General features: G+C 49.0%; 59 protein-coding genes and 3 tRNA genes (1 of these 62 cut by a window edge). 31 read left to right on the forward strand and 31 right to left on the reverse strand.

Translation table 11 applies throughout. From position 1 onward, the window contains the following. The 4 genes from WCV72_03060 to WCV72_03075 form a co-directional block, all read right to left on the reverse strand. Positions 1–1475 (reverse strand): DUF4215 domain-containing protein (locus tag WCV72_03060; protein ID MFA6458342.1); only part of this gene is annotated, 1475 nt, incomplete at its 3' end. Between the two features lie 35 nt (positions 1476–1510). Then, the gene (locus WCV72_03065; GenBank protein MFA6458343.1) at positions 1511–1669 is read right to left on the reverse strand and encodes a hypothetical protein; all 159 of its coding nucleotides are present in this window, start codon (positions 1667–1669) and stop codon (positions 1511–1513) included. Positions 1670–1704: 35 nt separating this feature from the next. Continuing rightward, complete coding sequence (locus tag WCV72_03070) at positions 1705–4674, reverse strand: hypothetical protein (GenBank protein MFA6458344.1); 2970 nt, start codon at positions 4672–4674, stop codon at positions 1705–1707. A 64-nt stretch (positions 4675–4738) separates the two neighbouring features. Continuing rightward, positions 4739–5434, reverse strand: a complete 696-nt coding sequence (locus WCV72_03075; protein ID MFA6458345.1) for a pilin — start codon at positions 5432–5434, stop codon at positions 4739–4741. Between the two features lie 56 nt (positions 5435–5490). On the opposite strand from WCV72_03075, the gene WCV72_03080 reads away from it, so the two are divergent. The 3 genes from WCV72_03080 to WCV72_03090 all read left to right on the forward strand — a co-directional run bounded on the left by WCV72_03080 (position 5491) and on the right by WCV72_03090 (position 9439). Next, the gene (locus tag WCV72_03080) at positions 5491–6804 is read left to right on the forward strand and encodes a CCA tRNA nucleotidyltransferase (protein MFA6458346.1); all 1314 of its coding nucleotides are present in this window, start codon (positions 5491–5493) and stop codon (positions 6802–6804) included. Between the two features lie 758 nt (positions 6805–7562). After that, entirely contained in the window at positions 7563–8528 is a 966-nt protein-coding gene (trpS, locus tag WCV72_03085) for a tryptophan--tRNA ligase (protein MFA6458347.1), read from the forward strand. Next, positions 8525–9439, forward strand: a complete 915-nt coding sequence (locus WCV72_03090) for a tyrosine-type recombinase/integrase (protein ID MFA6458348.1) — start codon at positions 8525–8527, stop codon at positions 9437–9439. Before trpS ends, WCV72_03090 begins: the two co-directional genes overlap by 4 nt. Before the next feature lie 355 nt (positions 9440–9794). Here the strand turns inward: WCV72_03090 and WCV72_03095 are convergent, their stop codons facing one another. Next, complete coding sequence (locus WCV72_03095; protein ID MFA6458349.1) at positions 9795–10052, reverse strand: hypothetical protein; 258 nt, start codon at positions 10050–10052, stop codon at positions 9795–9797. Between the two features lie 180 nt (positions 10053–10232). Between WCV72_03095 and WCV72_03100 the strand changes: the two genes are divergently transcribed. From WCV72_03100 to WCV72_03110, 3 genes are all read left to right on the forward strand, one after another. Beyond that, entirely contained in the window at positions 10233–10814 is a 582-nt protein-coding gene (locus WCV72_03100; protein MFA6458350.1) for a LemA family protein, read from the forward strand. 6 nt (positions 10815–10820) lie between these two features. Continuing rightward, positions 10821–11705, forward strand: a complete 885-nt coding sequence (locus WCV72_03105) for a TPM domain-containing protein (GenBank protein MFA6458351.1) — start codon at positions 10821–10823, stop codon at positions 11703–11705. 69 nt (positions 11706–11774) lie between these two features. Beyond that, positions 11775–12359, forward strand: a complete 585-nt coding sequence (locus tag WCV72_03110; protein MFA6458352.1) for a hypothetical protein — start codon at positions 11775–11777, stop codon at positions 12357–12359. On the opposite strand, the gene WCV72_03115 is transcribed toward WCV72_03110, so the two are convergent. From WCV72_03115 to mutM, 3 genes are read right to left on the reverse strand one after another with little or no spacing between them, the layout of a single operon-like run. After that, positions 12356–13126: a TatD family hydrolase gene (locus WCV72_03115; protein ID MFA6458353.1), complete on the reverse strand. Its 771-nt coding sequence runs from the start codon at positions 13124–13126 to the stop codon at positions 12356–12358. The two genes, WCV72_03110 and WCV72_03115, sit on opposite strands and share 4 nt — an antisense overlap. A gap of 23 nt (positions 13127–13149) precedes the next feature. Next, positions 13150–13569 carry an endonuclease domain-containing protein gene (locus WCV72_03120; GenBank protein MFA6458354.1) on the reverse strand — a complete coding sequence of 140 codons (420 nt, stop codon included), beginning with the start codon at positions 13567–13569 and terminating at the stop codon, positions 13150–13152. Next, positions 13566–14432, reverse strand: coding sequence for a bifunctional DNA-formamidopyrimidine glycosylase/DNA-(apurinic or apyrimidinic site) lyase (gene mutM, locus WCV72_03125; protein ID MFA6458355.1), 867 nt, complete (start codon positions 14430–14432; stop codon positions 13566–13568). Before mutM ends, WCV72_03120 begins: the two co-directional genes overlap by 4 nt. A gap of 85 nt (positions 14433–14517) precedes the next feature. On the opposite strand from mutM, the gene hisA reads away from it, so the two are divergent. The 13 genes from hisA (at position 14518) to fusA (ending at position 27257) form a co-directional block, all read left to right on the forward strand. Beyond that, positions 14518–15243 (forward strand): 1-(5-phosphoribosyl)-5-[(5-phosphoribosylamino)methylideneamino]imidazole-4-carboxamide isomerase, encoded by a 726-nt coding sequence (gene hisA / locus WCV72_03130; GenBank protein ID MFA6458356.1) that lies wholly within the window; start codon positions 14518–14520, stop codon positions 15241–15243. 59 nt (positions 15244–15302) lie between these two features. After that, positions 15303–15863, forward strand: a complete 561-nt coding sequence (gene ruvA, locus WCV72_03135; GenBank protein MFA6458357.1) for a Holliday junction branch migration protein RuvA — start codon at positions 15303–15305, stop codon at positions 15861–15863. A 33-nt stretch (positions 15864–15896) separates the two neighbouring features. Next, positions 15897–17690 (forward strand): hypothetical protein, encoded by a 1794-nt coding sequence (locus tag WCV72_03140; GenBank protein MFA6458358.1) that lies wholly within the window; start codon positions 15897–15899, stop codon positions 17688–17690. Between the two features lie 43 nt (positions 17691–17733). Further along, positions 17734–18570, forward strand: a complete 837-nt coding sequence (locus WCV72_03145) for a formyltetrahydrofolate deformylase (protein ID MFA6458359.1) — start codon at positions 17734–17736, stop codon at positions 18568–18570. 31 nt (positions 18571–18601) lie between these two features. Further along, positions 18602–19390 carry an undecaprenyl-diphosphate phosphatase gene (locus WCV72_03150; GenBank protein MFA6458360.1) on the forward strand — a complete coding sequence of 263 codons (789 nt, stop codon included), beginning with the start codon at positions 18602–18604 and terminating at the stop codon, positions 19388–19390. Between the two features lie 206 nt (positions 19391–19596). Further along, positions 19597–19821: a DUF4405 domain-containing protein gene (locus WCV72_03155; GenBank protein MFA6458361.1), complete on the forward strand. Its 225-nt coding sequence runs from the start codon at positions 19597–19599 to the stop codon at positions 19819–19821. Positions 19822–19888: 67 nt separating this feature from the next. After that, positions 19889–21289, forward strand: coding sequence for a glycine--tRNA ligase (locus WCV72_03160; protein ID MFA6458362.1), 1401 nt, complete (start codon positions 19889–19891; stop codon positions 21287–21289). A 58-nt stretch (positions 21290–21347) separates the two neighbouring features. Further along, the gene (gene ndk, locus WCV72_03165; GenBank protein ID MFA6458363.1) at positions 21348–21812 is read left to right on the forward strand and encodes a nucleoside-diphosphate kinase; all 465 of its coding nucleotides are present in this window, start codon (positions 21348–21350) and stop codon (positions 21810–21812) included. A gap of 47 nt (positions 21813–21859) precedes the next feature. After that, a complete protein-coding gene (locus WCV72_03170; protein ID MFA6458364.1) occupies positions 21860–23326 on the forward strand; it encodes a sugar transferase in 1467 nt (488 codons plus the stop codon). A gap of 216 nt (positions 23327–23542) precedes the next feature. Next, on the forward strand, positions 23543–24214 hold the full coding sequence (locus WCV72_03175; GenBank protein MFA6458365.1) for a queuosine precursor transporter: 672 nt from the start codon (positions 23543–23545) through the stop codon (positions 24212–24214). Between the two features lie 72 nt (positions 24215–24286). Further along, positions 24287–24661 carry a hypothetical protein gene (locus WCV72_03180; protein MFA6458366.1) on the forward strand — a complete coding sequence of 125 codons (375 nt, stop codon included), beginning with the start codon at positions 24287–24289 and terminating at the stop codon, positions 24659–24661. A 61-nt stretch (positions 24662–24722) separates the two neighbouring features. Next, positions 24723–25109, forward strand: coding sequence for a hypothetical protein (locus WCV72_03185; GenBank protein MFA6458367.1), 387 nt, complete (start codon positions 24723–24725; stop codon positions 25107–25109). Between the two features lie 60 nt (positions 25110–25169). Beyond that, entirely contained in the window at positions 25170–27257 is a 2088-nt protein-coding gene (gene fusA, locus WCV72_03190; GenBank protein MFA6458368.1) for an elongation factor G, read from the forward strand. A 167-nt stretch (positions 27258–27424) separates the two neighbouring features. Here the strand turns inward: fusA and WCV72_03195 are convergent, their stop codons facing one another. The 3 genes from WCV72_03195 to WCV72_03205 all read right to left on the reverse strand — a co-directional run bounded on the left by WCV72_03195 (position 27425) and on the right by WCV72_03205 (position 29979). Further along, entirely contained in the window at positions 27425–27883 is a 459-nt protein-coding gene (locus WCV72_03195) for a peptidylprolyl isomerase (protein ID MFA6458369.1), read from the reverse strand. Between the two features lie 325 nt (positions 27884–28208). Beyond that, positions 28209–28733: a DUF333 domain-containing protein gene (locus WCV72_03200; protein ID MFA6458370.1), complete on the reverse strand. Its 525-nt coding sequence runs from the start codon at positions 28731–28733 to the stop codon at positions 28209–28211. Between the two features lie 10 nt (positions 28734–28743). Next, the gene (locus tag WCV72_03205; protein MFA6458371.1) at positions 28744–29979 is read right to left on the reverse strand and encodes a hemolysin family protein; all 1236 of its coding nucleotides are present in this window, start codon (positions 29977–29979) and stop codon (positions 28744–28746) included. Between the two features lie 46 nt (positions 29980–30025). On the opposite strand from WCV72_03205, the gene WCV72_03210 reads away from it, so the two are divergent. The 8 genes from WCV72_03210 (at position 30026) to WCV72_03245 (ending at position 35842) form a co-directional block, all read left to right on the forward strand. After that, positions 30026–30100 (forward strand) — tRNA-Gly (locus tag WCV72_03210). 86 nt (positions 30101–30186) lie between these two features. Further along, positions 30187–30261, forward strand: a tRNA-Arg gene (locus tag WCV72_03215). Positions 30262–30273: 12 nt separating this feature from the next. After that, entirely contained in the window at positions 30274–30984 is a 711-nt protein-coding gene (locus WCV72_03220; GenBank protein MFA6458372.1) for a M24 family metallopeptidase, read from the forward strand. Positions 30985–30993: 9 nt separating this feature from the next. Further along, a complete protein-coding gene (purQ, locus tag WCV72_03225) occupies positions 30994–32310 on the forward strand; it encodes a phosphoribosylformylglycinamidine synthase I (GenBank protein ID MFA6458373.1) in 1317 nt (438 codons plus the stop codon). 22 nt (positions 32311–32332) lie between these two features. Continuing rightward, positions 32333–32701 (forward strand): four helix bundle protein, encoded by a 369-nt coding sequence (locus tag WCV72_03230; protein MFA6458374.1) that lies wholly within the window; start codon positions 32333–32335, stop codon positions 32699–32701. A gap of 12 nt (positions 32702–32713) precedes the next feature. Further along, positions 32714–34549 carry a glutamine--fructose-6-phosphate transaminase (isomerizing) gene (gene glmS, locus WCV72_03235; protein ID MFA6458375.1) on the forward strand — a complete coding sequence of 612 codons (1836 nt, stop codon included), beginning with the start codon at positions 32714–32716 and terminating at the stop codon, positions 34547–34549. Positions 34550–34695: 146 nt separating this feature from the next. Next, positions 34696–35004 carry a hypothetical protein gene (locus WCV72_03240; GenBank protein ID MFA6458376.1) on the forward strand — a complete coding sequence of 103 codons (309 nt, stop codon included), beginning with the start codon at positions 34696–34698 and terminating at the stop codon, positions 35002–35004. A 400-nt stretch (positions 35005–35404) separates the two neighbouring features. Further along, complete coding sequence (locus WCV72_03245; GenBank protein MFA6458377.1) at positions 35405–35842, forward strand: hypothetical protein; 438 nt, start codon at positions 35405–35407, stop codon at positions 35840–35842. 8 nt (positions 35843–35850) lie between these two features. On the opposite strand, the gene recR is transcribed toward WCV72_03245, so the two are convergent. From recR to glnA, 3 genes are all read right to left on the reverse strand, one after another. Next, a complete protein-coding gene (gene recR, locus WCV72_03250; GenBank protein MFA6458378.1) occupies positions 35851–36450 on the reverse strand; it encodes a recombination mediator RecR in 600 nt (199 codons plus the stop codon). Positions 36451–36476: 26 nt separating this feature from the next. Continuing rightward, complete coding sequence (locus WCV72_03255; GenBank protein ID MFA6458379.1) at positions 36477–37043, reverse strand: hypothetical protein; 567 nt, start codon at positions 37041–37043, stop codon at positions 36477–36479. 81 nt (positions 37044–37124) lie between these two features. Continuing rightward, positions 37125–38456: a type I glutamate--ammonia ligase gene (glnA, locus tag WCV72_03260; GenBank protein ID MFA6458380.1), complete on the reverse strand. Its 1332-nt coding sequence runs from the start codon at positions 38454–38456 to the stop codon at positions 37125–37127. 245 nt (positions 38457–38701) lie between these two features. Between glnA and WCV72_03265 the strand changes: the two genes are divergently transcribed. Continuing rightward, positions 38702–38968, forward strand: coding sequence for an acylphosphatase (locus WCV72_03265; protein ID MFA6458381.1), 267 nt, complete (start codon positions 38702–38704; stop codon positions 38966–38968). Here WCV72_03265 and WCV72_03270 read toward each other — a convergent pair. Genes WCV72_03270 through WCV72_03295 form a run of 6 tightly spaced genes read right to left on the reverse strand, consistent with a single transcriptional unit; the run spans position 38965 to position 44279 of the window. Further along, the gene (locus WCV72_03270) at positions 38965–39606 is read right to left on the reverse strand and encodes a nucleoside monophosphate kinase (protein ID MFA6458382.1); all 642 of its coding nucleotides are present in this window, start codon (positions 39604–39606) and stop codon (positions 38965–38967) included. The genes WCV72_03265 and WCV72_03270 overlap by 4 nt on opposite strands. Positions 39607–39629: 23 nt before the next feature. Continuing rightward, on the reverse strand, positions 39630–39941 hold the full coding sequence (locus tag WCV72_03275) for a hypothetical protein (protein ID MFA6458383.1): 312 nt from the start codon (positions 39939–39941) through the stop codon (positions 39630–39632). Positions 39942–39974: 33 nt separating this feature from the next. After that, positions 39975–41762 carry an alanine--tRNA ligase gene (locus WCV72_03280; protein ID MFA6458384.1) on the reverse strand — a complete coding sequence of 596 codons (1788 nt, stop codon included), beginning with the start codon at positions 41760–41762 and terminating at the stop codon, positions 39975–39977. Between the two features lie 10 nt (positions 41763–41772). Continuing rightward, complete coding sequence (locus tag WCV72_03285) at positions 41773–42045, reverse strand: hypothetical protein (GenBank protein ID MFA6458385.1); 273 nt, start codon at positions 42043–42045, stop codon at positions 41773–41775. Positions 42046–42085: 40 nt separating this feature from the next. Continuing rightward, positions 42086–42619 (reverse strand): hypothetical protein, encoded by a 534-nt coding sequence (locus WCV72_03290; protein ID MFA6458386.1) that lies wholly within the window; start codon positions 42617–42619, stop codon positions 42086–42088. 55 nt (positions 42620–42674) lie between these two features. Continuing rightward, on the reverse strand, positions 42675–44279 hold the full coding sequence (locus WCV72_03295) for a CTP synthase (GenBank protein MFA6458387.1): 1605 nt from the start codon (positions 44277–44279) through the stop codon (positions 42675–42677). A 179-nt stretch (positions 44280–44458) separates the two neighbouring features. On the opposite strand from WCV72_03295, the gene WCV72_03300 reads away from it, so the two are divergent. Beyond that, positions 44459–45667 carry an aminoacyl--tRNA ligase-related protein gene (locus WCV72_03300; GenBank protein ID MFA6458388.1) on the forward strand — a complete coding sequence of 403 codons (1209 nt, stop codon included), beginning with the start codon at positions 44459–44461 and terminating at the stop codon, positions 45665–45667. 39 nt (positions 45668–45706) lie between these two features. Beyond that, a complete protein-coding gene (locus WCV72_03305) occupies positions 45707–45943 on the forward strand; it encodes a hypothetical protein (GenBank protein ID MFA6458389.1) in 237 nt (78 codons plus the stop codon). Between the two features lie 52 nt (positions 45944–45995). Here WCV72_03305 and WCV72_03310 read toward each other — a convergent pair whose 3' ends face one another. Genes WCV72_03310 through WCV72_03320 form a run of 3 tightly spaced genes read right to left on the reverse strand, consistent with a single transcriptional unit; the run spans position 45996 to position 47474 of the window. Beyond that, entirely contained in the window at positions 45996–46595 is a 600-nt protein-coding gene (locus WCV72_03310) for a hypothetical protein (GenBank protein MFA6458390.1), read from the reverse strand. Further along, positions 46592–46900, reverse strand: coding sequence for an RNHCP domain-containing protein (locus tag WCV72_03315; GenBank protein MFA6458391.1), 309 nt, complete (start codon positions 46898–46900; stop codon positions 46592–46594). Before WCV72_03315 ends, WCV72_03310 begins: the two co-directional genes overlap by 4 nt. A gap of 10 nt (positions 46901–46910) precedes the next feature. Further along, complete coding sequence (locus tag WCV72_03320) at positions 46911–47474, reverse strand: phosphatase PAP2 family protein (protein ID MFA6458392.1); 564 nt, start codon at positions 47472–47474, stop codon at positions 46911–46913. Positions 47475–47503: 29 nt separating this feature from the next. On the opposite strand from WCV72_03320, the gene WCV72_03325 reads away from it, so the two are divergent. Next, on the forward strand, positions 47504–48553 hold the full coding sequence (locus WCV72_03325; GenBank protein ID MFA6458393.1) for an NAD(P)-dependent oxidoreductase: 1050 nt from the start codon (positions 47504–47506) through the stop codon (positions 48551–48553). Here WCV72_03325 and WCV72_03330 read toward each other — a convergent pair. The 8 genes from WCV72_03330 to WCV72_03365 form a co-directional block, all read right to left on the reverse strand. Continuing rightward, positions 48479–49285 (reverse strand): HD domain-containing protein, encoded by an 807-nt coding sequence (locus WCV72_03330; protein ID MFA6458394.1) that lies wholly within the window; start codon positions 49283–49285, stop codon positions 48479–48481. The two genes, WCV72_03325 and WCV72_03330, sit on opposite strands and share 75 nt — an antisense overlap. A gap of 57 nt (positions 49286–49342) precedes the next feature. Continuing rightward, positions 49343–49882, reverse strand: coding sequence for a hypothetical protein (locus WCV72_03335; protein MFA6458395.1), 540 nt, complete (start codon positions 49880–49882; stop codon positions 49343–49345). A gap of 77 nt (positions 49883–49959) precedes the next feature. Further along, positions 49960–50035 (reverse strand) — tRNA-Lys (locus tag WCV72_03340). 133 nt (positions 50036–50168) lie between these two features. Further along, complete coding sequence (locus tag WCV72_03345) at positions 50169–51722, reverse strand: S-layer homology domain-containing protein (protein MFA6458396.1); 1554 nt, start codon at positions 51720–51722, stop codon at positions 50169–50171. Continuing rightward, positions 51712–52308: a tetratricopeptide repeat protein gene (locus WCV72_03350; protein MFA6458397.1), complete on the reverse strand. Its 597-nt coding sequence runs from the start codon at positions 52306–52308 to the stop codon at positions 51712–51714. The genes WCV72_03345 and WCV72_03350 overlap by 11 nt, the downstream gene beginning before the upstream one ends. 125 nt (positions 52309–52433) lie before the next feature. After that, positions 52434–54497 (reverse strand): S-layer homology domain-containing protein, encoded by a 2064-nt coding sequence (locus tag WCV72_03355; protein ID MFA6458398.1) that lies wholly within the window; start codon positions 54495–54497, stop codon positions 52434–52436. Positions 54498–54598: 101 nt separating this feature from the next. After that, positions 54599–55234, reverse strand: coding sequence for a transposase (locus WCV72_03360; protein ID MFA6458399.1), 636 nt, complete (start codon positions 55232–55234; stop codon positions 54599–54601). A 206-nt stretch (positions 55235–55440) separates the two neighbouring features. Further along, positions 55441–57109, reverse strand: partial view of an S-layer homology domain-containing protein gene (locus WCV72_03365; GenBank protein ID MFA6458400.1) — the 3' portion only. Its footprint extends 2870 nt past the window's final position; only the last 1669 of its 4539 coding nucleotides appear in the window; its start codon lies off the right edge, out of view — the gene reads right to left on this strand; the stop codon is at positions 55441–55443.

Consider the following 57109-nt stretch of genomic DNA (forward strand, 5'->3'; position numbering starts at 1 on the left):
TCGCAGACTTCATTTTTACCGGCATCATTGGGTGTTTGGATAATGTTGTCGCCGCAGATCTTAGTTACGGGCTTACAGGTACAGTCGCTCTGGCAGATGCCACTCGCGCAGGCGGAATGAGAAATGCCATCGCAGACTTCATTTTTACCGGAGTCATTGGGTGTTTGGATAATGTTGTCGCCGCAGATCTTGAGAGCAGGACAAGTACAATTTCCTAAGCATTTGCCGGGACAATCTACGGCATCTGTACCGTCACAAATTTCGTAAGAGCCAGAACTGTTGGGCCATTGACGAATGTTGTCGCCACAAATTGTGAGCTTACAGTCGTTGCGGCAGGAGTCGGTGTTAATGGTATTGCCATCGTCACACTGCTCGTTAACACCCGCATCGTTCGGAGTCTGCTTTACTCCATCGCCGCAGATCTTAGCTACGGGTTTGCAGGTACAGTTACTTAAGCAAGTACCACTCGCACAATAACCGCTATTTTTGTCGCATTCCTCATAAACACCCGCATCGTTCGGGCTTTGCTTTATCCCATCGCCGCAAGTGGTCACCGATTTGCAGGTACAGTCGCTCTGGCAGATGCCACTCGCGCAGGCGGAATGAGAAGTGCCATCGCAGACTTCATTTTTACCGGAGTCATTGGGTGTTTGGATAATGTTGTCGCCGCAGATCTTAGCTACGGGTTTGCAGGTACAGTCACTCTGGCAGATGCCACTAGCGCAGGCGGTGTGAGAAGTACCATCGCAGATTTCATTTTTACCGGAGTCATTGGGTGTTTGGATAATGTTGTCGCCGCAGATCTTAGCTACAGGTTTGCAAGTACAGTCGCTCTGGCAGACTCCACTGGCGCAGGCGGAATGAGAAGTGCCATCGCAGACTTCATTTTTACCGGCATCATTGGGTGTTTGGATAATGTTGTCGCCGCAGATCTTAGCTACGGGTTTACAGGTACAGTTACTTAAGCAAGTACCACTCGCACAATAACCACTATTTATATCACACTGCTCGTAAACGCCCGCACCATTCGGGCTTTGCTTTATCCCATCGCCACAATAAGGGCAAACTATGTTCGTTGTCCCCGAAGAGTATCTCTTGAAAGTCACCGAACAGCCTTTCACATCAGGTGTGAAAGAATCGACATTAAAACTCGAAGAAACTGTGCTGCCATTCGGTGCACTTGCCAAAATATTGATTGGAATCGAAAAAGTCTGCAAACCACCATTAGGGATGTGATAACTCACACTATAAGATTGCGAACCGGTGTTCGAGGCTTGACCCGAAACTGTTTTCGTCAAACCAGTAATCGTGATGCCACAATCACCGGTCACGGTAACATCATAATCGTGGTAAACGGTCTCGCCGCAAGACGCCGTCCCTGCCATCGCCGGCTCGACTAAAAAAATCGAAGATAAAAAAATAACTCCGAGAGTAAGCAATGAGCTCTTCGCGAAATTTTGTAAAATCTTTTGCATCCGTACGGTTAAGGTTTTATTTTAACCTAAAAAAATCAATCAAGCAAAATACTTGTCTCGCCCGTCTTGTTCAAATCAAAATTCTCTCCTGCAAAAGATGCCCCGGGCGGAGCTCGCCGCATGGAAACCACCGCAAAAATCAAAACAAAAACGATTAAAACAAAAATGGCGACAATGATGAGGATTTTCTTCATGACTGAATTTTAGCCCATTCCTGCGGAAACCAAAATTAGTCGAGCACAATCACATCGGGAGGAGGAGGCGTTGTGTGATCATCCACAAACTCATTCTTACCGCTCGTTACGCAACCCTCTTCTCCGCCGAAAAAATCAGCAATCATTTTCCAGCCCGGAATCAAAACTTGGATTTCATTCAGCGGAAGACTGACTTTGTTCGCACCTGTTTCCGGCATCTGACCTTTCAGGACGAAGTTGCGGAAATTATCGAAAGATTGCTGATTTTTGAAAATCGCTTCGAATTTCGCCTTAGCTTCCGGAGAGGCTTTTTTACCTTCGAGCCACTCAGCGCGCACTTTGGAATACTCACCGAGCGCATCAGCCCGACCAGTGCCAGTTCGAATGTAAGTCAGATAACCCGTGAGCAAAGACGCTGCCTCGATCGTCAAGCTCAGCGGCGAATGGACATTGATTACTTCCTTACCAAAAGAAGCTTGATTTTCCCAGATTGCCAGCTTGGACTTGTGATCGCTACCGAAAGTCGGCGGTACGACCACGGCGTCACCGGCAAATTGCGGCGGTCGCGCGGCGTTAATTTTGTCCTCGTCGTAGAGCGCACGCTCAATCGCTGTTTTCGCGGTTACAGATTCTGTCGAGACATGGTATTTTTCGAGAATTTTTTCCAATTTCGAATTACCGAAATCGGCAACATTTATTGTTTTCAGTTTGCCAGAATCATTTTGGAGCAATTTAGCCAGATAAAATCCATCCTCTTCTTTTTTCATTTTCTTTTCTAAATCAGCAATATCTTGGCAATCCCAGTCGTAGAGCAATTCGGCGGCTTTAAACATGCGCTCGTCTGCGCCCTTATCTTTCCACCAGGTCTCCCATTTTTGCTTCGCTTCAAGTCTTTTAACGAATGACTGAATTGTTTTACCGTCTCCAGCCGCTTCCATCTCTTGTTTGAGACTAGCAGCCATTTTAGGAAGCGCTTTTTCGTCTAAGTTTTTTTCAACATATTTGGCGAGCGACTCACGCGACTGGCCCAAAACATCATCGACATTTTCCGCGATGAATTTGTGCGGCTTCGTGTCGAGGCGTTTGCGGGCATTGAGATATTCACTCTCGCGCAATGTCTTACCACGCAAATCGACAATCGCCGGATCAGGCAAATTATTGAATTCTGAGCTCGGTTTAGTCCAGTCCAGGATGCGAGGTATGAGCGTCCAACCATCCGGCACATTTTTGAAATACTGAACCGCGTTGATTGAGACAGCTTTCGATTTTTCAGGTTTTTGAGCCTCAGGAATAGGTGCAGCGACTGGTCTCGGTGCCTCCAGTTTTTTGATGACGATTGCCGGATTTTCGCAGTTCGGAATTTCGACCTGCGCGATTTTGTAATTTGCGACTTCGTTCGGATTAAAATCTTGTCCTAAGTATTTTTTGAGAATATCAGCTTTCTGGCTTTTGTCGGAAATTTCAAGGTATTTATAAATGTAAGTTTCCTGCGGGCGCAGCGTCTGCGGCGCGTCGATATTATTCGCCCAGGTGTCGCCCTTCGATTGATCGATGCGCGCTTCGAGTTTGCCACCGTGTGTTTTCTGATCCACACGCAACATGAAAACCTCACCACCACGCAAAATGTCTTCGACCTCTTGCTTGTGTTCATTCGGCTTGGCGCTGAGTTTTTCCGCGCTGGAGTTGGAATACAAAACATTCCATTTCATTCCGAGACCCACTGAATCAGCGAAAAGTTCTTCAACCTTTTTACCGCCAGTTAAACCGTCGACTTGTTTGTTGAGCGCGATTTCTCTTTCGGGCGAATTGCCTTTCGCAACACGACCATAGCTCACATCAAGCACTTTGAAAGTCTCGATCAATTCCGCCTTTTTGGCTGGCGATAAATTGGAGTTCGCGACTTCTTGCTCGAATTGCTGTGAACTACCGAGACGCAATTTTTGCATCTTCGCTTTATCGCCGAGATCTGCTTCTTTCAAATTAAATAATGCCGCGACCTCTGCCGGTGCGCCTTTTTTCTTCGCGCCAGGATTCGCGCTAAGGTCTAAGACATTTGACCTCACGCCATCGACATAGCTCATGGCGACCCAGCCGCCTTGTCTCAATTGTCCCCAAACTCTGCTTTTTCCAGATTTTTCAAATTTACCAGTTTCGGTTTGGACGATTTCAATTTCTTTGCCGGCTGCGACTAAGCCGGTTCTCTTACCATTGTCGTTCAAAACCTTAAGAGCTTCTTTCACACGGAATTTACCTGGCACGAAATTGACCGGCTCATTGCTTTCTGCGCCATAAACGGCATCGAGATCTCTCTGATATTCCGCTGCGCCACCGTTCAATAAAGTTTCAATCGAAGACCCACTCGGATTTTTCGGAGCGACATCGTGAATCTCAGACTCTTGAATAGCAGCTTTTGCTGGAGCAACTTTTTTAGGCGACGCTTCGAAAGTAAAACCGTCTTTGATAACTTCGGAAAATGGTCGCGCCGTCGGAATCTGGTCTTTTTCGTAAAGATTAGCTTCGACTTGAAAGCCCGCAGCATTAAAAATTCTTTCCAGCTGATCAGGAGAAACATTTTCCGCTTTAATTTTGTTGTGCGCCAAGACTAACTTGACCGCAGTCTCGCTCGCATGCACGAGCATGAAACGCTCTTTCTCAATTTGGACTGCTGTTCCAACTTCTTGGTCGTGTTTTTCGATCAAGCCATTGACCATTTCTTCTATCTGTCCGTCAGTCAGCTTGATGTTTTGGGCTTTTTCAATCGCCTCTTTCAGCACCTTAATCGCATCTTTAGATTCTTTTGTCCGCTTCTGCCGTTCGAGATTTTTGAGATCTTGGAGTTTTTCCGCCAAGGATTTTTCCTGCGAATTAGTCTTGCCAATCTCCTTCCCTGTCGCTGGAACTTGCTGCTTATCAAAACGCTCAGTCGGATTAAACCCAAACCCAATTAGTCGCGCTTCGTGCAGCGCGCAATCAATCGACGCGAAGATCTGGATTTTGTTTTGCATTTTGAGAGAGTTAATTTTTATTTTTAAATCTTTAGATTTTACCATTTTTTATTAAAAAATACAACTAGCGATACAAAAGTCCCTGCACTGCCGCGACGATAATGTACGCAAGCAGAACGATCGTCAGACCGGCGATTGAGTAAATAATCATCGTCTTCGCTTTTTGAATTTGGTTGTCATTACCAGCCGCCGCGACAAGCCGGAAACCACCAATCACGAGAAAAACGAAAGCCGTCAGACCGACCATTTTGGCTGCCAGATCAATCACCTTGTCTATGAAAATCTGTAAATTCCCACGATCTTGGTTGTTGCTCACAGTCACAGAAAGAATCGTGCCTATGTCAGCACTTTTGAATCTATTGACTCTTTGCTGCAGCTCAGTGACTTTTGCTGAGAGTTCGGTTTTAGATTTCGACAACGCCGCGATAATTTCCAAAGTGTTGGTTTTCCCTGTCTTGGTGCTACCCGTATCGTAAATCCCATCACAAGTCATCTGCGCGCCTTCAGGACCGATGATACTACATCTAAACCACAAATCAGTGGCGAAATTACAAGCACCAGAACAATCCGAAAAATTATTCAGAATGGTTGTGGCTGTCTGAAATTTCTCGACCGCTTCCGCCAATGCTGTATTGCAATCATCCTCGGTCGTACACTCATCCGCAGATTCATCCGCAGCCGTCGCGACGCCACCGAAAAGTAGCGCGACGATTGGCAGCACGAGTAAAGCCGTGAAGAGTATTTGGATTTTTGTTTTCAAAATTGGTTTTAAATCGTCTCATTTTAGCAAATTTCACGCTAAAATTCAATCCGAAAATGCTGAAATCCGCTGAAAAAATCGTTCGAATTCTGCGCGCGCGTGGGTTCGAAAGTTACTTCGCCGGCGGTGCCGTGCGCGACCAGCTTCTGAATCGCCCGACCTCTGATGTCGATATCGCGACTGCCGCCACGCCGGAGGAAGTCGAGCAAATTTTTCCGAAGACGAAAGCACTCGGGCGCGAATTTGGCGTGATGTTGGTCATCTTCGGACGGCACGCTTTCGAGGTCGCGACTTTCCGTGGCGAGAGAAATTATGATGGGAGAAAACCGGGTGAAGTTTTTTTCACCAGCGCCGCGGAAGATGCGCGGCGGCGCGACTTCACGGTAAATGGCATGTTTTGGGATCCGATTGCGGGCAAAGTTTTGGATTTCGTCGGTGGACAAAAAGACCTGAAAAAGCAGCTAATTCGCTTCATCGGCGACGCTGATGCCAGAGCGAGTGAGGATTTTTTGCGAATCCTGCGCGGCGTGCGCTTCCGCAATTTGCTGAATTTCGAATACGACGAGCCGACGAGAAATGCGATTCGCAAACACGCACACCAATTGCAACAAATTTCCGGCGAACGCATCCGCGATGAGCTGACGAAAATTTTGGAAAATGAAAATCGCGGTCGTGCCTTCCGTGACTTGGCAGAATTCGGAATCCTGGACACGGTTCTGCCCGAACTTTTGAAATTGAGAAATTTGGAGCAGCCGCCACGCTGGCACCGCGAAGGCGATGTCTTCACGCACTCGCTCGGTTCGCTCGCGAGCCTACCGAAATCCGCCAGCGCCGCGCTCGCTTTCGCGACTGTACTGCACGATATCGGCAAGGCGGAAACTTTGCGCTTAGAAAATGGTGAAATTACTTACCCCGGTCACGCCGAAAAAAGCGCGCTAATCGCAGAAAAGATTTTGCGGCGGCTGAAATTCGACGGCGCGACACGCGCGAAAATCGTCTGGCTCGTCGCCCACCACATGAATTTTTTTGACATTCCGAAAATGCGGCTCGCACGCCGCCACGAATTTTTCATGCATCCCTGGTTCGCTGATCTAGTGAAATTAACCGCGGCAGACATCCGCGGCACTAGCCCAGCGAATTTCGGACTACACCGCGAGGTCACGCACGAGTGGCGGATTCACACGACGGAAAAACTTTTGGCGCCACCGCAATCATTTTTGAATGGTGAAGAAATCAGCCGCGAACTTTTCGTACCGCGCGGACGAGAGCTCGGACGATTAATTCGCATCCTAAAAGATGCCCAGGTCGAAGGCCTGGTGCAAAATCGTGCCGAAGCGCTGAAATTTCTCGAGAGCTGCTTGAAGCGTTAATTACTTAGTCACGCGAAGCGCGAAACTAATCCGAGGCTTGAGCTGAGCAAAATTTTCGAATTTTCAAGTCTCGTAATTTTTAATTTTTTTATCCATCTCGTTTTTAACCCCGGAATTAATTCCGGGGTTAGGAGAGCTGGCGGTGGAATTCCCAGCGTTTTGATTCTTTGAGTCTTAAGTCTCGATGTACACCTGTCGTTAACCCACCACTTAATGGTGGGTTAAATGAGCTGAGCTTTAAGCTTTGAATTTTATTTGAAAATTTGAAAATTTTCTCCATGTTTCATGCTTAATGTCCCATGTTCCTGAGTTTTAAGATTCGGGTTAGTCCCCTTCTCTAGCCGGCCATTTTTTGAATGCGAAAAATAAGAAAATAGCTGCCTGAAATATTGGAAGTGTAAAAAGCGCGTAAGAAATTGCCAACCAGATAAAACTAAAAACCGGATTGAAGCTCGCCAACATGAGCTCAGAAGACAAAGTGTAAATAAGATAAATCATACCTGGCGTGACCATCAGGATTTTGAGGCCTACGCCGAAACCCATCCTGGAAACAATTTTCCAGAGCGAGAATAAAATCACAAGCAAGCTTAGTGGTGTCGAAAAAAGAATTGAAGGCAAAGTTAGAAAGTTAAATGCTTGGCAGTTATTGTCGAAATCTTAGCTGTAAATAAAGTTTTTAGAAATTTTCTGAAAGCGTTAAACTCGAAACATGCACGCGAAAGATAAAACCTAAAAAGAGAGCTCTCCACCAACTACCAATGCGAATCTTGTCTGGAATCCAGCCTTCGGGAAATCTCCACCTCGGAAATTATTTCGGCGCGATCGAGCAGTTTTTAAATTTTCAGAAAAGTGGCGCGGAACTTTTCGTCTTCGTCGCCGATCTGCACGCACTCACGACGGCGAAAAATCCAGCTGAGCTCAAGCGCAGTATTTTCGAAGTCGCCGCGGCTTTCATCGCGTTCGGCCTGGTCGATGAAAAGACGACGATTTACCGACAATCCGATGTGCCCGAGACGCTCGAACTTTTTTGGATTCTCTCCTGCCTCGCGCCGATGGGTTTGCTCGAACGCGCTGTGAGCTTCAAAGACAAAACTGTGCGTGGACTCGACGCCAATGTCGGACTCTTCAATTATCCGATTTTGCAGGCCGCTGACATTTTGATCCTGCAGCCAGACAAAGTGCCGGTCGGCAAAGATCAGAAACAACACCTCGAAATCACGCGCGACTTGGCGGAGAAATTTAATTCCCAATTCGGCGCGCTGCTGAAATTACCCGAGCCGGAGATTCCGAAGAAAGTCGCGGTCGTGCCTGGCACCGACGGCGAAAAAATGTCGAAGAGTTATGGCAACGCGATTGAAATTTTTGCGGAAGAAAAAGATTTGCGGAAGCAAATCATGCGGATCAAAACTGACTCGACGGCGAAAGGTCAGCCGCTCGATTATGCTAAATGCCTAGTTTTTCAGCTGTTTAAACTTTTCGCGACCGCAGCGGAAGAAAAAGATTTGGCGGAAAAATACCGCAACGGCGAAGTCGGCTACGGCGACGCGAAGCAGATTTTATTTGAAAAAGTTCTGGACGCTTTCGGTCCGGCGCGGAAGAAATTTCAAGAGCTGCAAAAAAATCCCAGCGAAGTCACCAAGATTTTGGAGCAAGGCGGCGCGAAAGCCCGCGGCGAAGCGACCGCGAATTTGGCGAAAATTCGTGCGAAAATTGGCTTGAAATGAAATTCACCGACGCCGTCGACGATTTCCTCACTTCGGTCCGCATCGAGAAAAATCAGTCGGAAAAAACGGCTCAAAATTACGAGCACTATTTGGGGCGCGCCGCCGATTTTTTTGGTGCAGAAAAAGTTGTCAGCTCAATTGGCTTCCGTGATGTGCAGAAATTTTTACTCTTTTTGAACGACTTCGAATCGCGCGGTGCGAAACTCAGTGTCAAGACGCGCGGCTACCACGCCATCGCCTTGCGCGCGCTGTTCAAATTTCTCGCGAAGCGCGACATCGACTGTCTCGCCGCAGAAAAAATTGATGTCCCGAAATCGGAGAAACGCGTCGTTGAATTTTTGACGGCGGAAGAATTGAGCCGACTTTTTGCTACAGTCGGTGAGAAAACAACCAGCGACTTCCGCGATGCCGCCATTCTGGAAACGCTTTATTCCACGGGTCTGCGCGTGTCGGAGCTCGTCGGGTTGAACCGTAATCAGGTCGATCTCGAGAGGCGCGAATTCGCTGTCACGGGCAAAGGCCGCAAAACGCGCATTGTTTTCTTGACACCCGAAGCGGCAGAAAAAATCGGAAAATATCTGAATCGACGCACGGACAATCTCCCCGCCGTCTTCCTCTCACATTCGAGAAATTCGAAAGCGGATGAAATCGTCGGCGGTCCAAATGCGAAAAGATTGACCGCCTGGAGTGTCGCAGCCATCGTGCGGAAATATGCGCTCGCCGCCGGACTCGTGAAAAAAGTGACGCCGCACACTTTGCGCCACTCCTTCGCGACGACACTGCTAAATAATGGCGCCGACATCCGCAGCGTCCAGGAAATGCTCGGTCACGCCTCAATCACGACGACGCAAATTTATACGCATGTGACGAATAAAAGACTGCGCGAAGTACATGCTAAATTTCACCGCTGACTTTAAAACAGACAATAATAAGGAGCCATCTGATTGACCCGATCAATCTCTGCCCGTGTAAAAGTTACGATTTTCCCGGATGGCTGTGCTACCTCACAACTATCGCCCATCCCAAATGTAATTGACTCACTCAAAGCAGCAGCCAAAGACTCTTGTTCATCCGGAGGCAGGTCTGAAAAAGCTAGTCGTCTAGGTTCGCTTATTGTATTCTCAGTCATAATATTTTGGTCAAATAAAAATAAAGAAGACCATTGTCCACGAACTCTCTCTCTTTGTCAAAATTTAGTGCAATCGCGAAACGCAAGGCTGAATGAACCAGTTTCATCAAGTTGATTTTGACTGCGCGAGGTGCATGCTAAATTTCGCCACTAATCGCCTCCCCTTGGTCCGACTCAACTTGCTCAAGTAAATTTTCGACCCTTTGCCGAATTGAATCTATCGCTTCAGAAAAATCAATCGACCTAAAAAGTTCAAGGACAAAACGCCAATGTTTTTGAACAAACAAAGAAATTTTTTCACCCTTACTGACAAGCAGCTCGTCTCTGCGCAAAGACTCACTTAGCACTGCAAGGTTTTCCTCAGTCGTGGTTGTAGTTGCAGAATTTTTTTCCAAGATTTTAAAATTAAAAAGTGGGCGATATTTTCCGCGAGCACCATTTTTTGGTCAAATTTGCTTGCTTAAATCTTATTTTGATTAAAGTTGCATTTATAGTCAAATTATTTGAAAATGCGCTTAACTTTTGAAAAAATCGGTTAAGATTGACCAAGTTCCAAATTTTTAACCTTTTCTACCATGTCAAAGAAATTCTTCTCTCCTCTCGTCATCACTCTCGCCATTCTCGTGGTTTTGGCACTCGGCGCGGTCAGCAGCTACAACTCAATTGTCACACTCGAGACCAATGTTGATAAAACTTTCGCCGACATCGAGACGCAATATCAACGCCGTTTCGATCTCATTCCGAATATCGTCAATACAGTCCAAGGCGCTGCCAATTTCGAACAAACAACTTTACAAAATGTCGTTGCGGCGCGCTCAGCTTGGGCCGCGGCCGGCACAGCCAATGAAAAAATTGATGCCGCCAATAATTTTGAAAGTGCGCTTTCGAGACTCCTGGTCACCGTCGAAGCCTATCCTGATTTGAAAGCCACTCAGGCTTTCCGTGATTTGACGACCGAGCTAGAGGGCACGGAAAACCGCATCGCCTACGCGCGCAATGAATTCAACGCCGCGGCTGCAGAATACAATAAATCCGTCCGTCAATTCCCGCGTAATCTGATTGCGAGCGTCTTCAAATTCGATGCGAAAAAAGAGCTCTTTCAGGCGGCAACCGGAGCAGATGTCGTCCCGGTCGTCGACTTTGGCGGCAATCAATAATCTCCGATGCGACGATTTTTACTTGGAATTTTCGTGCTTTGCTTGTTTGCGGCTACAGCCAACGCTGTCGATTTTCCTGCATTTCAAAATTTCGTGACCGACGCGACCGGCACGCTTGCGAATGAAACCGTGGCAGAGCTAAATTCGAAGCTGGCGAATTACGAGATGCAAACTGGCACGGAAATCGCCGTCGCACTGATCGCCTCGACTGACGGAATGCCGATCGAACAATACGCGACGCAGCTTGGAAATGAATGGGGCGTCGGCAAAGCGCAGGTCGATAATGGCGCACTGCTCGTCATCGCCGTCGATGACCGCGAGCTTTTCCTCGCGACTGGCAGCCAGCTCGAAGGCGCGCTGACCGACATCGAGGCACGCGACATCATCGATGAAGTCATCACGCCGCGCTTCAAAAATGGTGATTTCGACGGTGGAATCTCGGCTGGTGTCGATGCCATCACTGCAGCCATCGCTGGCGAGAGCTTCACGGATTTGCGGACGAACAGCACGGCATCTGTCTCAAGCTCGGCTGAGGGAATTCTCAATGTGATTTTTATTTTCCTGTTCTTCGGTGTGCCTTGGCTCGCCGCCATCCTCGGTCGCTCGAAAAAAATCTGGCCGGGCGCCGCGCTTGGCGCGCTGGGTGGTGGCATCGGCGGAACGCTTCTAATCTCGAGCCTCGTGGGATTTTTCGGCGGCGCAATCGTGCTCGGACTTTTTGGCTTACTCTTTGATTTCATCGTCTCGAAAAATTACGCTGCTGCTAAAAAATCCGGCGGCCACATCGCCTGGTGGGCAGGCGGCAGCAGATTCGGCGGCGGCGGCAGCGGCGGTTTCGGCGGATTTGGCGGCGGTGGCTTCTCGGGTGGCGGGTTTGGTGGGAAGTGGTAAATTTTTGGAAATTGCGATTTGACAAAAGGTCGTTTTTAGATAAAATAATCTCCTTTTTATTTTTTCAAAATGACTGAACATTCCGACCGTGGCTCGCGTGCATTAACGCCAGCAGAAATCCTGAAAGCTTTTGAAGCGAGAACGGCTAAGAGAAAAGAAACCGAAGAAGCGTTTCTTGGAGTCCAGGCACCCGTGGTCCAAGTCCCCGACCCCGATTTTTTGGCATCAGAAATGAAAAACCACGAGAGAGATTTAGATTTGTCAGAAAGAAGAAAGAAAATACCTTTTAATGTAGAAGAAGCACTGCGAGAAATTTACAAAAAAATGTCCAAAGGGAAAGGAGTCGAATTTATTAATGCAGGCGGCGTTTTAACCTTAATCCATAAGGTGTCCTCTAAGAAGAAGGGATTGGCCAAAAGTTGTTATTGCGCACCACTTGATGTCGATTCTAAAAAATCAACTGAATTTGAAAAAAGAATGGGCTTTTACAAACAAGGTGCTCAAATAGTGGAAGGTCTTTTTCGCGCTAATAATAAGACCAATAAGTGGCAAATAAGCTCAAAAATCGAGGCTGAAAACCCAGAAGAAGGAATGCAATATTCTCATTTTGAAATCACTATCAAATTCACAATCCAAGCAAAAACTGCTGTCTAAACTCCAAACAACTCCTCGGCATTTTGCGTCGTTTTTGCAGCGATTTCAGCAAATGGTAAATTTTTGAGCTCGGCGATTTTTTGCGCGACTTCGACGACGAAAGCCGGTTCGCAGCGCTCCCCGCGAAATTTTTGCGGAGCGAGAAAAGGCGCGTCTGTCTCGATGAGTAATTTTTCGAGCGGAGTTTTGCGCGCGACTTCTTGGACATTCACCGCATTGGCGAAAGTGACGATACCGGTCAGTCCGATAAAAAATCCCCTCGCGAGAACTTGCTCGGCGAAATCCCAATCGCTACCGAAACAGTGAAACACGCCGCGCAAATTTTTGAATTGGTCGAGTGTCGAGAAAATCTCAGCATCCGCCTCGCGCGCGTGAATAATGACTGGCTTGTTTAATTTTTGCGCGAGCGCGAGCTGCCGCTCGAAAGCCTCAGTCTGAACCTTGGCGGATTTTTGGTTCTTGAAAAAATCGAGCCCAATCTCTCCGACTGCGACAACCTTGGAGTTTTGAGCCAACTGCTCAAGCGCAGCGAAATTATCAGCCGATAATTTCTCAGCCTCGGACGGGTGAAACCCGACCGCCGCAAACAAGTTAACTCGGGGGCTAACGCTCTCGGTCAACGCGACCGCTTTTCGCGAAGTCGCCAAATCCACGCCGGGGTTGATAATTTTTGTAACACCAGCCTCAGCTGCCCGCGCGAGAACGGCGTCGAAATCTTGTTCGAAATTGGTGAAATCGAGATGGCAATGGGAATCGACTAAATGCAAAGTAAGAACAAGAAATGGATTATTTAAAAATAGATTATCAAATCAGCTTGGAATTCTGACTCCCCTCCCTCAAGGGAGGGGTTGGGGGGAGGGTATTCTGACAAACAAACCTCCATAATTTTCTCAAGAACTCCGTCTAAATTCTCAAAAACTTCATTGTTCCAAAAACGCAGAACTCTAAATCCCTGCTGGCTAAACCATTTGTCTCTCAGCAAATCTTTTTCAGACTCGGCATGTTGACTACCATCCAGCTCGACGACAACTCGTTTCTCGAAACAAACAAAATCAGCGATGAATTTTCCGATTGGTTGTTGTCGGCGAAATTTTAAATTTCGAAGATTTTTATTGCGTAAGTTTGACCAGAGTAATTGCTCGACATCAGAAGAGTTTCTTCTTAGTCTCCTAGCAAATTGCGTTAACCCGGGATTCATTAAGTTGGTCATCTGTCTAGTATTATCTCCCTCCCCAACCCCTCCCGCCGAGAGGGGCTTTTCAGCTTCTGGCAGCGCGGACAAAACGAAGTCGTCCGCTGCACGATTTTAATTTTTTGCATCGTCGTCCCGCAAATCTGACAAGGCAGCCCATACTTTTTGTAAGCCATCAGTGAATGCTGATTACTCCCGTGCTCGCCCGCCGTGTCGACATACTCGCCAATCGTTGTGCCGCGATTTTTAATGCCTTTTTTGAGCTGTTTCCGAATTTCACGAAATAGATTGGCCAAATCTTGCGGACTTAAATTTTGAATTTCGGAAGCCGGATGCAAACGAGTCGCGAAACAAATTTCGTCGGCGTAGATATTGCCAATGCCAACGATGTTTTTTTGATCAAGTAAAAAGGCTTTTAATTTGCCTTTTTTGTCTTGGAAGATGGCGCGAAATTTTTTGAGTGTGAAGTTGGAGTCCAGCGGCTCAGCTCCGAGCTTCGCGAGCGAAGCGCTGATTGCATTTTTTTCAAGCAATTCGAGCGTACCGAATTTGCGGATGTCGGAAAATTGCAAAACGATTTCGCCGGAAAGTTGGAAAAAATGGCGCACGGCCTTTTCGCGCGGCGTGAAATTTTTGGCGAGCAAAAAGTGTCCCGTCATGCGGAAATGGACGACCATTTTTAAATTTTGCGAGAGCGTGAAAATCAGAAACTTCGCACGACGCTCGATTGCGAGAATTTTCTGACCGCGAATTCTGCGGCGAAACTGCGCGAAGCTCGGTCGGAAAGCTTTCGGCGTATCCGTCGAGAGCTCGAGAATTTTGTGACCGACGAGAACTTGCAAATCACGAACTTGCGTCTCGACCTCAGGCAATTCGGGCATGGATTAAATTTTAGGTTCAAACGCCCAAAGTAGAAAGTGAGAAAATTGCTAAAATGCACAGGCTTAATTCTTCGCCCTTAACCTTTTGTCTTTTCAAATTATCCCAGCCATCGACTTAATCCATGGGCGCTGCGTGCGACTTTACAAAGGCTCATTCGAGCAGAAAACAGAATACGAAATCTCTCCGTCCGAGCAAGCCCGGGTTTTCGAAAATGAAGGCGGTGACCGCATTCATGTCGTCGATCTCGACGGCGCACGCAAAGGCGAGCCGATTAATTTGCGGACAATCGCGAAAATTTGTGCGTCGGTCAAAATCCCCATCGAAGTCGGTGGCGGCGTGCGCAAAATCGAAGATGCAGAGAAACTTTTTGCCATCGGCGTGGACCGCGTGATTCTCGGGACGCTCGCCGTCGAGCAGCCCGAACTTTTGGCAGAATTTTTGCAGAAATTTGGCAGCGAAAAAATCGTGGTCGGACTCGACGCGCGCAAAGACGGCACGAAGCTGGCGACGCGCGGCTGGGAAAGCGCGACCGAGATAGATGTACTCGACTTCGCGGAAAAGCTCGTAAATCTTGGCGTTGCGCGCATTATTTACACAGACATCGCCCGCGACGGCACGCTGACTTTCCCGAATTTCGACATGAACGAACGACTTGTGAAAACGACCAAGCTGAAAGTCATCGCGAGTGGCGGCGTCACCGATCTCGCCCATTTGGAAATTTTACGCAAGATTGGTTGTGAAGGCGCGATTCTCGGCAAGGCTTTGTACGAAGACAAAATTTCCGTCAGTGAAATTAAACAATCCTTATAATCCTTAAAGCTCTTTATTTTCCCCCGCAGGTGCCCCTTCGGGGTTTATAATCCTTCCTAATGATTGGCTTTCTCCGCGGCACCGTTCTGAAAATTCGCGGCAAGCGGCTGATTCTCGAGGTCGGCGGCGTCGGTTATGAAATCTGGGCGAATTCGAAAATTTTGGGAATTGCCAAAGTCGGCGACGCGAAAAAACTCTGGATTCACAGCCACCAAACGAGCGACGCGATTTCATTGTTTGGTTTTGAGGCTGAGGAAGATTTAGAATTTTTCGAACTGCTGAATTCGGTCAATGGTGTCGGACCCAAAACCGCACTCGAGATTTTGGAAACTCCCGCCACTAAATTAAGACAAATTATCGCGAGTGGCGACACGACGAAACTCGCGGAAACTCCCGGCATTGGCAAAAAAACCGCCGCGCGCATTGTGCTGGAACTAAAGCCCAAAATCACCGGCGGCGATCCTGAAGTTCCGGATGATTCGGAAATTGATGCGGGAGTTTTGGACGCGCTCGTCGGACTCGGCTACACAAAAAAAATGGTCCTGGGTATTTTGGCGCAAAAGCCAAATGAGATCGTTAAGCCGGAAAATATCGTAAAGTGGTTTTTACAAAATGCCTAAACTGCTAAAATTCTGGTAATTTAATCAATTACAATGAACGCTCGCAAAATTATCACGATAATCGCTGGAATAATTATTTCGTTCGGCGGTCTCGCCTTCGCCATTAGTTTTTTATCAAGCTCTGGCTCACTACAAAATTCGACCGAAATAACTTTTACCCGTGCGGACACGAACGAAGCTACAAAGATCAACGCTGGCGGGTCAATCGCCGGGAAGGGAAATTTGACGCTCGGTAAATATGAAATTTTGCAGCTCGCGACTGAGGACTCCGCCCTCGAGCTAGTTTCAGCAGAATTCAACCCAAACACCAATCTGCTCGACACGATGCGCGCCCGCGTAAATTCTGGCAGCATCCTCGCAGTCAATCTAATCTTCGGCACGGAGCTGACGCTGCTCGATGACCGCATCGCTGTGACCAATCACGGCGGCAGTCTGGTTTTTGAAAAAAATGTCAGTGCTGAAAAAAATTCAACTTCGATTCGTGTACTTTCCGGCGAAGCACAGTTGACTTTTGTTAATGCTGCCAATTCTGAAACCTTTACTGGCGTGCTCCTCGCCAATGAGGAGATTAATTTAGATGATGAGACAATCGCCGAAATTTTTGCGACGGGCGACGAGATTGCACGCATCGCAGCTTGGCGCAGCAAAATTGGAACATTTTCCAGCCGCTTCGAAAGTGAGAGCCAGTTGACCAGTCAACTTTTGGCAAAACTGCCGGCAGGAGCAACAAATAAAATTCTCGATTTCCTAAAAGAAAAATTAATTTTCAGCACTGAAAAAAAGATTGTTTTTTACACCAAGCAATTTGCTGGCGCACTCGCCGCCGCGAGCAACGGAGATGCCAGTAAGTTTCAAAGCTTGATTGCCACAACCGACCAAAAGAAACGCGCGTTGCTGCAACCCATCGCCGCGCGTGCCGCATTTTACACGCGGCTCTTTACCCCAATCTCACTCCCGCCATTATTAAAAGAAAAAATCTCACACCTCAGCGAGCTATCCGCGCCCTTGGCAAGTTTCGCTGAAGTCAAAGATCTTCCACCAGAAGAAAAAATCAACCGTGATTTAATGTTAATCCGAAACGATCCGACTAATGCAAATCAAGCTGAAAAATTTTTGACACAAGCGAAAAGTAAAATTGAGGCTGCCGACGAAACCAGCGCGCGCTTGCTGCTTGCGATTTTGAAAATTAACCCACAAAGCACGACTGAAGACTGGATTAGCGCGTGGTCTGCAATCAACACTGCGCGGATCATCGACAATCACGATCTCGCCAATGCGGTCACGGACCAACTCAGTCTCGTCAATGTGTTGGTGAAAGCCGGTCGCAAAACACTGTCTGGCAGCACACTCAAAGAGCTCGCCAGCCTGCTCGCACGCGCCAGTAAGGTTTTCGATCAAAGCTCACTTGAGATGATTGCAGCCGCCGGCAATGAATTTCGCAGTCGCATACTTTTCCTCGCCAGTCTCCAAGATGAAAGTCCTTTCGACGAAGATGCTTATCGTGTTTGGCTCGCCAATGAGGCGCGCTTAACACAAACGGAAGATTCGACCGAGGATGTACCTGAAAATAATGAATTAATCGTCCCGACCGACGACCCCAATCGCATTTCCCGTCCCGAGTCAGAGTTGACTAAATTTTTGAACATTGAGTTCACAGAATCCGAAACACAGACAATCGAGGAAGAGATGCTGAAAGAGGATGCAAATAAAAATAACCCGCTAACTGAATTTATCGAAGTCGCACCAACAACCGGAACTGCTGAGGCGACCGCAACGCCTGCTCTCACACCAACCACCGAGACGACTGAAACCACGCCGACGGAATAATTTTGTTAGAAAAAAGCACTAAATAGTCCCTGCATTTTTTGAGATGAAGCTCGCCACTATCACCGTCGCCGGACCCGACCGCCCAGGAATTATCGCAAAGACGACAACTACGCTTTTCGAAAACGGCGTGAACATCGTCTCGCTCGACGAGAAAGTCGTGAACGGAATTTTTTCGATGGTGCTCGCCGCCGATGTCTCGAAAGTAAACTTCGAAAAACTGGCGAAGGAGTTACAGCGCTGCGCCAAAGACTTGGATCTCGAAATTCGCGCGAAGTTGCACGACACCCGCGAAGTGAAAAATCTCGCAATTTTGGTGACACGCGAACCGCGCTGTCTCGAGGAGATTGTGCGAAATTGTGAGACTGGGAAAATTCGCGCCAAGCCGGTCGTCATCATCGGCAATCGTCCCCAACTGAAAGACCTGGCGGCGAAACTCGAAATTCCTTTTCAGCTCGCCGATGGCGCGAGCAAGGAAGAACGCGAGAAAAAAATGGTCGCGATTTTGAAAAGGTTTAATGCCGACTTCGTCGCCCTCGCCCGCTTCATGCAAATTCTCTCGCCGGAATTCGTCGCGCGTTTCGAGGGTCGCGTGATTAATATCCATCCCTCGCTGCTCCCCGCCTTCCCCGGTGCGCGACCCTACGACCAAGCTCTCGAAGCTGGCGTGGAAATCGTCGGCGTGACGGCGCACTTCGTGACGACTGATCTCGACCGCGGTCCAGTCATTTGCCAAGACGCTTTTCGCGTGAAGAAAAATGAACCGATTGAAAAAATCCGCGAGCGCGGACAAAAACTCGAGGCGAAAGTCCTGACCCGCGCCTGCGAGCTCTACTCGAAAGACAAGCTTTACATGCAGTGGGGCAAAGTGCATTTCCGTTAAACGCTATATTTCCAGCTAATTTTCACCATTTATGCAATTCCTTGATTCTGCAATTCTCGGCATCGTCGAAGGCGCGACCGAGTTTCTGCCGATTTCTTCGACGGCGCATCTGATTCTCGCCGGCAAATTACTCGGACTCGACGAAACGGCGGCGGCGTTTGAAATCGCCATGCAGAGCGGCGCCATCCTGGCTGTAATTTTTTTCGAATGGCGCCTGATTTTGAGTTTCTTACGACGCGACACATTTTTCAAAATTTTGGTGAATTTGATTATCGCTTTCATCCCTGCCGCAGTCGTCGGACTACTCCTGCACAAATTCATCACGCAGCAGCTTTTCTCGCTCCCCGTCATCGCTGCCACACTTCTCATCGGCGGTATCTTCATGTTGCTGGCTGAACATTTTTTCGGCAAAAAAAAATCGGTGCAACAAGCGGACGACATTCGCAAAATGCGCTGGCAACAAGCGTTCGCCATCGGCTGCGCCCAAGTTCTCTCAATCATCCCAGGTGCGTCGCGTGCGCTGACTACAATCTACGGCGGCATCTTCGCCGGACTCTCGCGCAAAACAGCGACAGAGTTTTCTTTCCTCCTCGCGATTCCCGTCCTCGGTGCGGCGACGTTTTATGAAGTCGTACTGAATCAAGAAAGCCAGCTTTCGGTCGATGCCAATTTCTGGATTGCTTTCGGCGTCTCATTCGCAGTCGCGCTCGCGGCACTGCAACTTTTCTTCGCCTTCGTGAAAAAACACGACTTCCGCTGGTTCGCCTGGTATCGTATCGCGCTCGGGCTCGGCATCATCGCATTCCTGTATTTACAGTAAAAATTGATTAAGTCCTGCCGAACAAGGAGAGACTTTTCTGGGGGCAACAATTAGTTTAAAATCTTTTCGGTTTGGAAATTGGCACCAAATCGTCGCAACCTGAAAGTGTCCCCTGCCGTGGCGGGGGAAATCCGAGTGGAACCTCCCGGTGTAAATCGGGACTCGGGACGAGCAATCGTTTCGAGTATTTTTTAAACTTCGTGAAAATGCTAATCACCAAAATCCGCGCCGTCCTATCGACTGCGCTAGCATTGAGCTTCATCGGAATCGTCGCGAGCAGCCTCGGTCTCGAATTCGGATCGTTTCAGGCTTGGGGCGAACCGCACAGAATAATCGGCTGGACCTTCATCGCACTTGCAGCACTGCATTTAATTTTAAACGCAAAAATGTATCTCACAGAAATCCGTGCCTCTTTCCGAAAAAAAACTTAATCCTTACTCCTTACAAACTTAATCCTTAGTCCTTAGTCCTTAGTCCTTACTAACTTAATACTTCCCTATGTCAGCAACTTCCCTTGAGCAAATCGTAAGCTTGTGCAAACAACGCGGCTTCATCTTCCCCGGCTCGGAAATCTACGGTGGACTGGCGAACACCTGGGATTACGGACCAGTCGGCGTAGAGCTGAAAAATAATGTGAAAAAAATTTGGTGGGATTTTTGGGTGACGAATCGTGATGATGTCGTCGGCGTCGATGCTGCGATCTTGATGAATCCACGAGTCTGGGAAGCGAGTGGCCATGTTTCGAATTTTTCTGATCCGCTCGTCGACTGCAAAGCCTGCAAAAAAAGACACCGCGGCGATAAACTGCTCGAAGAAAAACTCGGCATCGAAGCTATCGCTGGCATCGCCCTCGTCGATGTCACGCCTCGACTTTTGGCGGAAAAAATCGCGTGTCCCGACTGCGGCAAATGCGACTGGGCGGAGGCGAAACAATTCAATCTCATGTTCCGCACTTCGCAGGGCGTGACGGAAGATTCAGAGAGAGAGATTTACATGCGGCCGGAGACAGCGCAGGGAATTTTTGTGAATTTTAAAAATGTTTTGAATTCGAGTCGCAAGCGCCTGCCCTTCGGCATCGCGCAGATTGGGAAAGCTTTTCGCAACGAAATCACGCCGGGCAACTTTACTTTTCGCACGCGCGAATTCGAGCAAATGGAAGTCGAGTATTTTTGCGCGGAGAAAGATTGGGAGAAAATTTATCCGGAACTCGAGCAAGCGAGCTGGGATTTTTTCGCGAAGCTCGGAATCAATGGAGAAAATTTACGCTGGCGCAAACACGATGATGCCGAGCTTTCGCATTATTCGAAGCTGACGAAAGACATCGAATACAAATTTCCCTGGGGCTGGGGCGAACTTCAGGGACTCGCCTACCGCACGGATTTTGACTTGAAACAGCACGCGAAATTTTCGGGCGAATCAATGGATTATCTCGATCCTGAGACGAATGCGAAATTCGTGCCACACTGCATCGAGCCAAGCTTCGGCTGCGACCGCACAGTGCTGACTGTCTTGCTCGACGCCTACACTGAGGACGAAGTGAATGGCGAAAAACGCGTCGTGATGAAATTCGATCCGAAGATTGCGCCAATCAAAGTCGCGGTTTTGCCACTTTCGAAGAAAGAAAACCTGACGAAAAAAGCGCGAGAAATTTACGACCTGCTGAGAAAAGAATTCCGCACGGAATACGACGAGACGCAATCCATCGGCAAACGCTATCGCCGCCAGGATGAAATCGGCACGCCGCTCTGCGTGACAGTCGACTTCGGCACCATCGGCGAAAATGCCGAAGGTCAATGTAAAAAAGATTGCGTAACCGTCCGCGACCGCGACTCGCTCGAACAAGTCGAGATTGAAATTTCCAAACTAGTCGAGTTTGTAAAAACGAAACTCGCAAACTAAACTCCCGCAACAAACTTATGATTTAATATTTATTATTTAATATTTAATATTTAATTCCATGCAAACCACTCTCGTAATTTTCAAACCAGACTGCGTGCTGCGCGGTCTCGTCGGCGAAATTATTTCTCGCTTCGAGAAACGCGGACTCAAGATTGTCGCGATTAAAAAAATGAAACTCTCGACTGAACTTTTGACTGAACATTACGGACATTTGAAAGACAAGCCTTTTTTCCCGGGAATCGTCGCCGCGATGCAACGCACGCCGGTAGTTGTTTTAGCTTTGCGTGGCGTCAACGCCGCCGAGGTCGCCCGCAAAATGGCAGGTGCGACGAATGCCCGCGATGCGGAAGTCGGCACGATCCGCGGTGATCTCGCAGTCTCGATTCAAAACAATCTCGTCCACATTTCCGATTCGCCGGAGTCAGCAGAAATCGAGGTCAAAAGATTTTTCACGGCAGAGGAATTGGTCGATCCAGCCGACGAGGAATTCGGCGTGCTTTATTCAAAAGATGAATTAAATTAAGATTGGGAAAACTTAATCCTTAGTCCTTAGTCCTTAATTCTTTGGTGGTGAAACGAGCCGAAATTTTTTTTAACGCACTCCGCCTGCCGACTGATTTTGTCGCGACCGCGAGTGCGTTTTTCGTCGCGCGCGCCATCCGTCTCAACCCAACTTTCCTGGCGAATTTTCAATCACCCGCCAACACGAATCTGGATTTCGGCGACTTCACTAAATTGGTCGCACTCGCGAGCGGCGGACTGATTTTGATTTTCGCGGTCAACGGAATGTACCGCATGCGCTCGCGGAATTTGGGACGCGACTTTCGCCAAATAATTTTCCTGGTCGCAGCCTGGCTGTTAATTTTGACGGCTTATTTTTTCTTCCGCCGCGAGTTCTTCTTCTCACGCCTCGCCCTCGCCTATGTCGGAATTTTAAGCGTTTTATTTATTTTGGCGGGACGGATTTTGGTGCGTTTTTTCCAAAGAATTTTTTGGCAAGCCGGCATCGGCGTGACGAAAATTTTGGTAATCGGGACGAATCCGAATTCGCTCGTACTGGGTAATTTCCTCGCGGGCAATCCGCGCTTCCGCTTCGCTGGCTTCGTCGAGGTAGCCAGCCCTCGACTCCGCTCGGGAGGGAAGCTGCCGCACGCCTTTCCGAAAAATCCGATTGGCGAACTCGCCGATTTGGAAAAAATCGTGCGCCGACGCGAGATTGGCGAAATTATTTTGGCGAGTCGGAAATTGTCGCACGAAAAAATGCGCGAGTTGCTCGCGTTTTGCCGCGTCAATCACATCGGTTTTTCTTTCGTTCCCGACCTGCTGGAAGTCCCGCAGAAGAATGTCGAAGTCGATGAGGTGGCAGGCATTCCGCTGATCTCGCTGCGCCCGACACCGCTCAACGGCTGGGGTCGCGTCGGCAAAAGAATTTTTGATTTCTGCGGTAGTTTGTTCTTTTTAATTTTGACCGCGCCGATTTGGCTCGTGACTGCCATCGCCATCAAGCTCGATTCGCGCGGCCCGGTTTTTTTCGTTCGTAAAGACGATGGCTCGAAAGTCGTCCGCGTCGGCAAACATGGTCGCGCTTTTGGCTTCGTGAAATTCCGCTCGATGCGTGCGAAGTCGGACTCACTGCGCTACTCGCGCGAATTGGCGGCGCAAAATACGCGCCGGAATTCTCCGCTCGTGAAAATCGAGAATGATCCCCGCATCACGCGCGTCGGAAAATTCATCCGGAAATATTCGATCGACGAATTACCGCAACTGCTCAATGTTTTGACCGGAAAAATGAGTCTCGTCGGACCGCGACCGCACCTCCCCGAGGAAGTCGCGAAATACCGCGCGCACCATCGGCGCGTCCTCGGCATCAAGCCGGGCATCACGGGACTCGGGCAAATCTCGGGTCGCAGCGATCTCGACTTCGAGGAAGAAGTCGCGCTCGACACTTGGTACATCGAGCACTGGAGCATTTGGCTGGATTTGAAAATTCTCTGGAAAACAATCGGTGTCGTGCTTTTCCCCAGTCACCGCGAGTAAAAGCAGCGGACGGAAAACAAAGCTGCAGTCTTATTGCGCTAATTTAAAACTGTTCCCAATTTGAAGTTAGCGGTTTGCCGCTAGGCTAAAATTAGAAATGAAAAATGAAAGCGAACTCCAAAAACATTTGCACTGATATCCCAGCTTAATTCTTAATTCTTACTAACTTAGTTCTTAATCCTTATTCCTTAGTTCTTACAAACTTAATTCTTACCAATGCGCTCCTACCGCCACCTCGACACCATCACGGCAATTTTCGTTGCCGTGCTTTTGATTTCGAATATCGCTTCGACCAAGATTGTGGCCTTCGGTCCTTTTTCTTTTGACGGCGGAACTCTACTCTTCCCGCTCGCTTACATCTTCGGCGATATTTTGACGGAAGTTTACGGCTACGCGCGCAGCCGCCGCGTGATTTGGCTGGGATTTTTGGCAGCCGCTCTGCTCGCCGGCGTGCTCTCAATCGTGAATTATTTACCGGCCGCGGCCGACTGGACCGGACAAGCTGCGTTCGCGACAATCCTCGGGCAAACTCCGCGCATCGTCGCCGCCAGTCTGCTCGCCTACTTCGCGGGCGAATTTACGAATTCTTTTGTCCTCGCCAAGTTGAAAATTTTTACTGCGGGAAAATATCTCTGGATGCGCACGATTGGCTCGACGCTCATCGGTGAAGGTCTCGATACTGCCATTTTTTGTCTGGTCGCCTTCGCTGGAGTTTTCAGCAATGAACTTCTGCTCGCCGTGATTATTTCGAATTATATTTTCAAAGTCGGCGTCGAAGTGCTCGCGACTCCGCTGACTTACGCCGTCGTCGCCTGGCTGAAACGCGCGGAGAATGAAGATTACTACGATCGCAAAACTAATTTCAATCCGTTCAAAATAGAGATCTGAATATGCGCAGCAGCACTATCTATTGACAAAACTAAAATTTATGAGAAAATCAGTGACCTCTAAATTTTAATGGTGACTAATCTTGAACCTGCAACCAATCAGCGACCCGAAGCTGAATCAGCTCAAATTGAAAACTTAAGAAAGAGAGTCGAACGCGCCTTTGCGACTCAGCTTTCACCAGTTGCCTTGCGGGATTTTTGTAAAAGATTTAGTGAAAATAAATGGCGCAAAAAAATCTGCGCTGATCTCGAAGAATTTGCACGAGAGGGACCAAGCGAAATGCTTGATCTCGCACTCTTGTCAGTACGAGAAGAAGAAGCTGAGCTGATCGCCGCATATCGGGACACGCTCGAACTGCTCGGCATACGCCCGCGCGAAAATTCTGATGGGACAACCACCATACTCCTCAAGCGAAAAACTCCGAAGCTTAGAGTCCAGCTGGATTAATTCTCAGCAATTTGCCGAAAGTAAAAATTGTGAGAAAATCACTCACCTTAATTTTTATTGCTTGAAAAATAGCCTTAATCCGTTTGCGCGATTCGAAGGTTTTTGCGAGAAACTGCACCGTGAAACTAAAAAGACAGAGATTGATCACTTTTTCAATGTTTGGTGTCATGAAAATTCTGCATTGGTAGTGTTTAATGAAGCTTGGGCAAGGCTTAGAAACGAAGAAGAACAATTACTCTTGCTTAGAAGATTAAGGTCGATTTTGAGAAAAAGAATGCGAAGATCTTTAATTAGCCCTGTTTTAAAACCGGGCGCACTTGAAAAAGATGGCAGGGATTGGAAAGCCATTAACGAGGCTGAACAAGGACTTGCGGCCTCTTGTTACCCAGAAGCGTTTAAGAAAGCTCGAGCTGCAATCAACTTCACAATTCGTAAAAAATCTAAATAACAAATTTGCCGAAAGTAAAGTTTTTCTTTAAAATCTCGCGGCTTATTTTAATTTTCAAAAATGGCTGAATTCGACCTCACTCACATCCGTAACATCGGAATTATCGCGCACATCGATGCCGGTAAAACCACGACGACCGAGCGCGTACTTTTCTTCACGGGACGCACGCACAAAATCGGCGAAGTGCACGATGGCGAAGCGACGATGGACTGGATGGAGCAAGAACGCGAACGCGGCATCACGATTACCTCCGCGGCGACTTACTGTGTTTGGAAAGATTGCCAGCTCAATATTATCGACACTCCCGGTCATGTCGACTTCACGGTCGAGGTCGAACGAAGTTTGCGTGTCCTCGATGGTGGCGTCGCTGTCTTCGACGGTAGCCAAGGAGTCGAGCCACAAAGTGAAACTGTGTGGCGACAATCGGACAAATACAAAGTTCCGCGCATTTGTTTTATCAATAAGATGGACAAAACTGGCGCGGATTTCGAGATGTCCGTGAACTCAATCTTGCAGCGCCTCTCGACCAAAGCCAGTCCGATTCAGCTCGCTATCGGCTCAGAGGCTGATTTCAAAGGCATCGTCGATCTCATCACGCGCAAAGCCATAATTTACAAAGACGAAGAAGGTCAGATTACGGAAGAGATTCCAATCCCGGCTGAGATGCAGGACGATGTCGAAAGATGGAGACTCGAATTGATTGAAAAAGTCGCCGAACACGACGATGAATTGATGCAGCTTTTCATGGAAGGCAAAGATCCAACGGTCGAACAATTGAAAAAAGGCATCCGCAAAGCGGTCATCAAGAATGAATTTTACCCAATTCTCTGTGGCACTTCGCTCAAAAATAAAGGTGTCCAACCGATGCTCGACGCAGTGAATGACTATCTGCCCTCGCCGCTCGATGTAGTCGAGTGGAAAGCGCACGACGCCGATGATGAAGAAAAAGATGTTCCGGTGAAGCCAGATCCGAATGCGCCAGTCGTCGCGATTGCTTTCAAAATCGCCGCCGATCCTTTCGTCGGTCGGATCACTTTCGTCCGCGTTTATTCGGGCAATTTGAAATCCGGTAGCTATGTGATCAATACTGCCAGCGGCGAAAAAGAACGAATCGGTCGCTTACTCCAGATGCACGCCAATAACCGCAAAGAAGTCGAGGAAATACCTTGCGGTGGTCTCGGCGCCGTCGTCGGTTTGAAAAAAACGAAAACCGGAGACACGCTCTGCGACGAAAAACACCGCGTCGCGATGGAAGCGATGACTTTCCCCGAGACGGTGATTTCGATTGCCATCGAGCCGAAGACCAAAGCCGATCAGGAAAAAATGGGCATGGCGCTCAATCGCCTCGCCGAAGAAGATCCGACTTTCAATGTGCGCTCGGACGAAGAAACCGGTCAGACGATTATCTCGGGCATGGGTGAATTGCATCTCGATGTCTTGGTCGATCGCATGAAACGCGAATTCAAGGTCGAAGCGAATGTCGGCGCCCCACAGGTCGCCTACCGCGAGACGATTACGAAGCCAGTCGAAGTCGAAGAGAAATACGCCAAGCAAACTGGCGGTCGCGGTCAGTACGGTCATGTCTTGATGCGTTTGATTCCGCAGGAACCGGGCAAAGGTTATGAATTCGTAAATGATGTCGTCGGTGGCAAGATTCCCCGCGAATATATTCCCGCCGTCGATAAAGGTATTCAGGAAGCACTCACGCGCGGTATCAGCGCAGGCTATCCGGTCGTCGATGTGAAAGTCGAGCTTTATGATGGTAGCTACCACGAGGTCGACTCCAGTGAAATGGCGTTCAAAATCGCCGGCTCACAAGCTTTCCAAAAAGGCGCCCGCTCGGCGAATCCAGCTATTCTCGAGCCAATCATGAAAGTCGAGGTCACCACGCCGGAGGAATTCATGGGCGATGTGATGGGCAATTTGAATTCGAAACGCGGTCAGATCAATGAGATGACTGATCGTGGCAATGCGAAAGTAATCCGCGCAATCGTGCCTTTGGCTGAGATGTTTGGCTACGCGACGGATTTGCGTTCGATGACGCAAGGTCGCGCGAATTACTCAATGGAATTCGGACACTACTCGGCCGTGCCGAAGAATGTCGCTGAAAAGATTATTGAGAAGCGCGGCGGCGGCAAGAAAGAATAATTTTCTTCGTCCGGGATTATTGTTTTGAACTAAATAAAAACCCTGATCTCAGGGTTTTTATTTTTGTGATTCAGCTTACGAATCCGAACCTGCGTAGATTTAAACAAATCTCGTAGGGAACGCAGATCTGCGTTCCCTACCTGTTTTGAAATACACCGTTCAAATCTTTATTCCACCACTTTAAACACCTGCACCTGCATCGTCACATCTATGGCTGGTTTGTCGTTCGCATCGCGTTCGACATTCGTGATTTGATCGACGACGCTCATGCCCGAGACGACCTGTCCGAAGACAGTGTGTTTGAAGTCGAGGAAAGTGTTGTCAGCTTGATTGATGAAAAATTGCGATGAGTTCGTATTCGCGCCACGATTCGCCATCGCGATGGAGCCACGGATATTCGAAAGTGTCGGGACGAATTCGTCCGCGAAATCCCCGCCCCAGATCGACTCCCCGCCCGTGCCAGTACCCAGCGGATCGCCGCCCTGAATCATGAAGTCTGGAATGACGCGGTGAAAAATCAGCCCAGCGTAAAATCCGCGTTCCGTAAGTCCGACAAAATTTTCAACTGTTTTGGGCGTCTGATCCGGCGTGAGTCGTAGCCAAATTTCGCCGAGGCTGGTCGTCATTTTGGCGACGGTGTCCCCGACGACTGCGCAGCGATCTTGTTTCGTAGAGTTTGCTTCACAGTCATAAGCTGGAATTTCACCGAGTGAAATGGTTTTGGCAGGCATGGTAGAGGCGTTAGTGGAACAAGGTGAGAATTCACAATCCGGCGGGACGCGCCCGACCGAGGAACCGTCCGGACAAATTTTGGCATCCTGAGTGCAAAACACGACGGCGTCGGATTTATCAGGAGCGTCGCTCTGATCGACTGGTACCGCGCCGCAACCCGCGAGCAAGAAAACAAAAGCGGAGGCAAAGAAAAATTTTTTCTGCATGGTAAAAATTAATTTAATTAGCTGGAGTAGTTGCGTCTTCAACGACAACCTCGTCTGAACTAGCCGCTGGCGTGACTGTCTCGGCAGGAGTAGTTGCGTCGGAGCTTTTTTCTTCGACTGTGATTTGGTCGCTCGCTGCTGGAATTAACGGAGCTGCGTCAGCTGTCCCGAGCGTACACTCGCCGCGGAAATACTGCCACTCGTCACATTCCTTGTTGGCAGAATCAGTGCAAACGCCAAATTGACCACCATTCGCATCCGCCCGAATTTCGTAGGCGAAACCGTCAACCAGACATTTGGTCGCGGCTGGATTTGCGAGACCAGTCTCGGCTTCACATTTATTGGCACTGCAATTTTCGAGCTTACCCGCAGCCGAACAAACGCAGGAATTGCAATCATCGCCGAGTGGAACCAGCTCGCCCGGGGCGTAAGCTTTTCCGCTCAGCTCGCAAGCCGTGGACTCTTTCGTAAGTTCCACATCGCCGAACGAACAACCCGCGAGCAGGAGGACCGACAAAGCTAGCAAAGTTTTTTTCATGTTTTGGGGGTTAAATTTTCTCGATTTTAACCTTTTCAATACGATTGCCGAGAACTTTTTCAATCGTAAGTTCCACATTGGCGACGCGGATTTTAGCATTTTTCCTTGGCATTTTAGCTAGCTTCTCAAGCAGCAGGAAAGCCACGCTCTTGCCGTCGAAACGACCCTTCTCGAGCTTCGTGCCGAGCAGCTCATCAATCTCACCAAGCGGCGCCGTGCCAGAAGCGAGCAAAGTGTGTGCGTTAATTTTTTCAATTTCTTCCGCCGCACTGTCCTGCTCGTCCTCAATCTCGCCGACGATTTCTTCGAGCAAGTCTTCGAGTGTGACGATCCCGAGCGTGCCGCCGTGTTCATCGACGACGATGGCGAGATGATTGTGACGCGACTGTAGCTCTTTGAAAAGTGAGCGCGTCGTCCGACTCGCTGGCGTGAAGACCGGCTCGATGAGCGACAATTTTTTGATTGGCGCCGTACGCAAACCATGCCAGGCGAAGAGTTGGCGGAAATTTAAAATACCGATGATCTTATCCACTGAGCCATCGAAGACCGGCAGGCGCGAAAAAGTATGTGAGTGGAAAAATTTTTCGACTGCGGCGACCGTCATGCCTTTTTCGATTGCCGCGATTTCGACCCGCGGCGTCATCACCTCATCGACGCGCGTATCGGTAAATTCGAGCACATTCTGAATCAGCTCTTTTTCGTGCTCTTTGATTTCGCCACTCTGAGTCCCGAGATGAACTGCTGCGACAATTTCTCTTTCAGAAATTTTTTCGATATGGTAAGCACCAAGCGCATGGAGCGTTTTTTCAATCGTCCAGGTGAAAGGTGTGAGAATTTTCTCGAATACTGTGAGTGGAAAAGCAGAAAACAGGGCAACATTTTCGGCATATTTTTGTGCGAAGGCTTTAGGGAAAATCTCACCGAAAATTAGGATGAGAAATGTCATCAAGCCGGTTGCGATTCCGAGCCCGAACGAGCCGAACATTTCAGTAGCAACGACCGTCGCGAGACCTGACGCGAGAATATTGACCAAATTGTTGCCAAGCAAAACCGTCGCGAGCAAACGCTGCGGACGACTCTTGAGCGCAACGACCAATTTGGAGGCACGCGATTTACGCTCGGCGAGCACCTTCACTTTCGCCGGCGAGAGCGAGACGAATGCCACCTCACTCGAAGAAAAAAACGCCGACAAAACTAGAAGGACAAAAAGCGTGAAGTAGGTAAAGAGATGAGGGTCTTCGGACATTTTGTAGGCGCAATTTTAACACAATTTCGGCTAAAATAATGCGGCTGCGGGCGTAGTATAACGGCTATTATGCGAGCTTCCCAAGCTCGAGACGCGGGTTCGACTCCCGTCGCTCGCTCCAGTCTTCGCCCTTCGGGCTACGACTGGCAGGCCAAAACAAGTTCTCCAATTTAATTATTTACTCATTGAGAATTGATTAATTAATTCGCTCCCGTCGTTCAACGGATAGGACTCAAGTTTCCGGAACTTGTGATGCAGGTTCGATTCCTGCCGGGAGCACCAAAAATTTTTGTGATGAATCTTATTAAAATTCGTTCCGCCTGCAAACTCGCCGATGCGATTCTCGCGGAAGTCGTTGGAAATTTGCGGCGCGGGAAATCAGAAATGGAAGTCGCGGCGGAAATTCGGAAGCTTGCGAAAACCAAAACGGACGGACTCGCCTTCCCGCCCATCGTCGCGTTTGGAAAAAATTCAGCCGAGCCGCACCACTCCCCGACTGGGCGAAAATTGAAGATTGGCGACATCGTGAAAATCGACCTCGGTTTTCGCGTCGGCGGTTTTTGTTCGGATTTGACGCGTACTTTTTTCACAGCCGAACCGACCGACTTTCAGCGAAAAATTTATGAGACGGTTTTGGCAGCGCAAAAATTGGGAATTCGCAAAACACGCAGCGGAATTACAGGAAAAGATTTGGATGCGTTCGCACGGAATTTTTTTGAGTCCGTAACCTTCCCCCCTTTCGCAAAGGGGGGTCAGGGGGGATTTGCGAAAAATTTCGTTCATTCACTCGGTCATGGCGTCGGCAGAAGAATTCACCAAAATCCGAAGATTGGACCGAAATCCAAATCGACCTTGAAGCTCGGCGACGTGTTGACGATTGAACCCGGTTTGTATTTCAAAAATCGTTTTGGCATCCGCATCGAGGACACTGTTTCGGTTGGGAAAAATGGCGCGGAGCTGCTCACACATTTCCCGAAAAAATTAAAAATTTTGAAAATCGGCTAAAATGCGTTGGTGCAAAAACAGCCAAAAATCGCGGTAATTCAATTCCCCGGCTCGAACTGCGAGCTCGAGACGGCACGTGCCGTCGTACGCAACGATATGCTCGCCGAGCATTTTCGCTGGAACGAGAAGAAGAGTTTGAAAAGCTTTGCTGGTGCGATTTTGGTCGGTGGCTTCAGCTACGAAGACCGCGGACGCAGCGGTTTGATTGCTTCGAAAGATCCGCTGCTGAAAGAAGTTTTTGCCCTGGCGAAGCGCGGTGGCGTGGTGCTTGGAATTTGTAACGGCGCCCAAGTCTTGGTCGAGACCGGACTCGTGCCGAATTTCGAATTTGGGAAATCGACGCTCGCACTCACCCACAACCGCCGCGTGAAAAATGGTGCCGTCGTCGGTGAAAATTTTTATAACGATTGGGTTTTTGTCCGCCCGCAAAAAAATCGCGCCAATGCCTTCAATCAGTTCGAGGAAGAAAATTTGCGCATTCCAGTCGCGCACGCCGAGGGACGCTTTTTTTCGGAAGACGCTGATTTGATTGGCAAAATCGTGGAAGAAAATTTGAATGCTTTTGTTTACTGCGATGCAGAAGGAAACATTCAGCCGGAATTCCCGACGAATCCGAATGGCTCGATTCTGAATCTCGCCGGTGTGACGAATGCGGCGGGCAATGTCTGCGCCTTGATGCCGCATCCCGAGCGCACGCCAATCGGCGATCCGATTTTTCAATCAATGCGCCGCTGGATCTTGGGCGAAGTCGAGAAACCCCAAGCGCGCAAAATTAAATTTGCTGCGCCGGTTTCGAAAATTTTGGCTGCGCCAAAAACTGACGTCGAACTTTTCGTGAAGCTAAAAATCACGGACAATGAGGCGCTCTCGGTCGGTCGCGCCGCTCAACTGGATTTAGAGAAATTCAGATGGTTTGGGTTTCAATTCACAAATTCGTTAACCCACGAGATATCTCGTGGGTTAACTCCAATAGTAAAAACCAATTTAGAAAAAATCATTCGCAGCGGCAGCTTATTAAATGCTGAAAAAGAAGAGGTTTTTGTGAAGTTCGCTGGCAAGGTGTGGAAATTTTCCAAAGACCACGGACTCGTCGCCGCGCAATTCGCGCTACCGAAAAATCGAATTCTCGCCCGCGAAAAAGAAGCCAGTCTCGACGAATCGCGCGAACAAACTTTGAATAACCTGCTCGGCAAATCCGCCGTCCGAAATTTCACCAGTGGAGTTTTGTGGGGCACAGAAGAAGCAAAAGCGAAATTTGAAAAAGCCATCGCAGCGAACTTTTTTCATCATCCAGCTGCTATGGAGTTAGTAGCTTGTAGTTTGTAGTCAGTAGATTTTTTACCTAAAAATGAAGAGTAATTTTCAAAAACTTCTCGTTTGGCAAAAATCGATGACTCTTGTTGCCGAAATTTATAAAGCAACTGAAACCTTCCCAGCGAATGAAAAATTCGGTCTAACCTCACAAATGCGCCGAGCCGCTGTTTCAATTCCTTCAAACATTGTCGAAGGATACGAAAGAGAAACCAAAAAAGATTTTGCGAATTTTTTAATTATCGCCAAAGGCTCAGCTGGCGAACTGGAAACCCAAATCCTAATCGCACTCTTGTTGGAGTATCTGCCAAAAGAAAAATCTGAAGTGATAAACCTAAAGATTGTCGAAATTAAAAAAATGCTCACTGCCCTAAGAAAAAAGATTCTACTGACTACTAACTACTGACTACCTACTGCTATGTGTGGAATCATTGCCTTTCTCGGAAACCGTGACAACGCCGGCAAAATCGTCGTCGATGGTTTGAAAAAATTGGAATACCGCGGCTACGATTCTTTCGGCTTCGCCGAAAAGATTGGTGACAAAATCCGCGTTTCGAAAAGCGTCGGCAAAATTTCGGAATTCAAGGAGACTGCCAAAACTTTCGCGAAAACTAATCTCGCTTTCGGTCACACGCGCTGGGCGACGCACGGCAAAGTGAATCGCGTGAATGCGCACCCGCACGCCTCAGCCGATGGCAAGGTCGTCGTCGTGCATAATGGCATCGTCGAGAACCACGCCGAGCTGCGCAAAATGCTCGAGAAAAAAGGTGTGAAATTCGTGAGCGAGACCGACACCGAAGTGATTCCGAATTTGATTGCGGACTTTTTGCGGAAAAATTCACCGCGCGAAGCCGTGCGTAAAACCGCGCAAAAATTAGTCGGGCGCTTCGCTTTCGTCGCGGCCATCGCCGGCGAAGCGAAACTTTTCGCCGCGAGAAACGGATCACCTTTGATTCTCGGCATTGAAAAATTTTATCCGAAGTCGGACGAAAAACTTTTGGCGAAAGTCGATGGCTCGGCTTTCTTCATCGGCAGCGATGTCCCCGCCTTTTTGGATTTTACGCACGATGTGGTTTATCTCGACGACGGCGAGCTAGTCGAGATCGAGGAGTCTCCGATGAAAGACCATTTCCACGGACATTTTTTCGAAATCGCCAGTGGTCGCCCAATCAAGAAACGCGTGATCTCGATCGACCTCAAAGCGAGCCGCGCGGAAAAAGGCGACTTCACGCACTTCATGCTGAAGGAAATTTTCGAACAAAAGGAAACGATCACGCGCGCACTGAATCAAGACGAGAAACAAATCGAGCGCGTCGCGGAATTGATTCGCCGAAGTTTCGGGACTTTTTTCATCGGCTGCGGCACCGCCGGCAAAGTCTGTGCGACCGCGGAATATCTTTTTGCGAAGATTGCGCGCCGCCATGTGAATGTGATTTTCGGCAGCGAGTTCGACACGCAGGAAGCTTTTTTGACCGACCGCACGCTGCTCATCGCGGTCAGCCAGTCCGGCGAGACCGCCGATATTTTGGAAGCTTACAAAATCGCCAAACAGAAAAAAGTGAAAACTGTCGGCGTGGTAAATGTCGCCGGCAGCTCAGTCGCGCGCCAATCGGATGTCGTCCTGCCGGTGAATGCCGGTGTGGAGAAAGCCGTCGCCTCGACCAAAGCGACGACCGCGCAGCTCGCGATTTTGACCCTGCTCGCTTTCACCGTCGCGGGCAAACTCGAAGAAGGCAAAAGAGTCTTGGCGGAAGCTGCCAGCTCAATCAATGATTTTCTGAATCCGCGCTACTCCGCACACTTGGAAAAAATCGCCCGCAAAATCAAAAAGGTCGAATCACTCTACATCATCGGCAAAGGCGCAGACTATCCGATGGCGCTCGAAGCCGCGATCAAATTGCAGGAGGTCAGCTACATTCACGCCGAGGGTTTCGCGGCTGGAGAATTGAAACACGGACCGCTCGCGCTGATTACGAAAGGCACACCACTCATCGCTTTCGTCCCGATGGGCAAATTCCGCGCGGATGTCCTGTCAAATGTCGCGGAGGTGAAAGCGCGCGGCGGGCGCATCATCGGCGTCTCGCCGAAGAATGACGACCTTTTCGATGAATGGATCCGCGTGCCCGCCGTCGGCGCCGCGCAGCCAATCGTAAATATCATCCCGATTCAGCTCCTCGCCTACCACCTCGCCGTGCTGCGGAAAAATAATCCCGACCTGCCGCGGAATTTGGCGAAGTCAGTCACTGTTAAATAAAACTGAAGCCCGCCGAAACCCGAAGGGTGAAGACTGGGCGAAGAGTGTGACGGTGAAGTAAAAGAGTTTGCACTAATTTTTTACTCAAAATAGTTGTTACTGGTCGGCATCAAAATGCTATTATCACTTCTTATAATTTTTTCACAATGAACACGACTGGAGAATTTACCATCGAAAAGAACGATATGATACTGGCTTCTTTCCTAGAAGTGAAAGATGTCAATGATTTTGTTAATAAATCAAGAGAAGTAACAAAAATGTGCAAAAACGCAACATTACAAATAATCGGCGGTATCGGTCAAAGAGACGAGCTGAGTCTTCTCGTGTCACCCGATGATTGGAAAAAAAACCGAACACAACTGGAAAAAATACTCGGAAAACCTAATCACACTAAAACTTTATCCTGTGGGGTCACATCGATAAGCAGCGTCTATGATGACTGTCAGGAGTGTTAAGTCTTAGATAAACAAATTTTCGTCATTGCGAAATTTTTAATCGGATTGTCGATGAGCAGTTTTGTCTTTCCCCCACTCGATCAGAGTAGGGAACGGACATGTCCGTTCCCTACCTATTTCTTTGCGCGTGTTTTGTAGGGAATAAAAATTTTTATTCCCTACGCGACAAAATTGTAATCTCGATTTGTAGGGAACGCAGATCTGCGTTCCCTACTTTGTAAAATCTCACTGTGGGTGCAGATTAAAAAAATAGCCTAATCTGATGTGGAAGCGTTGCGTGCAATTTTCATTCCCACATTTTTATTTCCAAAATCCTCCGCGCTTTCGCAATCACCGCAAGCATGATTTTTTCTCCGCATTGCAAAACCAGGATAAAATCAGTCCGACCTAACTTACCAAAATGAAAATTTTGAAAGTCGCTTTGCTCACACCGCTACTGGTTTTGGCAGCCTGCGGCGGCGAGGCGAAAACTGAGATTGTCGAACAGCCAAAGACTGTCGCGATTTCAGATGTGAAATTGTGCTTGGAAGTAGGAGCGCAAAACGAATGCCCTGCCGATTTACGCGCCTTCCCTGATAGCGCAGCACAAATTTCAGTCTCGGCAGTGATTAGTAATCCCTCCACCGTAGCGGAAGCTGTTTTCGATTGGCGCTACCTCGGCGGAGAAACCCCAAAGGCGATTAATTCTGCCACGATCAAAAGCGCTGAAATCGTCCGCGTCGCCTCCTCGACTCTAAGCATGGTCGATCATGAATGGCCCGCAGGCAAATACGAAGTCATCGTCACCGCGGGTACGCAAGAAGCTCGCGCAGATTTTACGGTGGTGCATGTGGACTGATCCCAGATTTAGAAATCTCTCCGTCCTTTCATCGCTGCCGCGAGCGTCACTTCGTCAGCGTAAGACAATTCTGAGCCAGTCGGTAGGCCGCGAGCGATGCGCGTGATTTTGATTTGAAATGGCTGCAGCTGCTTCGTGATATAGGACGCTGTCGCTTCACCCTCGACCGAAGGATTCATCGCGAGAATAATTTCTGTGACACCACCGCGCTCGACCCGCCGCAGCAAATCCACAATCGTGAGACTTTCCGGACCGATGCCTTCGAGCGGATTGAGCACGCCGTGCAGGACATGGTAGCTGCCTTTCCACGCGCCCGCTTTTTCGAAAGCCAAAACATCGAGCGCTTCCTCGACCACGCAAATCTGCGAAGCGTCGCGCTCGGTATCTTCGCAAATCTCACACTGCTCGCTCGTCGCGATATTGCGGCAGCACGCGCAAAGTCGTAAATCTTTTTTCAAATTCGTCGCCGCTTCACCGAGCTCCCGCGCCAAATTTTCGGGCGAACGCACGAGATGAAAAACCAGCCGCGTCGCGGTCTTCTCGCCGATGCCTGGCAGACTCGCGAAAGCATCAATCATCCGCGAAATTGAACTGGGAAAATTTTTCACCCCTGCATTTTAGCTATCATCGCCCCTCAATCAAATTTGTAGAACCGACAAACATCTTCGATTCTTTTTCTTAAGTCTGAAAAATATTTAAATTCGCGCACCTCGAAATGAGCCGGATAAATTTGCAGACAAGATCCATTTTCGTGTTGGACACAAATAATTTTTAATTTTTCACCAAGCTCAATCAGCCCCAGCTTATAGAGCGACGACAAAGGGCTGAGGCGAAAAAAATTAGGCAACTCACCGCTTTGATTGTCTGCTGTTTTTTGACTCACGCACTTTTGTTTTTTATTTTTATGTCCTATCTCAAACTTGAAATGCTCGGTCAACAAACAAATTAAATTAAGCCTTTTGCGGTCTTGGTTAATCAACTTCAGCATCAAAGCTTCATGCTGTTGCTGAGTCATCGCCAGAAGAGCACTACCGTGTTCGTCCGGAATAATTGTTAGTTGATTTGGGAGATTTTGCTCAAGATTATTCTTCTGTAAAAATAATCGCCCCTCGTCGACTGGAACCGAGACACGACCTTTGTGATCGACTACGCAGAAGCCTGGACATCTTTCGGAGTCGGGTGCTTCACTTTTTTTATTCACAAAAAATAATAAACGAGCCTTCTTTTTAAACCAAAAAGCCCCGACAGTCAAGCGAGGCTTTTTGTTAAGTAACTTGAGAGACTAATTTTCGATGTATTTTTTGAGTTCCCACGGCGAGACATAGAGACGATACTCGTCGTACTCCTCACCTTTGGCGGCAATGTATTTCTCACAGAAGTGCGGACCGAAAGCGTCGAGCAAAACTTTGTCTTTGGAGAAATTATCGACCGCCTCCGCGAGATTGCCCGGCAAAGTCTTGATCTTGTACTTCTTCGCCTGCGCATCGTTGAATTCGAAAATGTTTTCATTGACTGGCAGCGGTGCTTTCATTTTGTTGCGCACGCCGTCGAGACCAGACGCGAGCATCGCCGCGAAAGCGAGGTAAGGATTGCAGCTCGGATCCGGGCAGCGCAGCTCGACACGCGTCGCCTTCGACGCGAGCTTCGGATTGATCCGTGGCAAGCGAATCAAAGCACTGCGATTCGTCGTGCCCCACGCGATGTAAACCGGCGCTTCGTAGCCCGGGACAAGTCGTTTGTAGGAATTGACCGTCGGATTCGTGACGGCGGCGAAAGCGGAAGCGTGATCGAGCAAACCCGCGATGAAGTGTTTGGCAAGTTCGCTCAGGCCGTTTTCATCTTTCGTGTCGTGGAACAGATTTTTACCCGTCTTGAGCTCAGCCAAACTTTGGTGCGTGTGCATGCCAGAACCGTTTTGACCCTGAATCGGCTTCGGCATGAATGTCGCGTGGAGATCGTATTTTTGCGCAATCGCTTTGAGCGCACATTTGAAGAGCACGGCGGAATCAGCCGTCTGGAGCGCATCGGCGTAGCGGAAAGAAATTTCGTGCTGTCCGGGAGCGACTTCGTGGTGCAGCGTCTCGACTTGGATGCCGAGCGCGATCAGCGCCGAGGACATGTCTTTGCGAATGTGCGCCGCGAGATCCGTCGTGAAATCGAAGTAACCGGCTTGGTCATTCGGGAGCGAGGAAATCGTGCCGTCCTCTTTCTTTTTGAAAAGAAAAAATTCGAGCTCCGGACCAGTGTTAAATTGAAAACCCATCTTCGCTGCTTCGGCAATTTGCTTCTTCAAAATCTGGCGCGGATCGCCCATGAAAGGCTCGCCATTTGGCAGGTAAACATCGCAGATGAAAAGCGCCGTTGGCGTGCTCCCCCACGGCAAAACGCGGAAGGTATCGAGGTCGAGCACGAGATACATGTCACTCTCGAAAATACGCGTGAAGCCTTCGATCGAGCTGCCATCGAACCAAACATTGTTGTCAATCGCGCCCTCGAGCTGCGAGACCGGAATCGTGATTGATTTCACCATGCCGTGGATGTCAGTGAAATGCAGATTGACGAACTCAATCTCGTTCTTTTTTACCTCGGCGAGGATTTGGTCTTTGGAGGCCATTTTGTAGGGGTTAAAAAGCAGAAAACGATCACCGAATATCTTTGGGAGAAATGGTGAAAAGGAATTACGGGCGAATTTTAGCCAAATTTTTTGTTAAATCAATTAGATTTCCTTTACAAATTTTTAATTTTATTGCTCTATCTCACACTTTTAGATTATTTTGTCAAGTTATTTTTAAATTTTTCGAAAGAATTGAGCGCGAATCGACTTTAGCACTTTTTGAAATTTAGCTAAAATCCAGTGCGATGCAGCTCAAAATGCTTGTCTCCGGCAAAGTCCAAGGCGTCTGGTACCGCGCCTCGACTGCGAAGATCGCCTGCGATTTAGGTCTGAAAGGCTATGCGAAAAACTTGAGCGATGGCTCAGTCGAGATTGTCGCGATCGGCGCGAAAGCACCACTAGAAAAACTCAGAAAATGGTGCGAACTCGGACCGAGCAAAGCGCAGGTCGATTGGGTCGCAGAAGAGTGGAGCGAGTCAGCGGAAAATTTCGCGGACTTCGCCGTGATTTAATTCGCGAGTTTGGCGGCAATAGCCGCGGTCACTGCTGCGACCGACTGCGTGCCATCGATTTCCACCAGTCTCCCCTCGGCACGGTATTTTTCAATCGCCGGGACAGTCTCATTTTCGTAAACATCAAGCCGCGTCGCGATCGCCTCCGCTGTATCATCCGCGCGAATTTTTAATTCACCGCCACAAACCGGACATTTCTCGAGCGCAGCAGAATTATCTTTCGCGCCGAAAATTTTGCCACAACCCGCGCAAGTCTTGCGACCGAGCAAACGCGTGAGCGCCTCCTCGCGCGTCAGGGCGATGTAGACCGCGAGCGGTCGCCGACCGACTTTAGCGAATTCCGCTTCGAGCGAGGCGCGTTGTGATTCGCTGCGAGGAATTCCGTCGAAAATCGCCGTCTCGTTTTCAGGCAAATTCTGCAAAAAATTCTCGACGATTTCCATCACGATTTCATTCGGGACTAATTTGCCCGCCGTCGTAATCTCTTTCACTTTTTGTCCGAGCGGCGAATCTTCACTCGCCAATTTGCGCAACTGTCCACCCGTCTCGAAAATTTTGTAGCCGAATTTGTCAGCGAGAATGCGCGCCTGCGTGCCTTTGCCACTGCCCTGCATCCCGAAGAGAATGATGTCTTGCATGAGAAAAAATTAGTAAAAAGATTCTACTTGAGGTTTGGTTTTTTCGGAACCAACAACGGCATAAAGTCATTATTCCATCGATCGCTTGTGCGAACAAAAAAATCTTTTTGTTGAGTAGTCAATCTTTCATCATTAGAAACCTGCATCGCTAGACTAATTGCTTCTCTTAGAATTTGGGCAAAGTCTAATTCTGGATTAAAACTAAACTTCTCGCCTCCTCCGAAACAGCTCAAAATAAGGTCTCGAGCGACTAATTGGGTCGCGCTTCCTTCTTTCGAGAAAAGAACTAAATCTGAGGGTAAATGCGAAACATCCGAGCAATGTATTTTGACCATCCTAAAAAAATGAAAGATGTTTCTTATTAAAACTTATTCTTTAGTTAAAACTGCTTTAATCCGCCTCACTCCCGCCGAGCTCGACTCTTCTTTTTTAATTTTGAAATGCCCGAGCTCGCCTGTATTTTTCGCGTGTGGTCCGCCGCAGATTTCTTTCGACACATCGCCCACCGAAAAAACTTTTACTTTCTCACCGTACTTGGAATCGAAGACTCCGACCGCGCCGGAGGCTTTCGCCTCATCGACCGACAGCTCGGCACAATCGACTGGCAGGTCGCGCGCAATCGCGTCGTTAACAAATTGTTCGACTGCGGCAATCTGCTCCGGCGTCATTTTTTCAGAATGATTGAAATCGAAACGCAATCGTTCCGCTGTAATGTTCGAGCCTTTTTGCGAAATGTGATCTCCTAAAATTTTTCGCAAGGCGGCATTCAGCAAATGCGTCGCTGTGTGCAACTGCGAGACAGTCTCAGAATCATCCGCCAAGCCACCTTTGAATTTCCCAGCCGAAGCTGTGCGCGACTGGTCGGCGTGCGCCTTTTGCGCTGCGAAAAATTTTTCCGGATTTTGAATCGCTGAATTTTTTTCGCGTAAAAATTCTTCGGTTAGCTCCAGCGGAAAACCAAAAGTTTCGTAAAAATAAAAGGCTTTTTCGCCGTCGACTGAGTTATTTTTTTCGAGAAAGCTCGCAATCTCACGCTCGCCTTTTTCCAAAGTTTTCTTAAATTGGTTTTCCTCCTTTTCAAATTCGAGCAAAATCTTGGCGGAATTTTGGACGAGCTCAGGATAATGTTTGCCCGCGTTTTCAATCACGACTTCGACAATCTGCGTCGTGAAAGTTTGTGTGAAATCGAAGCCGAGTTTGCGTGCCTCGCGAATCGCTCGACGAATCAAACGCCGCACGATGTAGCCCGCATCGACATTCGACGGTGGCACACCGCGCGGATCACCGATGATAAACGACGCGGCGCGCAGATGGTCGGCGACGATGCGTTCGGAGCGTTCGCGCTCTTGTAGGGAATGGGCATGCCCATTCCCTACTGATAATTCTTTAATCTTCGCGATAATCGGCGCAAACAAATCTGTCTCGAAAACAGTCGGCTGTTTTTGCAGAATCGCCGCGACGCGATCCAGACCCATGCCGGTGTCGACATTTCTTTGCGCCAACGGAATGAATTTACCCTCAGCGGTTTTCTCGAACTGCAGGAAAACATCATTCCAAATCTCGACCCAGCGCGGATCTTCACAGCTTTCTTGAAAACTGTTCGGTGCCGCTCCGTCGCCCGTCCAAAAAAACATTTCGGAATCCGGACCACACGGTCCCGTCTGCCCCGCCGGTCCCCACCAATTATTTTTCTTCGGTAGCTTGGCAATCCGATTCTCCGGCATGCCCAAACTTTTCCAAATCTCGAAACTCTCAGCATCGAAAGGTGCATCGTCGTCCCCGGCGAAAACTGAGACGGCTAATTTCTCGAGCGGAAATTGCAAAACCTGCGTCAAAAATTCGAAGCTCCAGCTGAGTGCTTCTTTTTTCCAATAATCCCCGAGCGACCAATTGCCGAGCATTTCGAAAAAAGTCAGATGGCAGCAATCGCCGACCTCATCAATGTCGCCAGTGCGAATACATTTCTGACAGCTGGAAAGTTTCGTACCTGCCGGATGTTTTTCGCCCAGTAAATAAGGCACGAGCGGATGCATGCCCGCCGTCGTGAAAAGTACGGTCGGATCGTTTTCGGGAATGAGCGAAGCCGACGGCAAAATCGCGTGACCACGCGCCGCGAAAAATTCGAGATATTTTTGGCGAAGTTCGTCGGATTTCATACGGCGCATTTTACAACAAAATGTTTCTTATTTTTGCGGTATTTTGTCGAATTACTTCTTCGGCAAATTGTCTCAAGCCTGCCTCAATGGCTATTATATTTTCCAAGAGTGTTTGAGCTCCTTGCGGATCATGCAATGCCATAGCAGAAACCGTGTCCCGATAAACATCAAACCTGGCCAGCAGTTGATCTAACCTTGCGTTTATTAATTTTTTATTTTCAGAAACACCAAAATCACAAGTCGACTGAAGGAGCTCGGTCAAAGACTCTAATTTTGAATTCATAGGAATGAATTCTATCAGGTTTTTGTTTTTTCATCGCAGCCTATTTCTTTTCTGTCGGCTCAATTTGTTCGAAAAGCGCTTGGAGCGCGTCTGGGGTTTCTTTTGCGACCGGACTGTTCAGCTGCAAAAACAAATCTTTTTTCATGTCTAAAAGGTCTTGCGCCAAACTAATGCAATTCTGAATGCGCTCATTGCCTGGCTCTAACTTAAGAATTGCGCCCCAAGACGCAATCGCCCCGACAAAATCATTGCGAAAATACTGATCCAATCCTCGCTTGGCAGCAAATTCTGCAGGAGAATTTTGACCTTTTGACTTGATGGCTTCGCGCACCTCCTCTGCAACCGCGCCCGTAATTTTGCCTAACAAATCAGTCTGTTTTTTGTCGAGAATTTTTTGGGAAGACTCAATCAAATTCTTCGCGACTTGGTCGTCCGGATTTAACTTGAGAGCTTCGCGCCCAGATTCGCTGGCACCAGCAAAATTATTCTCTTTGAAAAACTGCTGCAATCCCAGCTCAATGGGCGACAGCTGCTTCTCTTTTGCTGCCGACGGATTCTCGAAAGTTTTTCCCATGTTGGTTTTTGTTAGTAATTTTGTAATTGTATTTTAACAAAAATCACTAAAAAAATCAATGCTTCGCGGCGGCGTGGATGAAGCCGAGGAAAAGCGGGTGCGGACGAAATGGACGCGAGAGAAATTCCGGATGAAATTGGCAGCCGAGCATGAAAGGATGATTTTTGATTTCGGAAATCTCGACGAGATCCACATCCGGATTGATGCCCGCGAAACGCAGACCGGATTTTTCCAGTACTGCGCGATAATCGTTGTTCACTTCGAAACGGTGGCGGTGACGCTCGGAAATAATTTTTTGACCGTAAAGTTTGTGCGACAACGATCCGGCTTGCAGCTCACAGCGGTAAGCACCGAGCCGCATCGTGCCGCCTTTCTTGAGAATTTTGCGCTGGTTCGGAATGAAATTAATGACTGGATTTTTGGTCGTCGGATTGAATTCCTCCGAATTCGCATCAGGCAAATTGAGGACATGGCGCGCGAACTCGATCACGAGAATCTGCATGCCGAGACACAGCCCGAGATAAGGAATTTTGTTTTCACGCGCGTATTCCGCGACCCGAATCTTGCCCTCGACTCCCCGCTCGCCGAATCCACCCGGCACGAGAATTCCACTCGCCGATTTGATTTTGTCCCACTCCGGCGAATCTTTTTTGGTCAGCTTTTCGGAATTCACCCAAACACATTCGAGTCCATGACCGGCAGCCAGAGCCGCCGCCTTGAGTGCTTCATTGACGGAAATGTAAGCATCGTCGAGATCAGTGTATTTCCCGACGCAGGCGATTTTGAGTTTCTTCTTTTCGAGCGTACATGCCACCGCCAATTTTTCCCACTTTTCGAGCTTCGGTCTTTTGAGCGGCAGGTCCAGTTTTTTCTCGATGATTTTGGTAATGCCCGACTTTTCGAAATTAGCCGGAATACAGTAAATCGAATCAACTGTCGGCGCAGGAATCACGCACTCTTCGGTGACATCACAGAACAAAGCAATTTTTTTGATGTGCTTCTGTTCAATCGGCAGATCCGAGCGCGCGAGAATCAAGTCCGGCGCAATGCCGATTCGGCGCAGCTCGCGCACGGAAGCCTGCGTCGGTTTGGTCTTGAGCTCGCCCGAAGCCGCGAGATACGGCAGCAGTGTGAGATGCACGAATAAGGTTTGCGCCGCACCGAGCTGATAGCGCATGTGACGAATCGCTTCGAGGAAAGGCTCGCCCTCGATGTCACCGACTGTTCCGCCGATTTCAACTAAGACGACATCGGCTTTCGAAACTTTCGCGGCGAGCAGAATGCGCTCGCGAATCGTGCGGGTAATGTGTGGAATGATTTGAATCGTCCCGCCGAGGAAATCACCGCGGCGTTCTTTTTCCAAAACTTCGAGATAAATTTGCCCAGAAGTCACCGTCGATTCTTTGGTCAGTGGCACATCGATGAAGCGCTCGTAATGACCGAGGTCGAGATCCGTCTCCGCACCATCGTCCGTGACGAAAACTTCGCCGTGTTGAAAAGGCGACATCGTCCCCGGATCGACATTGAGATAGGGATCGAGCTTCATCGGGAAGACGGAAAAACCCGCCGACTTCAAAAGCGCGCCGATGGAAGCTGTCGCAATCCCCTTCCCGAGAGAAGAGCAGACTCCGCCGGTGACGAAGATAAATTTAGTTTTCATCAAAAAACGGGAGTGATTGTATCACAATTTTTATTAAACTCATCCTCCGAAAGCATCTAATTGTTGCTAGTAAATTCCCACAGCTGCTTAAATTTTTTATCGTCTTTTTTATTTTTTAATCTGTTTATTCTACTGAAAAAACAAGGCTCGACCAATGTTTTTTTGCTAAAATCCTCCCGATGAAACTCTCTCAATCGCTCTCCCAAACGAGCAAAACCGTCGCGCACGACGCCGATTCCGTGAATGCGAAATTATTGACGCAGGCTGGCTTCGTGAAAAAAGAAGCCGCGGGGGTTTATTCTTATTTACCGTTTGGTCGCCAAGTTTTGGCGAAGATCGAGCAAATCGTCCGCGAGGAAATGAACGCCGTCGGCGGTGAGGAAGTTTTGATGCCCGCACTGACGCCGCTCGAGAATTGGAAAAAAACGGGGCGCGACACCGTCGATATCGCCTTTCACCCGACAGAGAAAACCGTGCTCGGCTGGAGTCATGAAGAAATCGTCACGCCGCTCGCCAAAACGCGAATCAAAAGTTATCGTGATCTGCCGCTCTGCGTTTACCAAATTCAGACGAAATTTCGGAATGAGGCGCGCGCGAAATCCGGTCTCATGCGCGGTCGCGAATTTTTAATGAAAGACATGTACTCTTTCCACGCGACCAAAGAAGATTTCGAGCAATACTATGAACGCGTGAAAGCCGCTTATTTCAAAGTGTTTGAGCGCGTCGGTTTGAAAAGTTTTTTGGTGAAAGCGGGCGGCGGCGAATTCACGGAAAATATTTCGCATGAATTCCAAGTGCTGACTGAGGCGGGCGAAGACAAATTAAAAATTTGTGAAAAGTGCGGACTCGGCTGGAACGCGGAAATGGAAATCGCTAAATGCGAAAAGTGCGGCGGCGAATTGATTGAAAAAAAAGGCGCGGAGGTCGGTAATATTTTCGACCTCGGCACGAAATACTCGGATGCGTTTGAGCTGAATTTCGCTGATGAAAAAGGCGCGCAACGAAAAGTTTTGATGGGCTGCTACGGCATCGGCGTCTCGCGGCTCGTCGCGACCATCGCCGAAACCTGCCATGATGCAAAAGGGCTGATTTGGCCGGAAAGCGTCGCACCATTTCAAGTTCACTTAATCGTACTCGGCGACGACAAAAAAGTCTTGACAGAAGCTAAAAAAGTTTATGAAGCATTATCGGTAAAAAGCGAGGTGCTTTTCGATAATCGCGACCTGCCAGCGGGCGTGAAATTCGCTGACGCTGATTTAATCGGTATTCCACTGCGTTTGGTGGTTTCACCGAAAACACTCGCAACTGATAGTGTCGAAATCAAAAAACGCTCGGCGGAAGCTTCGGAATTGGTCTCGCTAAAAAATTTGCTTGCAAAAATGTTTTGAAATACTAAAATTCGGGTAAATTTTTTAACCCCTCAAAAAATGAAGAAAATGCTCACGGTCGCTGGACTCACTTTGCTCGCCCTCGCTGGTTGCCAATCTGGCGGCGAACTGAAAGGTGACGATGTCGCTCCGGCGGAAGGAATGGTCAATGAAGTCGTCTTGCCTCCGGTTGGTGAAATCACTCCAGTCGAGACCACATTGCCGACTGACACAGAGAACACAATCGAAACAGAAATGCCTGTCGCTGGCGATGTTTCACCTGAGGTCAACTACTAATTAGACCTCTTACCAAGGTAAAATAAACCACCCTCTTAACCGGGGGTGGTTTTTAGTTGCCGTTTAGGAAATTACGCAAGAGCAAGATGACAGTCCCTGCGACAAGCGGAACAGTCACATTGTCGTTTAAAAGCTTTTGATTCAGGCGAATTTCCATCGCCTCGAAAATCATCGCAATGATCGCGCAGATGAAAGCTTCGAAAGGTGTGACGAAAACCATCGCCGCCGCGCCACCGAAAGCCGCACCCGCAATCGTGCCTTCGAAAAGTTTTTTGTCGGAAAGTTTGGTTTTGAGATGACCGAATGGACCGACGAGTGAGCTCACTCCATCCCCGACCGCGAGCACGAGAATCGACGCGTAGGCGACATCGCGCGGAAAAAGCTGCAGTGCCAAAATCACACCGATGAAGTAAGTGATTACACCTTTGCCGGGACGCACCTGTTTGCGTTCGAATTTGTCGAGAAACCAACCGATAATCGGCAAACGCCGTCGCGTCGAAATCCACGAGACCAGAATGCCTGCGGCCAAAATCCAAAATAAATCGAGCGAATCGAGAATGCCGCGCTTAAGCAGACAGACGAGCGCGATGCCAAGCAGAATGTGAAAAAGTTGGCGGCGAATTTCGAGCGGCGTCACCGGCATTTTGGTCATTGCTGAAGCGCAGTTAAAGTGAGCAGCGCCTCGAAGCTATCATCCGGGGCGCATTTGTTGGGAATTTCCTTGCCACATTTTTCGCAGCGGTGAATCACGATCCACTCGTCGCGTTTTTGGAAAAGCGCGACTGGCTCCATCTTGCCACGGCAGTCAGCCGCGCGATCTCCCGGCACGGTGCAATCGACATGCAGACTCCACAGACAAAACGGGCAATGGTTGCGCGCGGTTTTGGCGGCAGGTGAAACTGCCCGTCCACAATTAGCACAAGTGAAACCCGAATTCGTCGAATTTTTATCGCGCATGTTTTTCATTTCAAAATCCGATGAAAGTGAGCAAGGTCGAATCGAGCGTGAGCACCGTGAATAAATAAGCGAGCAAAATCCCGCCCATCACATCAGAGAAAAAATGCAGCTCCAGATAAATCCGCGAGAACGCGACGAGCGCGGCGAGCACGAAAAACGGTGCGCTCCACGCCGGCCAAAAAAAGGCTAGGACGAATGCCGAAGCAAAACTACCAGCAGTGTGCGCAGAAGGAAAAGCCGAATCGATCTTGCCGAGATAAGTCTGATGACCGAGTGGCCGCACACGACGAAAAATATATTTCAAAGTAAATGCGCCCCCGGTCGCCAGTAGACAAGTCAGCGTGAGCGCCGCGGCTGAGAAAAAATCGAGATAGCGCAAAACGAAAAAAAATGGGATTACGAAAAGCGTCGCGATGACGAAAGGCGTGAAGGAAATAGCGTTAAAAATTTGCAGAACGACCGGATGAAATTCCCGACGAAATTTTTTGATAGTCTTGAGAGAAAATTCATCCAGACCGTAGAAGCCGGCGGCCGCCAGCGCCGCGATGATTCCGACAAAATACCAATTCAGCATTTTGAGAATTTTATGCTAAATTTGGCGCCATGAAAAAACAAACTTTTTTGATCACTGGCGGCACGGGATTCCTCGGCTGTCACCTCGCACGAAATCTCGTGCAGCGCGGTCACCGCGTGAAGCTGCTCGACCTCGAGACACTGAATGAACCTGACCTCTGGGGCAAGGTCGAGAACTATGTCGGCGATATTCGCAATCGCATTTTGGTCGATCGACTAATGGCGGATGTCGATGTCGTGATCCACGCTGCCGCCGCGCTACCACTCGCGAAGCCGAAGGAAATTATCGATACAACTGTGCGCGGTACGAAAATAATTTTGGAAGAAGCGAAGAAAAATAAAGTGGGGCGCGTAGTTTATATTTCCTCGACAGCGGTCTACGGCGTGCCGATGAAGCACCCCATCGTCGAGACTGATCCGCGCGTCGGTGTCGGACCGTATGGTCATGCGAAAATCGCGGCGGAAGAATTGTGTGAAAAATTCCGCAAAGAAAAAATGGTAATCACAATCATTCGTCCAAAAACTTTCATCGGAACAGGTCGCCTCGGCGTCTTCCAAATTCTCTTCGACTGGGTGCGCCGTGGTGCGAAAATCCCCGTCATTGGCAACGGTCAAAATCGCTATCAGCTAATGGATGTCGAAGATCTCGCGAATGCGGTCTGGCTCGCCGCGAGCAAACCAGCAAAACTCGCGAACGACACTTTCAATGTTGGCGCGAAAAAATTCGAAACCGTCGCCAAAGATTTGAATAGTTTTTTCCGCAAAGTCGGCAGCAAATCCCGCGTGCTGAAAACTCCGGCGGGATTAATCAAAGGCACGCTCGCGCTTTTCGAGCGGCTCGGGCTCTCCCCGCTCTACGCCTGGGTCTATGCGACCGCGGACAAAGATTCATTCGTCTCGACGGAAAAAATCGAGAAGCAGCTCGGCTGGCGCGCGAAGTATTCGAATTCTGACACACTCATCCGGACTTTCGAGTGGTACGCGAAACACTGGAAAGAGTACGAATCAGCAACCGGGATCACACACCGCGTCGCTTGGAAGCAAGGGATCCTGAAGATTGCGCGTTTCATTTTGCAATAAAAAAACTTCGACAACTTGCAGTCGTGTTTCAAGTTTGAAATTGAGAATTTTTAGTTTTCTCGCTAATTTGGCATAGTGGTTCTCGGCAAGCGGAATGACAAATTGATCGGTTTCTTGAATTTGTTTGCGAACAAAATCTACAGCTGTTGCGAGCTCGTCTGCAGAAGCTTTGCTTGCTTGATCTAAAATTCGACCGCACGACATTAGGTTTTTGAGACGATCAATAGTCTTGATGAAAACTGCTTCTGGCTCCTGATTGAGCTTTTCAAAATATCGACATGGACTAAGTTTGATTACTCTTCCTTTTGGCGACAAACGATATTTCGAAACTAAGCGGGTCAAGACTTCGACCACTCGACCACGAAAAAGCTGAACTAGTTCGTCGCGTTTTCTTCTCTTAACCCACTTGTCGTCTTCACGAACATCGTGCAATAAAGCAGCCATGACGGCAGCTGGTCCGCCACCCATTTCCAAAACAGAGAGCGCGACCTCAAGCGGATGAATCACATAAGGCAACCGCTCGCCTTTTGAATTTTTTTCTTTACGCGTTTGCCCTTTGTGAAAAAGACAAGCCTGCACCCAAGCAAATTGAATTCGCTTCTTGTCTTCTTCTTGAAAATTAGCCTTGCCCAAAGCAGACTTAAACCGTTTTGCAAACTCGCTTAATTCGTATTCAAAAGGATAATAAAAATCCTCGTGAAACGGCAGCTCCGGTCTTTCGGATTTTCCCAAGTTAAAATTTAAGCAGCGCATTCTAGCCGCCAAAATCAATTTTGGGAAATTTGAAAACTAACGCAAGTGCCAAAAAATCTCAGCGTCTTGTTCTTCAAATTTATTTTTTAAAACGGAGCGCAGCTCACTCATTTGCTGCGCCTTCTCTTCGTCGGAAATCGCAGCGCGATAAACTTCTTTCAGGCTCGCGCGATAATCACTCCACGCCGCCGCCCGCGCCTCAGACGCTACGAAATCCGGCTCGAGCCAGTCAGCCAAAATCGCCAAACTCCGCTCGCGGACTTCTTGAAAATTCGCGGAAGCCGGTAAATCAACCGCGCGTGAAAACAAGAAAAAAGTAAGCGCGACCAAACTGAGCGCGAGAAAAACAGAGACAAAAGCCAGTGCCACCGCACGAACAATCTTGGCGAGTGCAACAATAAGCGCGACGATGAATTGCAAAATCTTCTCGAGTAAAACAAGCAATCCACCCGCGACAGTTTTGATAAATTGAAAAATCACAGAAAAGAAATTCTGCACAAAAGCAAAAATTGGCTGAAAAAACGGGGTGAATTCAGCATCAGTTTTTTTGTTTTCAGCGCTGCGTTTTTTGGGCATAAAAATTTATTTTAAAATTGGAGTTGTCGGTCGTTTTATTTTTCCTACCAACTACTGACTACGAACTACCAACTCCTTGGTGGGTCGGGTGGGACTTGAACCCACGACCATCAGCTTAAAAGGCTGTTGCTCTACCAGCTGAGCTACCGACCCATGATAGAATTAAGTTTTTAGTTGACAGTATTTAGTGGCTAATCCTTACCGCCCCCAAAGCTCTTTATAATCCCTACAATCCTCCATTTAAAAAGTGGACGGATTTTAGCAAAAAATCCCCCAGCGCAAAAATCTATTGCGCCAATTTTGCTTTCAGCAAAACGACAATTTTCGCGACCTGTGCGCGCGTCAAAGTGTCGCGAATGCCAAAGGTGCCATCTTCGTAGCCCGAGATGATGGCGTTGTCTTTCGCCCACGCAATCGCCGCCGCATAAGGATGCGACAGCGACACATCTGGGAAAGGTTTAGTAGTGATGGCTGGGATCTCGACGCCCGCCGCCGTGAGCAGCGTCCAGACAGCCTCACCGCGCGTCACACCATCAGCCGGATGAAATTCGGTAGCCGTCGTCCAGATCGCGCCAACTCGTGCGAGCGCGCCGACAAAGGGCGCGTACCACGCGTCAGCAGGAACATCGGAGAAGCCTTCGGTCGCAGTCGTGAGGCTAAATGAATTGGTCGCAATCTTCGCGAGCTCGGCGCGATTGATCAGCGCATCGGGACGAATCGTCCCGTCGGGATAACCCGCGACGATGCCATCAGAATCCAAACGCGCGAGAAAGCCCGCCGACCAATGCGCGAGTGGCAGGTCGGAATATTTTTGGACTGCGGCATCAAGCTGCGCGACTGTGATCCCCGCCTCGGTCGCCTTCGCACTCTTGGCATCCGATTCATCGACAACTGGAATTTCGCTATCGCTGACGCATTCGCCATTCACATAACTAGTAATTCCGGCTGCTTTCGCGTTGCAAGCGTTGGAATAAGTCTTGCCGTCACTGCCGCAAACCGGAGTGTAATCAGTCGTGCACACGACTAGCTCAGAGCCAAAATTTTCGACGAGCGTGATCGAAGCTTCTGTCGACAGCGGACTGAGATTGCGACCATCGCTCGCACGCAAAATGTAATGAATTGTTTGTCCGACAGTGAGAGCTGTGTCAGTGAAAGTTTGGTCACCACGACCGACCGCGTCATAAGCTGTACCGGCAACTGGCAGCGGATCGACACCGCGCAGGATTTGAATTTGATTCACATCCATATCCGGCGGATCAATCCAAGTCAGCCGAACTGAAGTCGCCGAGATCTGTGTAATTTGAAGATTTTTCGGAGCCTGCGGTTCGTAATTGTCGGAGTTGCTACTGGTCCAAACTTGGAGACTTTTGGAATCAGTCGCGACGACCGAACCAGAGGCAGCAAGCGTTAATTGGAGATTGGCATTCGCCGCAGCGAAATAAAACCCGTTGAAAACCAGTCCGGAAATCGTGACACTCTCGCCCGCCGCGAAATTCGCCGCGACAGTGATGACCGCTGTCTTGGCGTAATTTTCGTAAGTGACACTCGCCGTCGCGCCGCTGAAACGACCGGCATCGACAGCCGAACCGTAGACATTGACTGAGGCAACCCGATCATCCCAAATGATTGGAAAATCGGTCGGAATATTAATGCGAATACCGCCGCTCGCAGTAATCGTCGGACTCGCAGCATCGTCGGTGATGGTGATGTCACGCGCCTGCTGAATGTTTTGGTACTGATTGAAAGATTGATCAGCGGCGGAATTGATCGTCGCGGCTGCGAAAACCGGCGTAACCGCGAGGCAAAAAAATGCGGCGGCGAGAAGGGCTTTAGTTTTCATTTTGGGCTGGGGTTTGAGGTTGAGTTTTTAAACGCGCCTGGCGAATAAGTTCGAATTGGTCGGAAATTAATTTTTGCATTCCGGCGTCAGTATTGGCGGAATTGTAGCGCACGAAACTTTCGAGATTGGTTTGCGCATCATCGAAATGCTCAGCAGCAATCAAAACGCGCAGCGCGTCCTCCAGCGCCTCGGTATTGCTCGGATCAGCTTCGAGCAATTTGCCGTAATATTTCGCCGCCTCGAGATAGTCGCCAACTTCTTCGTAAATCACGCCGAGATTATTGAGTGCGGCAAAATGCTTCGGATCAAGCTCGAGAATTTGTTTGTAAAACGGAATCGCAAGATCGAGCCGACCAAGCTGGTCTTGCGCGAAAGCAATCTCCAGCAACGCTGCCGTCTTCGCGACATCGTCCTGCGCCGCCTGCGCCGCGACTAAAGCTTGCTCGCCATTTTTTAATTGTGTTTCTAGCTGAGTGCGCAGCGCCTCGGGCATCCCCTCTCTTGCAATGCGAAATTTATTGCCACAACCGACAAGCGTAAGTGTGAGCATACAAATTAACGCGACACTAAAAATTTTGCGAAACATGTTGATAGAAATTAAAGCGGATTCATTTTAACTTTCTGCGCAAGATCTGTCGATAAAAAAAGCCCCACCAAACGGTCCCAAAGGGACCACTTCGTGGCAGGGCTTTTTTATTTTTCTGAGGGAACTTATTGCGCCAGCTTCTTGATGAGCGTGACGATCTTCGCGACCTGACCACGCGTGAGCGTGTCGCCAGGACCGAAGTTGCCATTGTCATAACCATTCACAACTCCGTTCTTCGAGGCGTAGGTAATCGCTGCAGCGAAGCGGTGTCCCGTAGTCACATCCGGGAAGAGTTTTTCTGAAGTGACTTTCGAGAGATCGACACCGGAAGCTTTGAGCAAAACCCAAACTGCTTCACCACGCGTCACATTGACCTCAGGATGGTAAAGCGAGGAGGTCGTCCACGAAGCACCAGCAACCTGGAGCGCACCGACGAAGGGAGCATACCATGCGTCGTCAGCCACATCAGTGTAGGTCTCGGTCGCGTTCGCCAGTCCAAATGCTTTCGCGGCAATCTTCGCGAGCTCAGCGCGATTAATCGTGTTGTCTGGTTTCACCGAGCCATCAGGATAGCCGTCGAGAATTCCGAGGTTACGCATGCGCGCGATGAAAGGCGCAGTCCAATTATCTTTTTGTAAATCGGAAAATTTACCGACAGCCGAATCAACCTCCGCCTCACTCACACCCGCCTGCTCGTAGCGATCACCTGTCACCGTCGTCGTGGTGGTCGTAACCTCTGTGGTAGTGGTAGTCGCAGGAGTCGTGTCCGTGGCTTCCGTAGTCGAAGTCGTCGTAGTGGTGGTCGTAGTGGTCGAAGATGACGAGTCATCGCTGTGTTGGGCACCACGGCTGAGCGCGACAGCAGAAGCCGCAGCTGAACCGAGGAATGGACCGGCTGTTCCTGAGCAAGCTGCAGTCAGTGCGCCACTTGTATAGCCAATATAGATTGTCTCGACTGTATCGTGTTGCAAAGCCGTGAACGACGCGACACCGGCTACGGCCGCTTTGGTCGCACCCGACATCGTACCAGCTCCCGCCGATGAACAGTTGGCAGCGAGATAGTCCGTCGCCACAACATTGTCTGTATCAGCCGTCACATTGCCATAGGCATCGGTGATGTAGACAATTGGCTGAGGATTGAAATTGTTGTTAATCGCGGCAGTCACCGAAGCTTGTTGAGCAATCATCAGCTTATTTTTCGTGCCGACTGTGACAGTGAGGTCGAGATCATCGGCTGTCGAACCAGTCGAACTTAATGTGCCATCGGTGACATCAATCGTCGTCACTTCAACTTTTTTGGCAGTCAATGTAAGTTCGGTCGCATCAGAAACACCAACGGTAAAATTGGTCGCCGTAGTCGTACCAATCGCATGTGTCTCAATGTTGCCGGTCGAACCGTCAGGAGCAAGAGTCGGTCCGCTGAAAATTAAATCTTTCGAGCCAGTATAACCTTCATCAATGTTGTTATTTGCGTCTTTCGCTGCAACAGACAGCTCATTTGTGGCACCCGTAACCTGAGTGCCAGATGCACCTCCTACGACTAATTTGGTAGCTGTCACAGCGACCGTGCCTGTCACTGTCGCGACCGCGCTCGCATTTGCGCGCATCGTCGAGCTGCCAGCGTCGCCATCTTCCAGCACGCTTGTCGTATCATTGATTGAAAATGTATAAGTATCCCCTTCTGTCGCAGTGAGGGCTGCACCTGTTTTCATGTAAATATAAATCCAATAATCCTGTCCTGCGTCCGAAGCAAGTGAAATCAAATCTCCTACGCCATCGGCATCGGCAGCCGCACCAAATGTGATTGTCGCATCAGCGACAGTCCCAGTGCTGACCAATGTCGTGCCGGCATCAGAATAAAGTTTCGCGCTTGCGACATCAGTCGAAGCAGTAGCTCCCGTACCTCCGACCGCGAGGACAAGCTGGTCAATCCAGAGAGGAAGACCATCCGTGGCGATGGTCTCATCATCATCTATCCTAAATTTGAGGGCGATGAATTGCTCACCTGCCGTATCATTGAGCGGATTGATATTAAAATCCGCTTGCGCCCCGCCTGTGTGGGCGATTACCGTGCCTTCCGCTGCTGCGAAAGCCGACGGAGAAAGCACAATCGCGAAAGCGAATGCGGCAACCGTACAACCAAAAAACGCCAGTGGGCGCGACCAGAGACTTTTAATTTTTCTGGACATTAGGGTGGGGTTAAAAATTTGTTGAAAGAAGTTTACTATTTCTGTCAAAAAACTATACCGAATAGGACATTTTTTTATTTTAGCGGCAAGGGAATTTTGCGTTAAACAAATTGCCTAATCTCACCAAAAACATCTTGGCGGTGTCGTGCAAAATCACGATAAATCTGGAGATGACTCGCCTCGCGCAGCTCGGGCGCATCACAGCTGATGCCGTCCTCACGCACACCAGTCAGCGTAAGGTAACTACTAAAAGGCCACTCTTCCGGTTTTGAAACTAATTTTTTGCGCACAGGATTATCGTGAATATAGCCGCAAAGTTGAAGATAATAGGCGTCATCGCTGACATGCTTAGCTTTGTAAGAACTTTCAAAAACACGACCAGAATGATCGTCAGCATAGCGCGCGCAATAGTATTTGGAATAGGCGGTGAAGAGACGATGAAAAAACTTTTGTGCGGAATTGACTTCTGCTAATCCGACCCTCAGGGTCGCCCCCGACCCTGAGGGTCGACTCGCGGACTGACCCTTCGGGTCTGGCACGCGAATCAAAAAATGAAAATGGTTTGGCATAAGACAATAAGCCAAAATATCAATTGGAAACTTATCTCTGTATTCACACATTTTTAGAAAAAAACGATTGTAGTCGCGATCAGAATGAAAGATAGTTTTTTTACCAGCACTGCGATTGTAGATGTGATAAATCTCGCCGGGGACGAGCTCGCGTTTTTTGCTTGGCATGACTGAAGTGTAGCAGATACCGACCCTCAGGGTCTACCCCGACCCTGAGGGTCTGCTCACCATCTTTTTCCCCCAAATAAAAAAGCCCTGCCGAAGCAGAGCTTTTTTAAATTGTTTTTTAAGCTGTTTTTGTAGGCTCAAATTAAATATCGGGGAGAACCCTCGGGTGTCCCGGAGGACCCCGAGGATTGACTCACCCAATTTTATTAGTACTTGAGCGTGTTACCGTTGAGCGTGGTGCTCGCGACCTGACCCAACCATTTGACGGTTGCGTTGGTCTCGTTCCACCAGAAGTCACCAGCAGTGACCGTACCAGCAGTCGAGCTACCGAGAGAGATGCTCGGAGTGAGCAAATCGTCCGTACCAGCCTGATCAGTGATCAAAGTGGTCGTAGCTGTTTCGACAGTGAAGGTCTTGCTTGTGCCTTTCGAGATTTCGATTGCAGTTGTCGGGATGAAAGTCACCGAAGCTGCACTCGTGGAAGTCTCATTGATGTAGCCAGTTGCGACAGTCGAGCCACCTTCTTTGAGGTAGGCGACCAAAGCGTTACCAGCAGCAGCCATGGAAGCATCCGAAGCAAAGTTGACATTGAGTTTCTCGTTGTAAACAAGTACGCGATCGATGAAGACATCATCAGCCGCATCGTCGAGATTGCCCGGAGTGTTGACTTCGATAAGCAAGTGCGTATCGGAGCTAGCTGTACCAGCTGGGATAGCAACATCTTTCACGAAGTACCATGTGCCTTCAGTGAGAGTCGCTGAGCCGACTGCGAAGTTCGCAGCAGCCAAAGCTGTCTCTTGATCGAGCGTACCGTCATTAGCATCGGCAGTACCGAGACCGAGACCAGTAGCGTCAAATGTCGCAGTAGCGCTGTCATCGTTCCAGCGAATCCAGAACGAAGCGTAAGCGTATGCACTGAGATCATTGGTGCCAGCAGCCCAAGCGATATCATCGCCAGCCGTCTGGACAGCCGTAGCATCACAGCCCGAGCCGTCAACAGCAGTCGCAGATGCAGCCGATGTGATGGTCGAACCAGTTCCAGCGACACAAGTCGCTAATTCAGCAGCTGCGCGGAGTTGAACTTTTTCAGCCGCGTCAGCCGAGACCGTGAAGACGAAGATACCGTCAGAAGCAGCCATCGTGCGGCTTCCGCTTGGTGAGCTGCTCGCGAGAGCGATAGTCGGTTTGCTTTCGTAAACCACCATTTGGTTGGCAGATGAGAGATAACCCGTGCCTGGAAGCGCGTAGTAAATATTGTCCGCAGCATCCGGTGTCGTGTCAGCATCGTCGATGACCAAACCAATCAAGCTGGTCTCATCATCAGTATATTTCGTGGTGAGAACCAAAATAGTTGAGTTCGTAGTGTCGTAGGTGCCATCGTTATCACTCAGGATAAGCGTGCCGACTGGCAAGCTCACACCGAGATCGGCTGTCGTAATCGTGGCAGAAGAGCCAAGCGTGACAGCTGAAGCGAGTGTACCGAGAGCGACACCTGTCGTCGTGTAAGTGATCGTACCGAAATCCAAATCGGATGATGCCGTGACATCATTGTCGATCTTGCTGGATTTGTAAGTTTCACCAGAACCCTGAGCGACAGCTTCGAAGTCGTTGAACGCGAGGTTGAGGTCGACGAATTCACCAGCAGTTGCGCCAGCTGAGATTGTGTTCAGCGTGGAAGTGATAGTGAGGACGGCGTCGTCATCAGCCGGGACAGCGATATCGAGACCCGAGAAGTCGGCAGTACCATTTGTGAGGTAGCCAGTCTTCGTCTCAGTCGCACCAGAAGAATTGGTGTAGCTGAGTTTGATTGCGACGACATTGTTGTCGTAGTCACCGATGTTCGCAGCAGCGACAGCCGATTGGCGGTTGTTGATG

The organism is Patescibacteria group bacterium, from assembly GCA_041665585.1.
GTDB lineage: Bacteria > Patescibacteriota > Gracilibacteria > JAHISY01 > JAHISY01 > JAHISY01.

What these genes read in the sequence shown, in the direction of transcription:
- WCV72_03105 (MFA6458351.1), top strand. Translation starts at nt 10,821, where the DNA reads ATGCGACGATTTTTACTTGGAATTTTCGTGCTTTGCTTGTTTGCGGCT.
- WCV72_03265 (MFA6458381.1), top strand. Translation starts at nt 38,702, where the DNA reads ATGCAGCTCAAAATGCTTGTCTCCGGCAAAGTCCAAGGCGTCTGGTAC.
- WCV72_03350 (MFA6458397.1), bottom strand. Translation starts at nt 52,308, where the DNA reads ATGTTTCGCAAAATTTTTAGTGTCGCGTTAATTTGTATGCTCACACTT.
- WCV72_03070 (MFA6458344.1), bottom strand. Translation starts at nt 4,674, where the DNA reads ATGCAAAACAAAATCCAGATCTTCGCGTCGATTGATTGCGCGCTGCAC.
- WCV72_03285 (MFA6458385.1), bottom strand. Translation starts at nt 42,045, where the DNA reads ATGAATTCAAAATTAGAGTCTTTGACCGAGCTCCTTCAGTCGACTTGT.
- trpS (MFA6458347.1), top strand. Translation starts at nt 7,563, where the DNA reads ATGCGAATCTTGTCTGGAATCCAGCCTTCGGGAAATCTCCACCTCGGA.
- WCV72_03315 (MFA6458391.1), bottom strand. Translation starts at nt 46,900, where the DNA reads ATGCGCGATAAAAATTCGACGAATTCGGGTTTCACTTGTGCTAATTGT.
- WCV72_03245 (MFA6458377.1), top strand. Translation starts at nt 35,405, where the DNA reads ATGAAAATTTTGAAAGTCGCTTTGCTCACACCGCTACTGGTTTTGGCA.
- WCV72_03065 (MFA6458343.1), bottom strand. Translation starts at nt 1,669, where the DNA reads ATGAAGAAAATCCTCATCATTGTCGCCATTTTTGTTTTAATCGTTTTT.
- WCV72_03280 (MFA6458384.1), bottom strand. Translation starts at nt 41,762, where the DNA reads ATGAAATCCGACGAACTTCGCCAAAAATATCTCGAATTTTTCGCGGCG.
- WCV72_03155 (MFA6458361.1), top strand. Translation starts at nt 19,597, where the DNA reads ATGCTAATCACCAAAATCCGCGCCGTCCTATCGACTGCGCTAGCATTG.
- WCV72_03345 (MFA6458396.1), bottom strand. Translation starts at nt 51,722, where the DNA reads ATGAAAACTAAAGCCCTTCTCGCCGCCGCATTTTTTTGCCTCGCGGTT.
- ruvA (MFA6458357.1), top strand. Translation starts at nt 15,303, where the DNA reads ATGATTGGCTTTCTCCGCGGCACCGTTCTGAAAATTCGCGGCAAGCGG.
- WCV72_03205 (MFA6458371.1), bottom strand. Translation starts at nt 29,979, where the DNA reads ATGTCCGAAGACCCTCATCTCTTTACCTACTTCACGCTTTTTGTCCTT.
- WCV72_03355 (MFA6458398.1), bottom strand. Translation starts at nt 54,497, where the DNA reads ATGTCCAGAAAAATTAAAAGTCTCTGGTCGCGCCCACTGGCGTTTTTT.
- WCV72_03090 (MFA6458348.1), top strand. Translation starts at nt 8,525, where the DNA reads ATGAAATTCACCGACGCCGTCGACGATTTCCTCACTTCGGTCCGCATC.
- WCV72_03275 (MFA6458383.1), bottom strand. Translation starts at nt 39,941, where the DNA reads ATGGTCAAAATACATTGCTCGGATGTTTCGCATTTACCCTCAGATTTA.
- glnA (MFA6458380.1), bottom strand. Translation starts at nt 38,456, where the DNA reads ATGGCCTCCAAAGACCAAATCCTCGCCGAGGTAAAAAAGAACGAGATT.
- WCV72_03230 (MFA6458374.1), top strand. Translation starts at nt 32,333, where the DNA reads ATGAAGAGTAATTTTCAAAAACTTCTCGTTTGGCAAAAATCGATGACT.
- WCV72_03080 (MFA6458346.1), top strand. Translation starts at nt 5,491, where the DNA reads ATGCTGAAATCCGCTGAAAAAATCGTTCGAATTCTGCGCGCGCGTGGG.
- WCV72_03150 (MFA6458360.1), top strand. Translation starts at nt 18,602, where the DNA reads ATGCAATTCCTTGATTCTGCAATTCTCGGCATCGTCGAAGGCGCGACC.
- WCV72_03295 (MFA6458387.1), bottom strand. Translation starts at nt 44,279, where the DNA reads ATGAAAACTAAATTTATCTTCGTCACCGGCGGAGTCTGCTCTTCTCTC.
- WCV72_03140 (MFA6458358.1), top strand. Translation starts at nt 15,897, where the DNA reads ATGAACGCTCGCAAAATTATCACGATAATCGCTGGAATAATTATTTCG.
- WCV72_03335 (MFA6458395.1), bottom strand. Translation starts at nt 49,882, where the DNA reads ATGCCCAAAAAACGCAGCGCTGAAAACAAAAAAACTGATGCTGAATTC.
- WCV72_03325 (MFA6458393.1), top strand. Translation starts at nt 47,504, where the DNA reads ATGAAAAAACAAACTTTTTTGATCACTGGCGGCACGGGATTCCTCGGC.
- WCV72_03100 (MFA6458350.1), top strand. Translation starts at nt 10,233, where the DNA reads ATGTCAAAGAAATTCTTCTCTCCTCTCGTCATCACTCTCGCCATTCTC.
- WCV72_03110 (MFA6458352.1), top strand. Translation starts at nt 11,775, where the DNA reads ATGACTGAACATTCCGACCGTGGCTCGCGTGCATTAACGCCAGCAGAA.
- WCV72_03300 (MFA6458388.1), top strand. Translation starts at nt 44,459, where the DNA reads ATGAAACTCTCTCAATCGCTCTCCCAAACGAGCAAAACCGTCGCGCAC.
- WCV72_03290 (MFA6458386.1), bottom strand. Translation starts at nt 42,619, where the DNA reads ATGGGAAAAACTTTCGAGAATCCGTCGGCAGCAAAAGAGAAGCAGCTG.
- WCV72_03310 (MFA6458390.1), bottom strand. Translation starts at nt 46,595, where the DNA reads ATGACCAAAATGCCGGTGACGCCGCTCGAAATTCGCCGCCAACTTTTT.
- WCV72_03195 (MFA6458369.1), bottom strand. Translation starts at nt 27,883, where the DNA reads ATGACGACCAGCCTCGGCGAAATTTGGCTACGACTCACGCCGGATCAG.
- ndk (MFA6458363.1), top strand. Translation starts at nt 21,348, where the DNA reads ATGCAAACCACTCTCGTAATTTTCAAACCAGACTGCGTGCTGCGCGGT.
- WCV72_03305 (MFA6458389.1), top strand. Translation starts at nt 45,707, where the DNA reads ATGAAGAAAATGCTCACGGTCGCTGGACTCACTTTGCTCGCCCTCGCT.
- WCV72_03270 (MFA6458382.1), bottom strand. Translation starts at nt 39,606, where the DNA reads ATGCAAGACATCATTCTCTTCGGGATGCAGGGCAGTGGCAAAGGCACG.
- WCV72_03145 (MFA6458359.1), top strand. Translation starts at nt 17,734, where the DNA reads ATGAAGCTCGCCACTATCACCGTCGCCGGACCCGACCGCCCAGGAATT.
- WCV72_03320 (MFA6458392.1), bottom strand. Translation starts at nt 47,474, where the DNA reads ATGCTGAATTGGTATTTTGTCGGAATCATCGCGGCGCTGGCGGCCGCC.
- WCV72_03200 (MFA6458370.1), bottom strand. Translation starts at nt 28,733, where the DNA reads ATGAAAAAAACTTTGCTAGCTTTGTCGGTCCTCCTGCTCGCGGGTTGT.
- WCV72_03175 (MFA6458365.1), top strand. Translation starts at nt 23,543, where the DNA reads ATGCGCTCCTACCGCCACCTCGACACCATCACGGCAATTTTCGTTGCC.
- WCV72_03240 (MFA6458376.1), top strand. Translation starts at nt 34,696, where the DNA reads ATGAACACGACTGGAGAATTTACCATCGAAAAGAACGATATGATACTG.
- glmS (MFA6458375.1), top strand. Translation starts at nt 32,714, where the DNA reads ATGTGTGGAATCATTGCCTTTCTCGGAAACCGTGACAACGCCGGCAAA.
- fusA (MFA6458368.1), top strand. Translation starts at nt 25,170, where the DNA reads ATGGCTGAATTCGACCTCACTCACATCCGTAACATCGGAATTATCGCG.
- mutM (MFA6458355.1), bottom strand. Translation starts at nt 14,432, where the DNA reads ATGCCCGAATTGCCTGAGGTCGAGACGCAAGTTCGTGATTTGCAAGTT.
- WCV72_03120 (MFA6458354.1), bottom strand. Translation starts at nt 13,569, where the DNA reads ATGACCAACTTAATGAATCCCGGGTTAACGCAATTTGCTAGGAGACTA.
- WCV72_03360 (MFA6458399.1), bottom strand. Translation starts at nt 55,234, where the DNA reads ATGCCAAGCAAAAAACGCGAGCTCGTCCCCGGCGAGATTTATCACATC.
- WCV72_03220 (MFA6458372.1), top strand. Translation starts at nt 30,274, where the DNA reads ATGAATCTTATTAAAATTCGTTCCGCCTGCAAACTCGCCGATGCGATT.
- WCV72_03160 (MFA6458362.1), top strand. Translation starts at nt 19,889, where the DNA reads ATGTCAGCAACTTCCCTTGAGCAAATCGTAAGCTTGTGCAAACAACGC.